This is a genomic window from Pedobacter steynii (assembly GCF_900103665.1).
Classification (GTDB): Bacteria; Bacteroidota; Bacteroidia; order Sphingobacteriales; family Sphingobacteriaceae; genus Pedobacter; species Pedobacter steynii.
The window spans coordinates 1-41,772 of the sequence record NZ_FNGY01000020.1 but is presented as its reverse complement, the minus strand read 5'-3'; the positions used below and the strand labels follow the sequence as shown (position 1 = coordinate 41,772).

General features: G+C 42.3%; 35 protein-coding genes, 1 tRNA gene, 1 pseudogene and 1 riboswitch. Of the genes and pseudogenes, 27 read left to right on the top strand and 10 right to left on the bottom strand.

Translation table 11 applies throughout. The features are described from left to right. The 7 genes from tssD (BLQ87_RS34190) to BLQ87_RS32490 form a co-directional block, all read left to right on the top strand. On the top strand, positions 1-143 hold a 143-nt coding region (tssD, locus tag BLQ87_RS34190; RefSeq protein WP_317048264.1), incomplete at its 5' end, for a type VI secretion system tube protein TssD. Between the two features lie 145 nt (positions 144-288). Next, positions 289-684: a type VI secretion system tube protein TssD gene (tssD, locus tag BLQ87_RS32515; protein WP_073230876.1), complete on the top strand. Its 396-nt coding sequence runs from the start codon at positions 289-291 to the stop codon at positions 682-684. 56 nt (positions 685-740) lie between these two features. Further along, positions 741-1,136 carry a type VI secretion system tube protein TssD gene (gene tssD / locus BLQ87_RS32510; protein WP_083362179.1) on the top strand — a complete coding sequence of 132 codons (396 nt, stop codon included), beginning with the start codon at positions 741-743 and terminating at the stop codon, positions 1,134-1,136. 114 nt (positions 1,137-1,250) lie between these two features. Next, complete coding sequence (locus BLQ87_RS32505) at positions 1,251-2,147, top strand: LysR family transcriptional regulator (RefSeq protein WP_074613073.1); 897 nt, start codon at positions 1,251-1,253, stop codon at positions 2,145-2,147. A 61-nt stretch (positions 2,148-2,208) separates the two neighbouring features. Continuing rightward, positions 2,209-3,153: a YeiH family protein gene (locus BLQ87_RS32500; protein ID WP_074613072.1), complete on the top strand. Its 945-nt coding sequence runs from the start codon at positions 2,209-2,211 to the stop codon at positions 3,151-3,153. A gap of 82 nt (positions 3,154-3,235) precedes the next feature. Further along, positions 3,236-3,709: an acyl-CoA thioesterase gene (locus BLQ87_RS32495; protein WP_074613071.1), complete on the top strand. Its 474-nt coding sequence runs from the start codon at positions 3,236-3,238 to the stop codon at positions 3,707-3,709. A gap of 104 nt (positions 3,710-3,813) precedes the next feature. Continuing rightward, complete coding sequence (locus BLQ87_RS32490) at positions 3,814-4,281, top strand: DinB family protein (protein ID WP_074613070.1); 468 nt, start codon at positions 3,814-3,816, stop codon at positions 4,279-4,281. Here the strand turns inward: BLQ87_RS32490 and wrbA are convergent. After that, the gene (gene wrbA / locus BLQ87_RS32485) at positions 4,262-5,380 is read right to left on the bottom strand and encodes an NAD(P)H:quinone oxidoreductase (RefSeq protein ID WP_245723975.1); all 1,119 of its coding nucleotides are present in this window, start codon (positions 5,378-5,380) and stop codon (positions 4,262-4,264) included. The genes BLQ87_RS32490 and wrbA overlap by 20 nt on opposite strands. A gap of 185 nt (positions 5,381-5,565) precedes the next feature. Between wrbA and BLQ87_RS32480 the strand changes: the two genes are divergently transcribed. Next, positions 5,566-6,366 (top strand): helix-turn-helix transcriptional regulator, encoded by an 801-nt coding sequence (locus BLQ87_RS32480; RefSeq protein WP_074613069.1) that lies wholly within the window; start codon positions 5,566-5,568, stop codon positions 6,364-6,366. 102 nt (positions 6,367-6,468) lie between these two features. On the opposite strand, the gene BLQ87_RS32475 is transcribed toward BLQ87_RS32480, so the two are convergent. The 4 genes from BLQ87_RS32475 to BLQ87_RS32460 form a co-directional block, all read right to left on the bottom strand. Beyond that, the gene (locus BLQ87_RS32475) at positions 6,469-6,909 is read right to left on the bottom strand and encodes a DUF983 domain-containing protein (RefSeq protein ID WP_216857802.1); all 441 of its coding nucleotides are present in this window, start codon (positions 6,907-6,909) and stop codon (positions 6,469-6,471) included. 11 nt (positions 6,910-6,920) lie between these two features. Then, positions 6,921-7,790 (bottom strand): AraC family transcriptional regulator, encoded by an 870-nt coding sequence (locus BLQ87_RS32470; protein ID WP_074613068.1) that lies wholly within the window; start codon positions 7,788-7,790, stop codon positions 6,921-6,923. Positions 7,791-7,894: 104 nt separating this feature from the next. Next, entirely contained in the window at positions 7,895-8,341 is a 447-nt protein-coding gene (locus tag BLQ87_RS32465) for a GtrA family protein (RefSeq protein WP_074613067.1), read from the bottom strand. Further along, positions 8,341-9,066: a CDP-alcohol phosphatidyltransferase family protein gene (locus BLQ87_RS32460; protein ID WP_074613066.1), complete on the bottom strand. Its 726-nt coding sequence runs from the start codon at positions 9,064-9,066 to the stop codon at positions 8,341-8,343. The genes BLQ87_RS32465 and BLQ87_RS32460 overlap by 1 nt, the downstream gene beginning before the upstream one ends. Positions 9,067-9,271: 205 nt before the next feature. After that, a riboswitch (SAM riboswitch) is annotated at positions 9,272-9,374 on the top strand. Between the two features lie 99 nt (positions 9,375-9,473). Between BLQ87_RS32460 and BLQ87_RS32455 the strand changes: the two genes are divergently transcribed. Further along, positions 9,474-10,640: a cysteine desulfurase family protein gene (locus tag BLQ87_RS32455; RefSeq protein WP_074613065.1), complete on the top strand. Its 1,167-nt coding sequence runs from the start codon at positions 9,474-9,476 to the stop codon at positions 10,638-10,640. Between the two features lie 90 nt (positions 10,641-10,730). Here BLQ87_RS32455 and BLQ87_RS32450 read toward each other — a convergent pair whose 3' ends face one another. Next, a complete protein-coding gene (locus BLQ87_RS32450; RefSeq protein ID WP_074613064.1) occupies positions 10,731-11,915 on the bottom strand; it encodes a metallophosphoesterase in 1,185 nt (394 codons plus the stop codon). A 387-nt stretch (positions 11,916-12,302) separates the two neighbouring features. Here BLQ87_RS32450 and BLQ87_RS32445 point away from each other — a divergent pair, with 387 nt between their 5' ends. Genes BLQ87_RS32445 through BLQ87_RS32420 form a run of 6 tightly spaced genes read left to right on the top strand, consistent with a single transcriptional unit; the run spans position 12,303 to position 19,526 of the window. Next, entirely contained in the window at positions 12,303-14,390 is a 2,088-nt protein-coding gene (locus BLQ87_RS32445) for a HEPN domain-containing protein (RefSeq protein ID WP_074613063.1), read from the top strand. Beyond that, positions 14,390-15,178: a uroporphyrinogen-III C-methyltransferase gene (gene cobA, locus BLQ87_RS32440; RefSeq protein ID WP_074613062.1), complete on the top strand. Its 789-nt coding sequence runs from the start codon at positions 14,390-14,392 to the stop codon at positions 15,176-15,178. Before BLQ87_RS32445 ends, cobA begins: the two co-directional genes overlap by 1 nt. Before the next feature lie 5 nt (positions 15,179-15,183). Next, on the top strand, positions 15,184-16,653 hold the full coding sequence (locus BLQ87_RS32435) for a TSUP family transporter (RefSeq protein ID WP_074613061.1): 1,470 nt from the start codon (positions 15,184-15,186) through the stop codon (positions 16,651-16,653). A 2-nt stretch (positions 16,654-16,655) separates the two neighbouring features. Continuing rightward, the gene (locus BLQ87_RS32430) at positions 16,656-17,357 is read left to right on the top strand and encodes a phosphoadenylyl-sulfate reductase (protein ID WP_074613060.1); all 702 of its coding nucleotides are present in this window, start codon (positions 16,656-16,658) and stop codon (positions 17,355-17,357) included. 13 nt (positions 17,358-17,370) lie between these two features. Continuing rightward, entirely contained in the window at positions 17,371-18,276 is a 906-nt protein-coding gene (gene cysD, locus BLQ87_RS32425) for a sulfate adenylyltransferase subunit CysD (protein ID WP_074613059.1), read from the top strand. Then, complete coding sequence (locus BLQ87_RS32420; protein WP_074613058.1) at positions 18,276-19,526, top strand: sulfate adenylyltransferase subunit 1; 1,251 nt, start codon at positions 18,276-18,278, stop codon at positions 19,524-19,526. The genes cysD and BLQ87_RS32420 overlap by 1 nt, the downstream gene beginning before the upstream one ends. Positions 19,527-19,700: 174 nt before the next feature. Here the strand turns inward: BLQ87_RS32420 and BLQ87_RS32415 are convergent, their stop codons facing one another. Continuing rightward, complete coding sequence (locus BLQ87_RS32415; RefSeq protein ID WP_083362178.1) at positions 19,701-20,417, bottom strand: DJ-1/PfpI family protein; 717 nt, start codon at positions 20,415-20,417, stop codon at positions 19,701-19,703. Between the two features lie 102 nt (positions 20,418-20,519). Then, the gene (locus tag BLQ87_RS32410) at positions 20,520-21,506 is read right to left on the bottom strand and encodes a GlxA family transcriptional regulator (protein WP_074613057.1); all 987 of its coding nucleotides are present in this window, start codon (positions 21,504-21,506) and stop codon (positions 20,520-20,522) included. 567 nt (positions 21,507-22,073) lie between these two features. On the opposite strand from BLQ87_RS32410, the gene BLQ87_RS32405 reads away from it, so the two are divergent. Together BLQ87_RS32405 and BLQ87_RS32400 are read left to right on the top strand one after the other, a co-directional pair. Beyond that, positions 22,074-23,480: a glycogen synthase gene (locus BLQ87_RS32405; RefSeq protein WP_074613056.1), complete on the top strand. Its 1,407-nt coding sequence runs from the start codon at positions 22,074-22,076 to the stop codon at positions 23,478-23,480. A gap of 14 nt (positions 23,481-23,494) precedes the next feature. Further along, positions 23,495-24,769, top strand: coding sequence for a glucose-1-phosphate adenylyltransferase (locus tag BLQ87_RS32400; protein WP_074613055.1), 1,275 nt, complete (start codon positions 23,495-23,497; stop codon positions 24,767-24,769). Positions 24,770-24,773: 4 nt separating this feature from the next. On the opposite strand, the gene BLQ87_RS32395 is transcribed toward BLQ87_RS32400, so the two are convergent. Both BLQ87_RS32395 and BLQ87_RS32390 read right to left on the bottom strand, forming a co-directional pair. Next, positions 24,774-26,135: a sensor histidine kinase gene (locus BLQ87_RS32395; protein ID WP_074613054.1), complete on the bottom strand. Its 1,362-nt coding sequence runs from the start codon at positions 26,133-26,135 to the stop codon at positions 24,774-24,776. Next, positions 26,132-27,502: a sigma-54-dependent transcriptional regulator gene (locus BLQ87_RS32390; RefSeq protein ID WP_074613053.1), complete on the bottom strand. Its 1,371-nt coding sequence runs from the start codon at positions 27,500-27,502 to the stop codon at positions 26,132-26,134. The genes BLQ87_RS32395 and BLQ87_RS32390 overlap by 4 nt, the downstream gene beginning before the upstream one ends. Before the next feature lie 300 nt (positions 27,503-27,802). Here BLQ87_RS32390 and BLQ87_RS32385 point away from each other — a divergent pair, with 300 nt between their 5' ends. From BLQ87_RS32385 to BLQ87_RS32340, 10 genes and pseudogenes are all read left to right on the top strand, one after another. After that, positions 27,803-29,047 carry an efflux RND transporter periplasmic adaptor subunit gene (locus BLQ87_RS32385; protein WP_074613052.1) on the top strand — a complete coding sequence of 415 codons (1,245 nt, stop codon included), beginning with the start codon at positions 27,803-27,805 and terminating at the stop codon, positions 29,045-29,047. A 104-nt stretch (positions 29,048-29,151) separates the two neighbouring features. Continuing rightward, the gene (locus BLQ87_RS32380) at positions 29,152-29,850 is read left to right on the top strand and encodes an ABC transporter ATP-binding protein (RefSeq protein WP_073230917.1); all 699 of its coding nucleotides are present in this window, start codon (positions 29,152-29,154) and stop codon (positions 29,848-29,850) included. Between the two features lie 8 nt (positions 29,851-29,858). Continuing rightward, on the top strand, positions 29,859-32,210 hold the full coding sequence (locus BLQ87_RS32375) for an ABC transporter permease (RefSeq protein ID WP_074613051.1): 2,352 nt from the start codon (positions 29,859-29,861) through the stop codon (positions 32,208-32,210). Positions 32,211-32,224: 14 nt separating this feature from the next. Then, positions 32,225-34,600, top strand: coding sequence for an ABC transporter permease (locus BLQ87_RS32370; protein ID WP_074613050.1), 2,376 nt, complete (start codon positions 32,225-32,227; stop codon positions 34,598-34,600). Between the two features lie 24 nt (positions 34,601-34,624). Continuing rightward, complete coding sequence (locus BLQ87_RS32365) at positions 34,625-37,003, top strand: ABC transporter permease (RefSeq protein WP_074613049.1); 2,379 nt, start codon at positions 34,625-34,627, stop codon at positions 37,001-37,003. Between the two features lie 20 nt (positions 37,004-37,023). Continuing rightward, positions 37,024-39,423 (top strand): ABC transporter permease, encoded by a 2,400-nt coding sequence (locus BLQ87_RS32360; RefSeq protein WP_074613048.1) that lies wholly within the window; start codon positions 37,024-37,026, stop codon positions 39,421-39,423. Between the two features lie 33 nt (positions 39,424-39,456). Beyond that, entirely contained in the window at positions 39,457-40,146 is a 690-nt protein-coding gene (locus tag BLQ87_RS32355) for an ABC transporter ATP-binding protein (protein ID WP_074613047.1), read from the top strand. Between the two features lie 64 nt (positions 40,147-40,210). Next, positions 40,211-40,381: pseudogene (locus BLQ87_RS34215) on the top strand (ABC transporter permease); the annotation flags it as partial. A gap of 142 nt (positions 40,382-40,523) precedes the next feature. Continuing rightward, positions 40,524-41,321 carry an ABC transporter substrate-binding protein gene (locus BLQ87_RS32345; RefSeq protein ID WP_074613045.1) on the top strand — a complete coding sequence of 266 codons (798 nt, stop codon included), beginning with the start codon at positions 40,524-40,526 and terminating at the stop codon, positions 41,319-41,321. A 166-nt stretch (positions 41,322-41,487) separates the two neighbouring features. Beyond that, positions 41,488-41,569, top strand: a tRNA-Leu gene (locus BLQ87_RS32340). Positions 41,570-41,772 lie beyond the last annotated feature (203 nt).

Below are 41,772 nucleotides of genomic sequence, written 5' to 3'. Positions count from 1 at the left end.
CTTTCGAAGACAGCTACATCATCCAGTACAATGAGGGTATTGCCGTTAACGACAATACACCAATGACATTGAGTTTTGTAATATCGGCGCGTAAACTGAAGATCGGTAATGCAGAACATATCAACGACTGGCCAAAAGCATAAGCTTTTTCAGTTCAGTAAAAAATGCGCAGGACCAATTATTGGTCCTGCTTTTTTATGTAAATACCCCGGCTCATTGTGATATTGGCAGATTTTTTGTTATTATTGTGAATAGTAAATAAAAATATTTCACCCCAAAAATAAAGTTATGGCTTTCAAAGCAAGATTAAACTTTTCGGGCAAGGAGTACGATGTACTTCATTGTTCTTATTCCCTCAACCGTGATGTAGATGCAAAAGGAAGACCTTCTTCCGGAGTGTATGGCGGAACAATCAATATAGAGATTGAATCGACCGAAGACACTTCCATCGTGGAGTCCATGGTAAACAATCAATACAAACCTTTAACAGGTACGCTTCTGATCAAGAAAACAGAAGAAGATGCTAAAATGAAAGAGCTTCATTTTGAAGATGGATACATTGTGAAGTATTCCGAAGGAATCAATATCGTTGGCGATAACCCGATGACCTTGAAATTCCAGATTTCTGCCCGTAAATTGAAGCTTGGCAATGCTGAGCATACCAACGACTGGCCGAAAGCTTAAACACCCCCAGGGGAGAATCAATTCAAACATTATTGACAAATTAAAATAATACTATCATGGCTTTTAAAACCAGATTGACTTTAGGATCGAAAGAATTCGATGTGCTGCAATGCAGTTTTTCATTAAACAGAGATGTGGACGCAAAAGGTCGCCCGTCTTCAGGTGTTTACGGTGGAACTATTCACATTGAAGTGGAATCTACTGAGGATACTTCAATCATTGAATCAATGGTGAACAACCAATACAAAGCATTATCAGGAAATATTATCTTCAAAAAAGGTGAAGAAGATGCAAAGATGAAAGAACTTTCATTTGAGGATGGTTACATCATCCAGTACAATGAAGGAATCGCTGTGAATGACAAAACACCTATGACGTTAAGTTTTGTGATTTCTGCAAGGAAATTGAAACTAGGAAACGCTGAGCATACCAACGACTGGCCAAAAGCTTAGTGCTAAGATAAATTAAGGCCGGTCTTTGGACTGGCCTTAATTCATGTAAAAAGGAATTCCTTAAAGGATTTTGTTAAGTTTGAATTTTCCGCTCAGGGAATTTCAAAAAGAAAGATGGCAGATTTTCGATTAGAAGTGTTTTATACGGTAGCCAAGCGACTCAGCTTCACCAAGGCAGCAGCCACGCTGTTTATTACCCAACCAGCGGTAACCAAGCATATCCACGAACTGGAGCAGCAGTATAATAATAAGTTATTCGAGCGAAAAGGAAATACCATTCAGCTGACTTCCGCGGGCGAGTTATTGCTCAGTCATACGGAAACACTTTTTGCCATTTACAGGAACATTGATTTTGACATGAATTCCCTGGTTCATAAAAAGGAAGGATCGCTGAGTCTGGGTGCGAGTACAACCATTGCACATTACATCGTTGCTCCTTTACTGGCAGGATTTAAGAAGAAGTTTGAAGACATCCGCCTTAACCTCATCAATGGAAATACAGAACAAATCGAAAAAGCTTTACTCGACAAAGAGATTGATCTGGGGATTGTAGAAGGGAAATCTAAAAATCAGGAGATCAGTTATACCGAATTTATCAAGGATGAGATTGTATTGGTTTGCAGCAAAGATCATCCCCTTGCCAGGAAAGGGCTGCTGGACCCGGAAGCGCTAAAATCACATGCTTTTGTGATGCGGGAGCAGGGCTCCGGAACACGGGAGGTGATAGACCATGCCCTCAAAGCAGTAGGTTTGAAAATGTCTGATCTGAAAATGGAAATTCAGCTGGGAAGCACAGAAAGCATTAAATCTTATTTGATGAACTCTTCCTGTCTGGCTTTTATTTCAATCCATGCGCTGAGTAAAGAATTGCAAAACGGAAGTCTGCACATTATAGATATCGCGGGATTGAGCATTGAGCGTTACTTCTATTTCATTCATCTTCAGGGAATACTGGATGGTTTGTCGGAAGTATTCCTGCGCCATGCCCGTTTGTTCCATAACCTGAAGTAATGGGGGATTAATATTAGCAATTTGACCCGCAGGGCCATGATCCGCACCTTTGTTCCAACAAATGAAAGAGATTATGGAACTGAGCCTGAATACCCGAAAAGTCGTTTTTTTATTAGCCGCATTGCTTTGCCTGATGCCTTTTATGTCGCCACCACTGGCCTTGCTGATGGGCTTGATCCTGGCGCAACTGATGAAACACCCTTACCTTCATTTAAATCAAAAAGCAACCAATTTGCTATTGAAAGTCTCTGTGGTAGGACTGGGGTTTGGAATGAATGTGTTTTCGGCAATGAAGGCTGGCGGGGAAGGTTTTTTATTCACGGTTGCCTCGATTTTGGGGGTGCTGATGCTGGGTTTCATTCTTGGGAAAGTTTTCAAAATAGAACGTAAGACCTCTTTTCTGATTTCCTCCGGAACAGCCATTTGCGGAGGAAGTGCCATCGCGGCATTGTCGCCGGTCATGAATGCAGGAGAAAAAGAGATTTCTGTTTCCCTGGGGATTGTCTTTATCCTGAATTCGGTAGCCTTATTCCTTTTTCCGGCAATAGGTCATTTATTGGGGCTATCACAAAGCCAGTTTGGCATGTGGTGCGCCATAGCGATCCATGATACGAGCTCTGTAGTGGGCGCGGCCAGTAAGTATGGAGAGCAGGCCTTACAGATTGCTACAACAGTAAAACTTGCCCGTGCCTTATGGATTATTCCGGTTGCGCTGGGAACGGCCTTTCTTTTCAACAGCAACCAGCGCAAAGTTCAGCTTCCTTATTTTATCGGTTTGTTTATCCTCGCCATGCTGGCCAATACTTTTCTGCCTTTTGTGAAATTGATTGCCCCTTATATGGTAATGATTGCCAAATCCGGATTAACGCTGACCTTGTTCCTGATCGGTAGCGGACTGTCTTTTAAAGTGATCCGTGTAGTCGGTGTAAAACCATTCTTACAGGGGTTGATCTTATGGATTGCCATTTCCGGTGCCTCACTCTGGGCAATTATGAGCTTCGTTTAACAAAAGAATGTGTTTTTGTCTAGGATAAAAGCAATAAATAAGGGAAATTTAACTTATTAAGTTCAACCTTTATTTATGCGTTATGCAGAAGAACATGATTACTTTTCGCTTCCTGAGCGAACCTGGAGATGTAAATTTTGGCGGTAAGGTCCATGGTGGGGCGGTGATGAAATGGATTGACCAGACCGCTTATACCTGCGCGGTGAAATATAGCAGTCAGTATTGCGTGACCGTATATGTTGGAGGGATCCGTTTTGTGAATCCGATTCATATCGGCGACATTGTCGAGGTCCAGGCCAGAATTATCTATACGGGAAGAACAAGCATGCATATTGGTGTGGACATCATGACCATCAATCCTAAGACAAAAGCAGAGGTCAAAGCAACCCATTGTGTCATTGTCTTTGCTGCGGTAGACGATGCCGGGAAAACGGTACCTGTTCCGGAATGGGTTCCTGAAACAGAAGAAGAGAAAGCTCTTCAGAAATATGCGATCCGTCTGGCAGATATGAGGAAAGAGATCAATCAGGAAATGCAGTATTATTTTAACGAATAAGATCGGAGGTGTTGTAATTAAGAATGCCTCTGGATTGTTTTATTTAGGGTATTGTGCTTTACAAATCCTCTTTTTTTAACCAATTTTGAGTAAGCATAAAAAACATGACTCAGAACGATTATATCCATATTTACGACAGAGATTTACAAAGGTTGATCACCGAAATGGAAGCTTATACCGATCCGGAGGAAATCTGGCTGGTTGCGCCAATGATCAGTAATTCTGCAGGGCATCTTGCCCAGCACCTGATTGGGAATTTAAAAACCTTTGTGACGGAGCCGCTTGCTGGTTTTCCTTATCAGCGCGACAGAGATGCGGAGTTTAACTCCAAAAGGTTCAGTTATGCGGAGTTGCTAAAAGAACTTTATGCACTCAAAGATGAAGTTATAGAAAGCATTAAGCGCATTGAAGATGTTGCTGCACCTTACCCTAAAGTGATTAAAGACGTGCATGAAGGCCAGACGATCGATTTTATGTTGTGTCATTTACTGGCTCATCTGGCCTACCATACAGGTCAAATCAATTACCACAGAAGGTTGTTGGGGACAACGGTTATTCCAGCTCAAAAATAGCCTGGATCTCCACTGAAGAATTCATTGGCAGGGAGGACGCACCAACAGTAGCTCTGGTATGCATTCCGCTCCCGCCAAGAATTTCTACGAGAAGATTAGAAGCTTCGTTCATCAGTACGGCATGTTTGGTATAACCGGCAGGGGTATAAAAGAAACCTGTTAACTGTACCGCCTGTTTCACCCGGTCCAGATCTCCGCCCGCGGCTTGTTTTAAGACTGCAAGAACGTTTAATAAAGTCTGACGGGTGGCGAGCTTAGCCTGTTCTTCGGTTACCTCAGTACCGATGATTCCCGGGTGTTCTACCTTGCCCGCTTTTAAAGCAATCTGATTGATAAATACCTGTTTACCTGAAATCCGGAAAGGGGTATAATTCCCAACAGGAGCAGGGGCAGCGGGAAGTACAATGTTTAATTCTTTTAACCGGGCCTCGATACGGCTAACCTTTTGGGATGAGGGTGTTAATGGAACAGTCGCAGGACTTGTCTCCGTTTTTGTCAACTGATATCCTTTTGCTGCTTTAGCCAGGGCATATCCCTGCAATGCTGCGATGTGCAATTCTCCTTTTGAAGGCCTGTCGCCGGTAGCACCGGAAAGGGAAGAAGCACCAAATACGGTGTTTCCCTGAGGAATAGATCTGTCGATTTCTGAAGCACCCATGATTCCGGGAGATACGATCGTCATTCCATGTACCGCAAGGGTATTCCAGAAAGACAATATTGCGCCTTCTCTGCCCGCGCCACTTCCTGCAGACATAAATACTGTAGCCGGTTTTCCTTCCAGCTTATGGGCAGTCCAAAGGCCAACCGATTGATCCAGGAAATAACGCATGTCTGCAGACATATTTCCAAAATGAACCGCAGAGCCGAAGGCGATCCCATCGTATTCCGCTAATTCATTGATGTTTGCATATGGAATATTGCCAAAGGCTTGCCTGGCCTCATTTTCCAATGGTTTAATTCTCGGCACCTGTTTCAGGGTTGCCTTTGCGCCGGATAACTTTTCTACGCCGGCAGCAATCTCCTTCGCCATTTTATAGGTGCCGCCGCTTTCTGTATTGAAGAGAACGAGGACCTTTATTTCTGAATTATGATCGGTCATTTTACTTTGTGCTTTTAATAATGAACAGCTAAACAACGATAGAAATATTAAAATACCTGTTTTGATGCGCATTGAGTTTACAGAATCCATGTGATTATTGATTTAAGATTTATAAGCACAAAGGTCTGGAAACCGGGCTGTCTTTAAATGTCTATATTTGCCAATAACATGTTAATATACGACAAATGGATAGAGCGAGGTTTTGTCATTTAACCGTTGATGCGGTACAAAAAGAGGCTTATGTATGGCATGAGGCCGATTGGAAGTTTTCTGACGAATGGCATGCACATCATATGGGGCAGCTGATCTTTGTCGAAAAAGGGGTGCAATACCTGCATACTGCGGAAAGGACTTATTTACTCCCTACACATCATTGTGCCTGGATTCCTCCCGGTTTGGTACACCGGACATCCAGTCCCGTAAAGCAGGTTTATCTCCGTTGTATCTTCTTGAGTAAAACGGCCAATGATCCCTTTTTTCAGGAACTGAATATCTTTCATACTTCTAAAGTATTGCGGGAGATGATCCTTTTTACAGAACAATGGTCCCGTTTGGAAGAAGAAGACGCGCTGGAGCTGGATTTTCTTAAAGCACTGATCGGGATTTTACCGCTGACTTTTAATGCTGCCCTGCCTTTGGTACTCCCTGTCCCCCGGGATCCGCGGATTGCCCGCATGATCGATTACCTGACGGAATGTGTGGAAACAGGAGGGGACATGGCGAATGAACTGAAAATACCCGGGGTAGCAGCGCGGTTTAACCTTTCTGCGCGAACCATGGAACGGCTTTTTAAGCAGGATATTGGAATTACCGTGGCCGGATATATCAAATTGTATAAAATTATAAAAGCGGTAGAGTTACTTTCTGTTTCAGGAGAGAATGTAAAGAGTGTGGCGATGAAGGTTGGATATGACAGCGTTTCTACCTTTAGCAATACCTTTTACAAGGTGCTCGGTCTTCGTCCGCAGGAAATGATGGTTCCTTAAGAAATGATCCTTATGCCTGGCGAACAGCAGCAGAACCTATTGATCAGTAAAAAGGGGTGACAGGTATTTCCCGTCAACCCTTTTTACCGGGGGATTGTTGAATTATTGAACCGTTAGGGGTTGCTTTTTTACTTTTGAGGGATCATAATGTAATCCCGGAGATAACCAATATAATAGCACCATTCTGGAATAGCGGTAATTGAAAGGGGAGAATAAAAATACACCTACCAGAAGGATGCCTACATAATACCATAGGTTCTCATAAGTCAAGGGTAGGCCTAAAACATAAGCAGCAACGCTCATGGAAATCATTTGCGCAACATTCATGGCATAGCTCACAAACATCGCTACATAAAAGTATCCGGGTTCACGCTCAAACTTCAAATCGCAATGCGGACAACGTTCGTTCATTTTCTGCACTTTGAAGCCATAAGTAGCGCCGGTGAAAACTTTACCTTCTCTGCATCTTGGGCATTTGGAATGTGTAATGCCATACCATTGAGAAACGTGTGGTGTATGATTTAATTGATCTGTGCTGCTCATATCTGTGTGTTTTAATTGTCTTGTTTTCTGAATTTATCTGGTGTTGCTCCCACCTGTTTTTTAAAGAATTTAATGAAATAGGAGTGGTCACTAAAAGCGAGTTTCTCCGAGATTTCCGCGATGGAAAGTTCCATATTGATCAACAATCGCTTGGCTTCTAAAATTACCCTGTCGCGGATCAGTTGCCCTGCAGGAACGCCCAAAAGGTCATTGCATAATGCATTTAAATGATTTGGGGTAATGTATAATAACTCCGCATATTGTTTAGGAAACCTCAATTCAATAAAATTGGTTTCGATTAATTTTTTAAAGCTCTTCAACAGGGTTTGGTTATAAGAATTGGTTTGGGACTGCTGTTTCAGGCTCAGGCCTCTGGATACCTGGATAAAGATGTTTAACATTAAGATCCTGACCAGGTCAGCATCAAAGGCACGTGCTTCTTTTCCTTCGTTAAGAATCTCTTCAAAGAGGGCCGCAACTTTCTCTCTTGCTTCATTGGGCAATACCAATACCGCATCTCCGGAATGTTCGTCAAAGAAGCTGAAGTTCTCCAGATATAGGGGGTTGTATAAAAAGGATTTGAAATAATCCTCAGAAAAATTGATGATATAACCTTCTACCTCTGTGTTAAAAGACCAGCTGTGCACCTGTCCCGGGGTCATAAAGTAAATCAAACCAGGCATTACCGGGTAATTCTGAAAATCTATAGTTTGTGTACCACTGCCACTGGTAAAATAAACCAAATGGTAAAAAGAGTGGCGGTGTGCGGAATGTAAGTGTAAATACTGTTTAGAATAATGCCCAAATCTGCTGACAAGGATACCGGCATTTTTGTATTCCTCAAAAGTACTGATGTCGTAAACAGGGATGTCATTTTTCATATACAAAGATACTGCTTACCCCTGATTTATAAGCGGTATTAATTCTTCATAAAATGGTACTATTTACTGATTTGTTTTCTGTTGCTCTTGTCGGATAGCTCAGATTAGGCCTTTATCTCCTCCTTTTGTGGTGTTTTTAATTCCGGAGCCGTTTTTTTAAATACCCAATACTTCTGTAAAACATAGTTGAAACTCAAAGAAACGATGATGTCTACCATGATTCTGGTGATCTTATAATCGATATGGAGCCAGTTGGTAAAAAGCCAGGTACCTGAAGATTTTAGTGCAATACTTCCTGCCACGACAAAGATGAATTTTGCCAGTTGACCGCCAACGGGAGATCTATGGGCCTGACCGGCATTAAAAGTCCAGTAACGGTTGATCGAGAAGTTCGCAACAGCTCCGATAATGCCGCCAATGGCGATGGAAATGGTATAATGGATGTGCAATAGCTCGGTACAGAGAATCATGGTCCCATAATCCAGCATTCCACCGGAAAAAGCCGAAACCTGTGCCTTGGCAAAAACATATACAGATTTCATGAAACTCATTAAATGGCGTTTTTCTTTGCTTCCCGTTCGGCTTTATCCCTGATGTCACCAAGCTTTAATAACTTCCGGGTATCTATGAAATTAATAATAAATAAGGTAACACAGATGGCTGCTGCAAAATATTCTATTAAATGTCCGAACAGGACTTCCAGAATGATGATCAGGGCGAGGATGATCCTGATTTCGGTAGGGCCAACCAGGCCTGCATCAATGCTGTAAATGTCGGTGATCTTATAACGGAGTTGCGAAATGATCATCGCCCAGCCATAAAGAACTACAAAAACGAAGGCAATGAGCTCATATTCATTTCTCGCATAAACAAGGTAGCCTAAACCAATGAGTACGGTGCTGACCCAGTCCATGATGATGTCTAGTGAAAAGCCATACCATTTGCGGGGGATATTTCTATAATAAGCAATCCTGCCATCCAATGAATCACCAAACCAGTTAATGGCCAGGCCTAATACGCCAAGCAACAGGTATTCTCTGCTGACATAGGTGGCAAGGATAAATCCTAACAGTACCAATACAGAACCTGCGGTACCGATAAAGGTGAGCATATCTGAAGTAATAAAGGAAGGAACCCGTTTCACGAGATAGGAAATGGTGCTTTGCTCCACACCACTTAAAATATTAGTTCTCTTTCTATCCTGGAATATTCTTTTTAAAATACTGTTGTCGCCGGTTACCGGGCGCACGTCTTCTCTCAATTTGTTTTCTTCCATTCAGGCTTTATAAAACTATTCTTTTCGAATATCCCGCAAAAATATGTAAATGAATCCTGACTTTAAGGAAAAAAAAGTTAAATGTTAGGTAGAAGTAGCAATTGTGTGACTGAAATTCTTCGATTTTTAATTTTTTTTAATAAAGTCTATGAAATTAGTAGTCTTTATCATATCTTTGCTGACAGTAATTGTTCTTACATTTATTTACTTATCCAGAAAGACTGAGGGAAAGGCCCTGTGATGTCTTAGCAACCTGTTGAATAATAAGGTGCTAATTCCTGTCCGCAAAATTGCGGAAGAGATAAGTTGTTTGAAACCCATGCTTGTGGTTTCTCTTTGACTCATCCATTGCCTTATTTCTCGAAGCTGATTAAGTAGATTTTTATTAATCTATTAAACCCATTAACATGAGAATTTATCTAGACAACGCTGCAACAACACCATTAAACAGAGAAGTATTTTTGGCCATGGAGCCTTATTTATTTGAAAACTTCGGTAATCCTTCTTCTTCTCATTTCCATGGGAGGGAAGCGAGAGTAGCCATTGAGCAATCCAGGGGGATCATTGCAGATCTGTTAAATGCGACACCAGGCCATATCGTTTTTACTTCCGGAGGTTCCGAGGCAGACAATACAGCCATCATTTCGGGCATCCGTGCTCATAAGATCCGCCTGGCGATCACTACCCCTTTTGAACATCATGCGGTACTTCATACCTTAAAGGCATTGGAAAAGAATGGCGAAATCCGGATTGTCTATTTGAAGCACGATGAAAGAGGGAACATCTCCTTATCTCATCTGGAGCAACTCCTTGCTGCCAGTGAGCAAGCCTTTGTTTCGGTAATGCATGGAAATAATGAGATTGGAAATCTGAATGATATCGAATCTATTGCTGCAGTCTGTAGAAAGTACCGGGCTGTTTTTCACTCAGATACTGTTCAGTCTATGGGCCAGTACCGGTACGATACGCAATCTTTAAATGTTGATTTTCTGGTTGGATCTGCACATAAATTTCACGGACCAAAAGGGGTGGGATTTCTTTACCGGAATACTGCGCTTAAATTACAGCCATTGATCAATGGTGGTGCTCAGGAATATAAGCAACGGGCAGGTACAGAAAATGTAACCGGAATTGTGGGATTGGCAAAAGCATTGGAAATCGCCTACCGAAACCAGTCGGCCAACCAGAAACATTTAGTTAAACTGAAGGAAAGAATGATTTTTAAGCTGACTGATAAAATTCAGGGAATTTCCTTCAATGGGAATTCAGCGCAGCATCATGGGACATTGAATAGTGTGTTGAGTGTTTCTCTTCCGGATCTGAAAAGTGGGATCAGTCCGCTTCATTACCTGGATCAGCATCAGATCTCCGCTTCAGGAGGCAGTGCCTGTAACAGTCATTCCGGAGCCGGGTCGCATGTGCTTGCTGCCCTGGGTTATGATTTCAGCAGACCAACCCTCCGTTTTTCCTTCAGCCGTTACAATACAGAAGAAGAAATCGACTATGCAGTTGAAAAGTTAGCCAGTTTATATGTTAAGGAATCATTGCTGGAAAGGGCTGAAGCTTATTCGTAGAAGAGCGGCCCGGAGTTTATTGCCCCAATAAGCAGTCTGATTTTTGGCTTTGCTTATTGCGGGCATTTAATGAGCGAACTCTTTTTTTACCTAACTCTTCTTTAATTCAATGACTGTAATCTCAGGCCAGATGCCGACCCTTCCGGAGAAGCCCAGAAAGCCGAAGCCTCTGTTGATGTTCAGGAATCTGCCATTTTCAGACGTAATACCTGCCCAATGCGCATATCTGTACTTAACAGGACTCCATTTTATCCCAAATGCTTCCATTCCGAATTGCATTCCATGGGTATGGCCCGATAAAGTAAGGTGAATTTTTGAAGGCCATTTTTTAACTTCCGTATCCCAGTGTGTGGGATCGTGAGAAAGCAATACTTTAAAGCTTTGGGGGTCCACATCTTGAAGGGCTTTTTTTAGGTCTCCACGTTCGCCAAATCCAATTCCCCAGTTTTCAACACCTGCAAGGATGAGCTTTTGTCCGTTCTTTTCGAGTTCCACGTGTTCATCTAACAACAGGCGGTAACCCATTTCTCCATGGTGTCTTTTTAAATCCTGCAGATTGGCTTGTTTAACCGCTTCGCTTTCCCATTTTACATAGTCACCATAATCGTGATTCCCAAGGATAGAAAACTGGCCATAAGGCGCTTTTACCTGTGAAAAATGTCCCATCCATGGCAGAATTTCATCCGCTTTATTATTCACCAGGTCTCCGGTAAATACAAACAAATCTGAGTTTTGTGCTTTGATCAGATCAATTCCTCTTTGCACAGCTTTGGCATTCTTAAAGCTGCCTGCATGTACATCTGAGATCTGGGTAATGCGGAAGCCATCAAAACTTTCCGGCAGGTCCTCGAAATATAAAGTATGTTTAATCACCCGATACGCATATTTTCCTTTGATGATGCCATACAGAAAAATGAGTACGGTAATCCCGAAGAGCAACAGGCCGAACTCTACCCAGTAGACATTTCTTGCCCCTCCGGTAATCAGACGGTAGCCGTCGCCAAGGAATAAGACAATGATGAAAACAAGTTCACTGGCCAGCAGAACCAGGAAGGTATGGGTGGTGATTTTAAAGAATATGTCCATTCCATTATCGCGCATCCTCTGAATGGAGTAGGCGAGTGAAACGGTAATGAAAATGATAAAGCCCCAGAAAACTGGACTGAGCCAGCTGCTAATGGTTAGGGTCTGGATTCCGGAGAGCACATACCAGTTTAGTAAAAAGACGAATGCAGTGATAATTGCAAAGGGTAAAAGATTGATTTTTCTCTTCATAGAAATTTAAAACTAAATAAAAGTACTGCATCATCATTGATTTCATACACAGCACAGTCAATTTGACATTGCTCTGGCGCTCAGCTTTAGACTAAGTTCGTGCCAGTCAAGGCTTAATAAGGAAAAATGAAGGCTTTTTGTTTGCGTTGGATGTAAATTAACTCGCTGTAATACAGTTTATTGCATATTTTTTACAAATGCCATGTACGACTAAACCTATATACTTTATATATTTGCTGTATGAACCAAACAATTTACAACGGAAATCTAATGTTTACCCACTGCATGTGTAGGTAATGATTTTGGCTGTAGAGAAATAAAAATATTTAAAAGCTTCTTCAGTCTCCCAGACAGAAGGAGCTTTTTTTAAATAAGACCAAACGTACTATGCAAAGTTTTAGAACAGAGTTAGAAAATCCTGTCGTAGAAAAGGATATCATTGATCTGGAGAAAAAGATCAGGGACTTCCGCGAAGGGAAAATCCATGAGGAGAAATTTAGAAGCCTGCGTTTAGCCCGCGGTGTTTACGGACAAAGACAGCCGGGTGTGCAAATGGTGCGCATTAAACTGCCTTTTGGAAAAGTAACTTTTAAACAACTCTTACGCATTGCTGATGTTTCTGATGAGTATGGAAGTGGAAATTTACACTTAACTACCAGACAGGACATTCAGATTCACTATGTGAGTCTGGACAGAACTCCTCAACTATGGCAGGAGCTGGAACGCGACGATGTCACGATCCGCGAAGCTTGCGGAAATACGGTAAGGAATGTAACCTCTTCACCGGATTCGGGAATTAACCCGAACGAGTTGTTCGATGTTTCCCCTTATGCTCATGCTTTCTTTACTTACTTTCTGAGGAATCCAATTTGTCAGGAGATGGGCAGAAAGATTAAGTTCTCTTTCTCTTCTGATGAAAAAGATACGGCATACAGCTATATTCACGATCTTGGTTTTATTCCTAAAATAAACGAAAAAGGAGAACGCGGTTTTAAAGTGATGTTGGGTGGCGGACTGGGAGCACAACCTTTTCTGGCCAGCTTTGTACATGATTTCCTTCCTGAAGATCAGATCATTCCTTATGCAGAATCTGTATTGAGGGTGTTTGACCGCTATGGAGAACGTACCAACCGCAATAAAGCACGTCTTAAATATTTGGTTCAGAAACTGGGTCTGGAAGAGCTATTGCGTTTAATTGAGGAAGAAAGAATTGCCAATAAATCTAAATCCTATCCGATAGACAGAGATGCGGTTCCTTTGCCGGAGCCTCCCGCTTTGCTGGAATATCCTCATTTGGACGTGATCGATACCCTGGATTACCAACACTGGCGCGCAACGAACGTAGTGGAGCAAAAGCAAAAAGGCTTCTATGGCGTATACGTTAAAGTTCCGGTGGGAGACATCAAGACGGACCGTGCCCGTAAACTGGTGGAAGGAATTTCCCCTTACGTTGCCGATGAAATCCGCATCACTCAAAACCAGGGTTTATTATTGAAATTTGTTAGAGAAGCTGCTTTACCTTCTCTATATTTAGAACTGAAAGCATTGGATTTTGCAACCCCGGGATTTGACAGCATCGGTGATGTGACGACCTGCCCGGGAACAGATACCTGTAACCTTGGGATCTCCAATAGCATGTCGTTATCGGTGGCATTGGAAGAAGTGATCTATGAAGAATTTCCTGAACTGATTTACGATAAAGAAATCAAGATTAAAATCAGCGGATGTATGAACTCCTGTGGTCAGCATGGTCTGGCACATATCGGATTTCATGGCAGCTCGGTAAAAGCCAACGGAAAAGTGGTGCCTGCAGTACAGGTAATGCTTGGTGGCGGTACCGTAGGTGATGGAATCGGAAGAGTAGCGGAGCGGGTGATTAAAGCACCTTCAAAACGTGCAACATCGGTGCTGAGGACTATACTGAATGATTACGCCAATAATGGAGAGGCTGCCGAAAGCTTCCACCATTATTACGACAGACAAGGGAAGGATTATTTCTACCAGTTGTTAAAACCACTGGCAGACCTGACGAACCTGAAAGATGAAGAATATGTAGACTGGGGACATGAGGAAATCTTTAATACCGCGATCGGAGTAGGGGAATGTGCCGGAGTGGTGATTGATCTTGTAGCGACCTTGTTGCTGGAAGCAGGTGAAAAGCTGGATTGGGCGAGGGCCTCTTATGCAGCCGGCGCATGGTCTGATGCGATTTACCATACCTATGCCGTCTTTGTAAACAGCGCTAAGGCTTTGTTACTGGATAAAGGGGTTAGCAGCAGCACACAGATTGGTGTCATCCGTGAGTTTGATACAAATTATGTAGAAACAGGCGAGGTTAAACTGGAAAGTACTTTTAATGAACTTGTCCTGCAGATCAACAAGAACGAGCCTTCAGAAGAATTTGCTACGGCTTATTTAAATGAAGTGGAGAATTTTTATAAACAGATTACCGCAAAAAGAGAGGAGAAAATCTAATGACCACTCAGAATATAAATCATAAAGAACCCAGGATTACCCTGGTAGGTGCCGGACCTGGTGATCCTGAATTGATCACAATGAGAGGAGCAAACGCCTTGAAATCAGCCGATGTCGTACTGTACGATGCTTTAGTAGATGAAGGGATATTGGACTATGCAAGCCCGGAAGCAATTAAGGTTTATGTAGGTAAACGCTCCGGAGAACATTCTTTCGCCCAGGATGCCATCAATAAACTGATGGTGGATTATGCCATCAATTACGGGCATGTGGTGCGTTTAAAAGGAGGCGATCCTTTTGTATTTGGCAGGGGATATGAAGAGCTGGATTTCGCCGCAGGCTACAGCATTCCCGTAACCGTTATTCCAGGTTTATCGAGCTCGATTTCTGTACCCGGCTTACAACAAATTCCGGTAACACACAGAGGGCTAAGTGAAAGCTTTTGGGTGGTAACGGGGACCACAACCTCAGGAAAGATTTCCAATGACCTTTATGAAGCAGCGAGATCTAAAGCAACAGTAGTGGTACTGATGGGTCTGGGTAAGCTGAAGGAAATCGTTAAACTTTTCCAAAACGAAGGAAAGGGTGAGCTTCCCGTGGCCGCGATTCAAAGTGGTTCTACTGAAAATGAGAAACTGGCCATCGGCATTGTGGATACCATTGTAGAAGTGGTGGAAGAAAAAGGAATTGAAGCCCCTGCATTGCTGATTTTTGGAGAAGTAGTATCCCTACATCCGTCTTTCCAGCCGATCAGGGAATTTTTCAACACACTTAAAGCCGGGCAATAAGCGATATGGAAGGCAACCAATTATTTCCTGTCTTCATCAAGTTGAATACGATACATACGTTGCTGATTGGTGCAGGACCGGTGGGACTGGAGAAATTGTCGGCCATATTAACGAATAGTCCGGAGGCCAGCGTCACGGTGATTGCATTGGATATTTTACCCGAATTGGAAGAGCTGGCTAGAGGTTATGAAAAGGTTAAACTGATCCAAAGGGCATTTAGCCCTGCAGATCTGGATGATGCAGACCTGGTGGTTGCCGCGACAAATAACGATGCGCTCAACCAGCAAATCAGAACGGAAGCAGACCAGCGCAACCTGTTGGTTAACTTTGCAGATAAGCCTGAGCTTTGCAATTTTTACCTGGGCTCTATCGTAAAAAAAGGGGACCTTAAAATTGCGATCTCTACCAATGGGAAATCGCCAACGATAGCCAAGCGGTTAAAAGAGGTGCTGAATGATAATTTGCCGGAAGAACTGAACGATACGCTGCAGCAAATGCAGGCACTGAGAAATACACTGAACGGGAACTTCAGTGCGAAAGTTAAAAAGCTGAACGAGGTGACCGCCATTCTGGTAAAAGAGAAAAGCGAAGATAAAGTAAAGAAAAACTTCAAATGGTTGATCTGGACTTCGATTGTCTTTTCTTTTGGGATTGTCATCACTGCTTTCTGGCATAAAGAGCCGGAATTTCAGGCTTATATATCGCAGCTGAACCCGATGTTTTATTGGTTCCTGATTGGTGGATTTATCTTTGCAATGATTGATGGTGCCATTGGAATGTCGTACGGGGTGACCTCTACTTCTTTCTCCCTTGCCATGGGTGTTCCACCTGCATCGGCAAGTATGGGGGTCCATTTATCAGAGATATTAAGCAACGGAATCGCCGGATGGATGCATTACCGTTTTGGAAATGTGAACTGGAAGCTGTTCCGTATTTTATTGATTCCCGGAATCGTAGGAGCAGTAGTAGGCGCTTATTTGCTGTCGTCATTGGAGCATTATGCCCATTATACGAAACCCCTGGTTTCCTTATACACGCTGATCCTGGGTGGAGTCATCCTTTCTAAAGCGTTTAAGGTCAACCGGAAACATAAAGACCCGAAAGGTAAAATTAAAAAGATCTCATTATTGGGATTATTTGGTGGGTTTATTGACGCTGTTGGTGGTGGCGGATGGGGATCCATCGTTTTGTCGAGCTTAATTGCCGGAGGCAGGAACCCGAGGTTCTCTTTGGGAACGGTAAAGATCACCCGTTTTTTCATTGCCCTGATGAGCTCGCTCACCTTTATCACGATGTTAAACGGTGCGCATTGGGAAGCGGTTGGAGGTTTGGTGATCGGAAGTGCTTTGGCATCGCCGATTGCGGCAAGGGTTTCCAATAAGATTTCCGTGAAGACGATCATGGTGTCGGTGGGGGTGCTGGTGGTATTGGTCAGCCTTCGCAGCATCGTCAATTTTATCCTTAAACTAGTATAGTCATGAAAGTAGATTTAGCAGAAATAGCAGCACAAATAAAAGATAAAGATCCTGTGGAAGCGCTGAGGTATTTTGCCATCACTTACCCTGGAAAAATTGTTTTCTCTACCAGTTTCGGATGGGAAGATCAGGTGATCACACATATGATCTTTTCCAATGATATTCCAATCGAAGTGTTCACCCTGGAAACAGGAAGGCTCTTTCCCGAAACTTATTACGTGTGGAACCGTACGCTGGAGAATTATAAAAAGCCGATCCTGGCCTACTATCCAAAAGCAGAAGCCTTGCAGGAAATGGTCAATGCCAAGGGACCAAGCAGCTTTTATGAAAGTGTGGAAAATAGAAAAGAGTGTTGTCATATCCGTAAATTGGAGCCATTAAAGCGGGCACTTAATGGTAATGATTGCTGGGTTACCGGAATCCGTTCCGAGCAGTCTTTAAACAGACATGATATGGCCAATATAGAATGGGATGCACAAAATGAGTTGTTAAAGTTCCATCCCGTTTTCTTCTGGTCGCTGGAAGAAATAAAAGCCTACATCAAAAAACACAATATCGTATACAACACCCTGCACGATAAAGGGTTTCCGAGCATAGGATGCGCCCCTTGTACCAGAGCGGTACGGGAAGGCGAAGATTTCAGAGCCGGACGCTGGTGGTGGGAAGATCAATCAAAGAAAGAATGTGGTTTACATGCCACTTAGTAATTAAACGAAAATGAGTAAGTATAATTTAGATTATTTAGACGAACTGGAGGCCGAGGCGATTCACATCTTACGTGAAGTAGCGGGGCAATTTGAAAAGCCAGCATTGTTATTCTCCGGAGGTAAAGATTCCATCACCCTGGTGAGGCTTGCTGAAAAAGCATTCCGTCCGGGAAAGTTTCCTTTTCCATTAGTACATATTGATACCGGACATAACTTTGAAGAGACCATCGCTTACCGCGATAAAATGGTAGAACGATTGGGAGAGAAACTGATTGTTGGTCATGTTCAGGAATCTATTGACCAGGGGAAAGTAGTGGAGCAAACCGGGAAAAATGCCAGCAGAAATGCATTGCAGACGGTAACTTTACTCGATACCATTGCCAAACATGGCTTTGATGCCTGTATTGGTGGTGCAAGAAGAGACGAAGAAAAAGCAAGAGCGAAAGAAAGAATCTTCTCGGTAAGGGATGAATTTGGGCAATGGGACCCTAAGCGTCAGCGCCCGGAGCTTTGGAACATCTATAACGGCAAGATCCATAAAGGAGAAAACGTAAGGGTATTCCCAATCAGCAACTGGACGGAACTGGATGTCTGGAACTATGTGAAAAGAGAGAATATTGAGCTTCCTTCCATCTATTTTGCGCATTACAGGGATTGTATCACCAGAAACGGACAACTCATGGCGGCTTCGCCATTCCTGAATATGGATGAAGAGGACATTGTCGAAAATAAGAAAGTTCGTTTCCGTACAGTAGGAGACATGAGCTGTACTGCAGCAGTAGAATCTGAAGCAGACGAAATAGGAGATATCATTGCCGAGATCAGTGCATCAAAAATTAGTGAACGTGGAGCCCGCATGGACGATAAAGTATCCGAAGCTGCTATGGAAGACCGCAAAAAAGGAGGGTATTTTTAATGAATTTATTGAAATTTTTTACCGCAGGAAGTGTGGACGACGGAAAGAGCACGCTTATTGGAAGACTGCTTTACGATACAGATTCTATTTTAGCCGATCAGCTGGAAGCCTTACAGCAATCCAATCGTAAGAATGACGACGGGACAATTGACCTGGCCATTTTAACGGATGGTTTAAGAGCAGAAAGAGAACAAGGGATTACCATTGATGTGGCTTACAAATATTTCCAAACGGACAAACGTAAGTTTATCATTGCAGATACCCCAGGTCATATTCAATATACCAGAAATATGGTTACCGGTGCTTCTACTGCAAAACTGGCCATCATCTTAATTGATGCCAGAAATGGAGTTGTTGAGCAAACCATCAGACATTCCTATCTTGTTTCTTTATTGGGTATTGAACATGTCGTGGTAGCCTTAAACAAAATGGATATGGTAGATTACAGTGAAACGGTATTCACTGCGATCACTGAAAAGTATAAAACACTTGCCGCTGAACTTAAGCTGAAAGAAGTGACCTTTATTCCGGTTAGTGCGCTAAAAGGAGACAATATCGTTCATGAATCCAAACATATGGAATGGTATCAGGGACGTAGTTTATTACACTTCCTGGAAACGGTAGATGTAGAAGATCAGCAAAGCTATAACCTGGCCAGAATGCCTGTTCAGTGGGTGGTAAGGCCACAAACTGATGAGCTTCATGATTACAGAGGTTATGCAGGAAGGGTGCTGAGCGGTTCCTTTAAAGTAAATGATAAGGTAACGGTATTGCCATCTGGAAGCAGTTCTGTGATCGAAAGAATTGAAATCTTTGACCAGCGTCCGGAAGAGGTTCATGCCGGACAATCGGTTACACTTCATTTGAAAGACAATGTAGACATCAGCAGGGGTGATGTATTGGTAAATGCAGATCATTTGCCTCAGAACTCGAAACTGATCGAAGCAGATGTTTGCTGGATGGATACGCGTCCATTGGATGAAAGTATTACTTACCTTTTGCAACACAACAGTAAGGTTACGAAGGCAAAGATTAATGAGATTGTTTATAAAGTTGATATCAATACTTTGGAAAAACAAAGTGCGGTTGATTTTAAACTTAATGACATTGGCAGGGTAGTGATTAAGACCGCTGATGAGCTGGCTTTTGATCTTTATACGGACAATAAAGCGAATGGTGCTGCGATTTTAATCGATAGCAGGACGAATTTGACTGTAGCGGCGCTGATGTTCAGGGCTGTTGCGGATTAGATTTGTTGTTGTTTATCTCTGTTGATTTTTAGAGTTATTGCTTTTTAGCAGTATCCCTTTTAGAAATATTACTTTAAAAAAAGAAGCATTACTAATCAAAGGCTGGAATCTTTTGCGCTGAAGGAGCGCAAATCTTCCGATGCCTTTTCTTAGAATGCTTCTTTTTTTTGATAATTACTCCATGAAAGACAGGTCGCCATTCCTGTTGTAGATCATGATTTTTCCAATTTGATCGGCTATTTCTTTTCCGTTGATCAGTTCTACGATATGAAGGGCGCCATCTAATCCAGAGGTGATTCCTGCTGTGGTTAGCAATTTTCCATCTTCGATGAAACGAACCTTTTCGACGATTTCTATTTTAGGGTTTTGTTTGAGCAGATCCAGTGCAAGGTAATGGGTGGTGGCTTTCTTTCCGTCCAGAATCCCGGCTTTCGATAATAGTAAAGATCCGGTGCAGACAGACATGGTTAGTTTTGTCTTTTCATTTTGTTTGTTGATCCATTTAAAAAGTTCAGGTTGATTGTTCGCTATGTTAATGATTACTTCCGGTGCAGCACCCGGAATGATCAGGATGTCTGCCTGAGGCGCGTTTTCAAAAGAGTAAGTCGACTGCATCATTACGGTGCCTCCTTCTGAAGGGACCAACTTTTTGCTGGATGCGGAGACGGTATATAGGTGGTAACCCGGATCCATTACATTTGCTTTTGTAAAGACATCTATAGGACCATTTAGGTCCATTGCTTCTACCTGATCGTAGATTAGAAAGGCAATATTGATTTTCTTGTTTTCTTTTTTCAGTTCAAGCAACTGAGTTGCGGGTTGTTGTGCCTGACTGGTCAATGTGCTGAAGATAATTGAAGTTACCGTGATGAGGAAATTAACTGATTTCATGTTTTTGAATTGGATTGATATGTGAAATATTAGACAATACAGTAGTCATGCAATGGTTGAAAACCATCGTTTAAGTTGTTTAAAGCCCTTTGTGATTAGGTTTTAAGAAGAACCAAACAGATTTCGGTAATAGGAGGGACTGGTATCCAGGTGACGCAGAAATGCTTTTCTCATGGTATCCGCACTGCCGAAACCACATTTTTCAGCGACCTCATCAAGGGAGAACCTGGTTTCTTCCAGGAATCTCCGTCCTGATTCTACACGTAGTTTTTCGATGTATCGGGCCGGAGTACAGCCCGTTTCTAAATGAAATACCCTGGCGAAATTCCTTGGGCTCATCGCCAGACGGTTGGATAGGTTTTCTATGTTCAGATTTTCCTGCAGGTGTTTGGCGATCCATAACTGCAGTTCCCGGATTGGTTTTTTACTCGAGAGTTGCTGACTAAGCAGGTTACTGAACTGAGATTGGTTGCCTGGTCTGCGGAGGTACAGGACCAGATACCGGGCAATAGTTAAAGCTAACTCCGGACCATGATCCTCTTCTACCATTGCCAGCGCAAGGTCAATTCCTGCAGAGGCTCCGGCTGAAGTATACACATTGTCATCCTTAACAAAAATCGGATCAGGATTTACGCGGATATCCTCATATGAACTATTTAATTCATGGCAGTTCATCCAATGTGTCGTTGCCCTTCTGCTTTTTAACAGACCAGCTTCTGCTAAAACAAACGCACCAATACATACTGAACCTATTCTCCTGATCCCCGGCGCCTTCAACTTTACCCATTCCACGAGTTTTGGAAAGCTTTTCCATTCCCTATGACTGGGGAAACCGGCGATTAACAACGTATCAATCTGCTTGTCGATCTGATAAACGCTGTTTTTGGTCCTGATCACAATGCCACTTCTGGTACTGACATCAAGATCTTCTGTAGCCGATACCGTAAGCACCTCGTATTCTACCTCTATTTTTTTGAGTATTTCCGAAGGATAAAAATGATTTGCCCCCGTAAATACATCCGCGGGACCTATAATGTCAAGTGTCAGAGCATCAGGCATGGCAACAATAACAACTAATCGCTTCTCCATTGATCTTTATATTACGTCACAAAGGTACGGCTGCTCTACTCCGTCTGCAATGACAACTTTACGTCGTTTTCTGCCAAAAAATGACCTTTGCGGGATAGGTTTGTTTTAATAATTCTGGTCAGGTATCCTCGCAGCGGAATGCTTTTCTGCGTATTTGCAATAACGAACCCTTCTAAACACCTATAACAACGATCTCGTCCTTATCGCCTGCAATAAAAAAACAGGTTGTACACCTGCAATAACAAACCCTTCTAAACACCTATAACAACGACCTCGTCCTTATCGCCTGCAATAAAAAAATAAGTTGTACTCCTGCAATAACAAACTCTTCTAAATACCTATAAGAATGACCTGCTCCTGCAATAAAACCCCTGTTCTGCATCATGCTCTTCCCCCTTCCCCCTCTTAATTCCGGGTAATATTTATTCCTTAAAAAAGATTGTGCTGTGAAAAGACCTAGAAAATTTTGCAGCTCTTCGCTGCAAAAGATTTCAGTCTTTGAATAGCATATCTTTTTTAAGAAATAATTCCTAATTTAAGATACTTTTTAACCCCCTAAATAAAACTATGGAGATTATACACCTAAGTGCGGAATGTTATCCTATTGCGAAAGTAGGTGGACTGGGAGATGTTGTTGGCGCATTGCCAAAATACCAGAACAAGCTTGGCCATGTCGCAAAAGTGGTGATGCCTGCTTACCAGACCAAATTCATGCAGGAAAACGAGTTTGAGGTGGTTTATGACGGATGGGGAAAATTAGGTTTCCACAATTTCCCTGTGCGCATCTTCAGAGAAAAAACGAACAAGCTAGGTTTCGACCTGTACCTTGTCCACATCTCCGGACTGCTGGACCGGCCAAATGTTTACGGTTACGACGACGATACTGAGCGTTTTCTTGCCTATCAGATTGCGGTGCTCGACTGGATTACACAATGGGAACACCGCCCTGATGTGATTCATTGTCACGATCACCATACTGGTTTGGTCCCTTTTATGATGGCTTATTGTCATCAGTTTAAAAAATTGAGTACAGTACCTTCTATCTTAACCATACACAATGCACAATATCAGGGGCAGTTTGGTTGGGATAAGCTTCATTATGTTCCTCCCTTTGATTTATGGAAATCGGGTCAGTTAGACTGGAAGGGTTCCATCAACCCATTGGCTTCGGCAATAAAATGTGCCTGGAGGGTGACTACCGTATCACCAAGTTACCTAGAAGAGATCAGCTTTAAAGCAAATGGTTTAGAAGATTTACTTGCACAGGAGCGTGCCAAGTCTGTGGGCATTCTGAACGGAATAGACAATGAAGTATGGGATCCGCAAAATGATCCGATGCTGGAAAAAAAATATGCGATTCGTACCGTAGAAAATGGAAAGAAGGCAAACAAAGAAGCCTTATGTCGTGTTTTTAACTTAGATCCTCTGAAGCCACTCTTCACTTTCATAGGACGATTAGTCGGAGAAAAGGGAGCCGACCTCTTACCGGATATATTTTATAATGCTTTGTTACAGGCTAACGGAGGGATAAATGTGTTAGTTTTAGGTTCTGGTGACCCTCAGGTAGAAGGGAGACTCATGCAGTTGAAGGAAGCTTTTCCGGGGAACTATAATGCTTATATTGGTTATAATGAGCAGCTGTCCCATCAGATTTATGCAGGGGCAGATTTTCTGCTGATGCCAAGTAGGGTGGAACCATGTGGCTTAAACCAGATGTACGCACTGCGTTATGGGACTGTTCCGATTGTGCGGAGGGTAGGAGGATTAAAGGATACGGTGGTTGATATCGGGGATGGTGGTTTCGGAATTTGTCATGATCAGACCAGTGTTTGGGATGTTGGTCATGCGATAGGAAGGGCATATGAGCTTTACCATGATGAAAAGCACCTGAAGGAAATCCGTAAATATATGATGCAATTAGACCACTCCTGGGATAGAGCGGCACAACAATACATTGACTTGTACCAAATATAATAAACTGAATAGCTATGACTGATAAAGTATTGGCGGTCATCCTTGGTGGTGGCCAGGGATCGAGGTTGTCCCCACTTACACAAACGCGCTCTAAACCAGCGGTTCCTATAGCCGGCAAGTACCGGCTGGTTGATATTCCGATTTCAAACTGCTTAAACTCAGGCATACACCGCATGTTCGTTCTTACGCAATTTAATTCAGCCTCGCTGAATAAGCACATTAAGAACACCTATCATTTTAGCCATTTCAGTGCTGCTTTTGTAGATATTCTTGCTGCGGAGCAAACGCCTGACAATCCAACCTGGTTTCAGGGGACTGCAGATGCGGTAAGGCAGACCATGCATCATTTGTTAAACCATGAATTTGAGTATGTCCTCATTTTATCGGGAGATCAGCTGTACCAGATGGATTTCAACAAGATGGTGAATGCGCACATTGAAAGCGGCGTGCAGATTACACTGGCAACTATACCGGTAACGGAGAAAGAGGCACCGGAATTTGGAATCCTTAAATCCAATGAACAGAACATCATCACTTCATTTATCGAAAAACCTGCTGCGTCGCTTTTGGCCGACTGGACTTCTGATACCGGAGAAGAGATGCGTGCGGAAGGCCGTGAGCACCTTGCATCGATGGGGATTTATATTTTTAACAGGGACTTACTGATTAAAATATTTGCCGAAAATGCAGATGAGAAAGATTTCGGAAAGGAAATTATCCCAAGAATGTTAAATACTTATGATGTACTGAGCTTTCAGTATGAGGGGTATTGGACGGATATAGGAAACATATCTTCTTTCTTTGAAGCCAATCTTGGATTGACCGATGACCTGCCTAAATTCAACCTTTTTGACAGTCATCACAGCATTTTTACGCGTCCGCGCATGTTGCCACCTTCTAAGATTCTGGGAACTACGCTTGATAAGGCAATCATTGCAGAAGGTTGTATTTTACATGCGGAAAGTATTAAACATTCCGTTATCGGTATTCGTGCACGAATTGGAAAAGAGACAGCGGTTGATAGCTGCTATATTATGGGCAGTGATAAATATCAGATACTGGAAGAGATGGAGATCGACCTGCAAAACAAAAAGCCATGGATCGGCATCGGCGACAGGTGTATCATCACCAATGCCATTTTAGATAAAAACTGCAGGATTGGAAATGACGTTCAGATCATTGGCGGGGCACACCTTCCTGATAGCGATCATGCACTTTATACGGTAAAGGATGGCATTGTTGTCGTGAAAAAGGGCGCCGTTATTCCTGATGGAACGATCATTAAATGATCCCTTACTGATACCGGAAGACCAATGAGAACACCGTCTTTTCAAAAGGGATAGAGTTCACTTCAAGGCTTCCATGGTGCATCTTCATAATGTTTCGGGTAATGGTCAGGCCAATACCCGAACCATTTTTTCTGGTCGTAAAGAAGGGTACAAAGATTTTCTCAATCAGTTCCGCGTCGATGCCCTTGCCATTATCCGTTACTTCCAGGTATAACTTGTTCTGATCCAGTCGGTAGTTGATTTCGATCACCGGGTGTTCCGCTTCGTCCAAAGCATAAATGCTGTTGGTTACCAGATTAATCAGCGCCTGCTCCACGAGTTTCAAATCCATTTGTATGGTGATTTTCGAAGAGGTTTGTTCTACTTTCAACATGATGTTCCTGCCATTGGCAAAAGGCTGCATCAGTACTTTGATGTGTTGCAGGATTTCTCCGATGGTATGGTATTCCAGATCGGGTGTAGGAAGCTCTGCAATGAGGCGGTAGTCCTTTACGAAATCCAGTAGACCTTCAGACCTTCTTTTGATCGTTTTTATGGCCGGCTTTAAATCTTCAAGGTCCTCATGACTTAAGGTTTCCTTATTTGAAATCATGCTGTTCACCGTATCTGATAAAGAGCTGATCGGGGTAATGGAATTGAGAATCTCATGAGAGATGACACCAATCAACCTGTTCCATGCCTCACTTTCCTTTTGCTCAATTTCATCTTTAATATTTTGAAAAGAGATGATCGTATAATCTGTCATGTACAAATTAAGCGGGATCACTTCGGTCGACAGCTGGATGAGCTTGTCCTGAATTTTCAGTTCCATAAAACGCTTTCCACCTTTGCCAATTGCTTCGATCTCTTTCGAAAAATCCGGGCTGTGTTTTGCAACGCGGTGCCAGTATTTATAGGTTGGAATGCCTAATAAACTGGTTGCCGCCTGGTTAAAAAAGACAATTTCTGTTTGCCTGGCATCCTGTACATTGTCTTTGATCACGATTACACCAACCGGAACCTGTTCCAGAATGGTTTTGATGAGTTGAAACATGGAATCTTTTTCCAGCTGTATGTCCTTTTGGGTTTGTATGATGTCGTTGAAGGACTCATAAAGTTCAGGGAAACTCCCTTTTGTGGCTTTATTTCGGAAGTTCAGGGTGCTGTCGCGGGTTTTTACCGCAAGGATAAAACGCTTGATGTCTTCCCTGATCTGGTTGATATAAAAGTATAAATTCAGCAGGGCCGAGATCAGCAGGATACTTAATCCTGCAATGGTAAACCAGAGTTCCGTTTTTTTGATCAGGTAGTACAACAAGATGCCCAATACATTGATCAGGACCAGACGACTGATTAAACGGAAAGTGAAACGGTTATAAAAGGTCATAGGTCAAATTTTTCTATGCGTCTGTATAGTGCCGCACGGGTGAGACCAAGTTCAAGGGCGGCTCTGGAAATATTGCCTTTATGTTTGTCTATTGCTTTCTGAACCATGAGTTTTTCCATTTCTTCCAATCCCATTTCCGGTTGGATAATGGTATTTCCTCCGAATTTCTGAGGGCTTAATTGTAGATCGCCTGCACTGATTTCCATGCCATCAGCCATGATCACTGCACGTTCAATTACATGTTGGAGTTCCCGTACATTTCCCGGCCAGTGGTAGCCTAACAACAGGCTCTCGGCTTTGGCCTCGAATTTATACAGGCTTTTATGGTATTTGGTACTGAAGCTATGGAGAAAGTGGTTTGCCAGCAGAATAATGTCTTCACCACGTTGTGCCAGACCTGGAAGCAATAGCTCTACAGTATTGATCCGGAACAGTAAATCCTGTCTGAATGTTCCTTTGGTCACCATTTCATGGAGTGGCATATTCGTGGCCGTAATTAGCCGCACATTGACCTTGCGTTCTTTGCTCTCTCCCAGACGGGTAACCGTTCTGTTTTGCAGTACACTTAACAATTTTGCCTGCAGCGGTTGAGATAGATTTCCAATCTCATCTAAAAATATCGTTCCTCCATCTGCCAGTTCAAACCTGCCCGGTTTATCGTCTTTGGCGTCTGTAAACGCCCCTTTTGCATAACCAAAGAGTTCGCTTTCGAAAAGATTCTCATTCAGGGAACCCAGATCTACATGCATGAAAATATGATTTTTTCGTAGAGAATGCTTGTGCAACTCATAAGCGAAAACCTGTTTCCCTGTCCCGTTTTCTCCCAGAATCAGGACATTGGCATCCGTTGGTGCCACTTTAACGAGGGTATTTTGCAGGTGTTTAATGGGAGCTGAATTGCCAACAATATGCTCGAACTGCCTGGCCTGATCCTTTTGTAAAGAGGAATGGATCTTTTCCAGTTTCTTGACCTTTTTGTTGGATTGCCTTAAACGGGATGCCGCCGATAGGGTAGCGAACAGCTTTTCATTTTCCCAGGGTTTAAGAATAAAATCTGTAGCCCCCTTTTTTATGGCCTGAACAGCAAGCTCCACATTTCCATAGGCTGTCATTAAAATCACGACATAGTCTTTATCAATGGAAAGGATATGTTCCAGCCAGTATAACCCTTCACGTCCGTTACTCGCGCCTTTCTGATAATTCATGTCCAGGAGGATAATGTCTATCTCGTTATGACTGAGCAGTACATTGATTTCCTTAGGAGATTTACAGGTAACGACCTGATTGAAATGTTGTTTTAAGAATAAGCGTGCACTCAATAAGATGTCGTCATCGTCATCGATTACTAAAACATTTGCATCTATCATTTTTATGAATTTAACTGTACGGTTTGGTTTTCTTATTATTCATTATATGGCATCAGGCATCATTACCTTAATCCTGAATTTCCGGAGCGGCATCAGCTAAGGTGGTGCTTCTTATAAAAGCCCAGGCAGAAGCAATGGTCAAAAATAGTAGAAACTGTTCGATGCTGTACAGCTAGTGTCCGATTATGAACGCTTTTTGATTGATCTTTGATTTAACTTACTGATAATTAGTGATATAAATATGTTTTTTTCAATTGGCATACCCTTGGCTTATGGCTAATCACTAAGCGTAATACAAAAATGGATAAGATCATAGAGAAAAAGAGGTTCAATAAAAAAACAATATTAACCATTGCAGGGGCGATAGTTTTAGTGGGACTTGTGGCCTATGGATACAGCCTTTCATTAAACAAGGTATATAAAGCAGATGCAGAGAAAATCACAGTGAGCAAAGTTCAATATGGGGATTTCGAGGATGTTGTACTGCTCAATGCAAGCGTAGTCCCTTTAACCTCTGTAATTGTAAGTTCACCGGAAGGTGGTACCGTAGCAGAGATCTTTACTGAAAACGGAGCTTCGGTAGTGAAAGGAACTCCATTGTTGAGGATCACCAATCCGAATGCCTTATCTAATTATACTTCCAGCGAAACGAGCATTACCGAGCAGATCAATCAATTGAGAAAGCTGCGTCTGGATCTGGAACAAAATCAGAGGGTGATGAGCCAGGATATGATGGTAATTGAAAACAGTTTGAGAACTGCGAGCAGAAAGTATAAAATCGACAGCACCTTATTTTCTAAAAACGTGATCACCCGTGAAGAATTTAATATTTCAAGTCAGGATTACGAATATTTCCAAGGCAGGAAGACGATCCTGAAACAGGCCGTGAAACAAGAGAATCAGGGAAGGGTAATGCAACTCAAACAAATTGATATTTCCATTGGCAGGATGAATGAAAGCCTGGAAACGATCAGACAGAATATAGAGAATATGACGATTAAAGCTCCTGTGGCCGGACGTTTATCTTCTTATGACCCGGTAACAGGGAAGTCTTATGCCCCGAATGAAATGTTGGGTAAGATCGATGTATTGCAAGGCTATAAATTGCAGGCAGGGGTAGACGAATATTACATCAACAGGGTGAAAGAAGGGCAGAGTGCTAACGTAGAGTTTAATGGCAAGACCTATAAATTGACGGTCAGAAAGGTGATCCCAGAGGTTACTGCAGGGCAGTTTCAGGTGGAGTTGGTGTTCGAGGGGAAATCTCCTGATGAGCTGAGAAGGGGTCTTTCTATGCAGGTGAAACTCACCTTGTCTGACAACACTAAATCTTTACTCATCTCGCAGGGACAATTTTTCCAAAGTACCGGTGGCACCTGGGTGTTTGTGGTGAAGAATGGTAAGGCCACAAAAAGAAATGTGAAGATCGGACGTAAAAACTTCCTGTACTATGAAGTATTGGAAGGACTACAGAAAGAGGAGGAGGTGATTACTTCATCTTACGATCAGTTCAATCAGTATGATATTGTAGAAATTAGCAAATAGTGCATTAAAGACATAAATTTAGGTTAGTGTGCCCAGGATTCTTGCGTTGATCCGGGGCGCTAACCTTCCTTAAAAAGAACGCTTAAACGGATAAAAATATAGCCATGATAAAAATAGAAAACCTGGAAAAAGTTTATAAAACTGAAGAAATTGAGACTACCGCTTTAAATGGGATAAACCTTCATGTTAAAGAAGGGGAGTTTGTCTCTATTATGGGGCCTTCAGGCTGCGGAAAATCTACCCTGCTAAATGTAATGGGCCTGTTGGATAAACCAGAAAGTGGCAGTTATAAGTTCATTGATACTGAATTATTGAAATTAAACGATAAGGAGCGCTCCAACTTCAGGAAACGTAATATGGGATTTGTGTTCCAGAATTTCAATTTGATCGATGAGCTGACTGTTTTTGAAAACATTGAGCTTCCCCTGATCTATAATAAGGTACCTGCTACAGAACGTAAACGGCTGGTCAATGAGATTATCGAAAGGATGAACATCGTGAATAGAAGTGGACACTTTCCTCAGCAGCTTTCAGGTGGACAACAGCAACGTGTGGCGGTTGCCAGAGCATTGGTGACGAAGCCAAAACTGGTATTGGCGGATGAGCCTACAGGAAACCTGGACAGTTCCCATGGTAATGAAGTGATGGAGCTGCTTTGTGAATTGAATGAAACAGGGACGACGATTGTGATGGTGACCCACTCTTCTCATGATGCCAGTTTTTCTAACCGCATCATCAACTTAAAAGATGGGCACGTGATCTCTGAAAAGATCAATAAGAACCGTACAGAAGAACTTATATAAGTATTATCATGTTCAGACTCAATCTAAAAATAGCGTTACGAAACCTTTGGAAAAACAAGGGCTATTCTACTTTAAATATTTTTGGACTCTCTATTGGATTGGCAGGATTTATTATGATCCTGTTGTTTGCCAACCATGAACGGAGCTACGATACCTGGAATTCGGATGCAAAAGACATTTACCGGATTTCTATCAAATGGGGCCCTGGACAGGAAGAATATTCTTCAAGCCCTGCTGAATTAGCGCCTGCTTTAAAAGAAGTATTACCGGAAATCGTTGATTACGGTCGTTTTTATGTCTGGGACATGAAACAGCGACTGGTAAGTAAGGATAAGAATGAAAACTTTGTAGACCATATCATGGGGGTAGATAGTTCCTGGTTTAACCTGTTTCCCTATAAATTTATCTATGGGGATGCGAAAACATCACTGCTATCGGCAAATCAGATTGTTTTAAGTCAGAAAACAAGTGAGCTGTTCTTTGGAAAAGCAAATCCAGTAGGGCAATCGTTATTGATCAATACCAAAGATCAATATGTGGTGAGTGGCGTATATGAGGAACCCAATACGCCGGAACACATGGAACACGATGGTTTTGTGAAAAAGTCATCACCTGGTGACGGCTGGGGTAACGGGAATTATTATACGTACTTAAAATTGAAGGAAGGAACGGATAAAGAAGCCTTCGTAAGAAAGCTAAACCAGACTTTTAAAAAACTTCCTATAGTAAAGGAAGATCAGGGATTGAAAGAGGTAGAGATGTTCCTCACTTCAGTGCCCGATCTTTACCTGCATGCCAGCAGCGCTCAGGATCCTACCAAAAGAGGCAATGCTAAAATTGTGACGATTTTAGTCCTCTTTTCTTCTTTGTTGCTGATCATTGCCTGTATTAATTTTACCAATTTATCTATCGCACAATCTGTGAAGCGGGCTAAAGAAACCGGGGTCAGAAAAGTTTTAGGAGCCGCAAGAAGCAACCTGATTACTTACTTTCTTACAGAAACAGGGATCCAATGTGTGTTGGCTTTGTTATTGGCCCTGACCATTGCAGAAGTTGGGATGCCTGTTCTGAACCAGTTAATGGAGGTGAAACTCTCTCTCCTGAGTTATTCAAATCCGGGACAGCTGATCATTCAGCTCTCTTTGGTGATGACATTTGTTGTCATTCTTGCTGGTGGTTATGCCGCATTTTTTCTGTCGAGCTACGAACCTGTAAAGGTTTTGAAAGGAAACTTCTCCAGAGGAACGGGCAGTTTATGGATGCGTAAAACGCTTATTTCCGTACAGTTTATTGTGGCAACCGTGTTTATGGTGGCTTTGATGATCATTCGTCAGCAGGTGACTTACATCAAAAATCAGGATGCGGGTTTCAAAAAGGATCATGTGCTGGTGTTTAAGGTTAGGAAAGGCGACAACAGAAGAAATTTCAGTCAGATCAAAGAACGGTTGCTCAAAGTACCCGGAATAAATGCGGTGAGCCGTGTGAACTACTACCCGGGTGTGAAAGCAATGCAGGTGATTGACCGTGATTTTAATGGAGGAAAGGTCTCCAATCTAAGCACCATTACGGTTGATTTTGATTATTTCAAGGTGATGGGAATGCCTGCTCAAAGAGGACGTGTGTTCTCGGATAAATTTGCTACGGATAGCAATGCCATCGTAGTGAATGAATCTGCCGTTAAAAAATATGGTTTACAAAAGCTGATCGGAAGCAAATGGATTAACGATAGGGTTATTATTGGCGTGGTTAAAGACCATATTCAGAAAGGAATGGAAACTGCCGCTGAACCCACTGCATTTGTAGTGGAAGGAAGGGGAACAAATTCTGCTGATCATGTGATTTTAAAAATGGATGGGGCAAATACACAGGTGACGCTTGAAGCGCTCAAAAAAGTATGGACAGCTGTGGAGCCTTTTCCTTTTCAATACACCTGGCTGGATCAAAGTTTTGCGCAGGTTTATGTGCAGTATATCAGGCTGGATAAGCTCTTTAATATCTTTACCTATGTTACGCTGGCGATTGCTGTATTGGGTTTATTTGCGCTGGCTTCATTCTCCGTTCAGGAGCGTACCAAGGAAATTGGAGTAAGAAAGGTTTTAGGAGCAGAGACAACGGACATACTGAGACTGATCAATAAGAGCTTTTTAGTATTGGTTGTCATCGCGAACCTCATCGCCATTCCGGTTGCCTATATTTTATCCAGTAACTGGTTATCTGGCTTTGCGTACCGGACCAGCATCACCGTATGGCCATTTGTTTTTGCGAGTATCATCTCTGTATTGATCACTGTGCTTACGGTAAGTCTTCAGACCTTTAAAACAGCGAATGCCAAGCCTGTTGATGCCCTTAAATATGAATAGTCAAATTATATAATATGTTCAGACTCAACTTAAAAATCGCTTTGCGAAACCTTTGGAAAAACAAGGGATATACTTTGATCAATGTCGGCGGTCTGGCGATCGGTCTGGCTAGTTGTATGATTCTGTTGCTGTATGTGGCCTACGAATGGAGCTTCGATAAACACACGAGCGGATACGACCGTACTTATGTTGTTTATAACCATCAGAAAAGCGAAGATCGCATCGTGAGCTTCAGCTGGACACCGGGCGTGATGGCTGAGGAGCTGCGGACCAAAATACCAGGGATAGCCAGAGTTTCAAGATCGACTTATCCTGCTGAACATCTGATTAGCTATAACCATCAGAATTTCAAGAAAAAGGCGATGTTTACGGATACTGCTTTTCTTAAGGTTTTTGATTATAAGGTCTTACAGGGAAACAGGGATCAGATGCTGAAACATCCAAACTCTGTAGTACTCACCGAGCGTATGGCGAAAATCCTGTTTGGAAATGAAAATCCGATCAATAAAACGGTTAAAATGGGTGGAAAGGAAGAACTGATTGTAGAAGGTGTGATCGAAGATGTCCCCGTTACCAGCAGCCTTCAGTTTGATTACCTGGGTTCCTGGGAGATGTTTTTAAAGGAAAATCCATGGGCAAAGGGAAATGAAAGAGATTGGGGTAATAATTATTGCCTTACTGTACTGCAACTTCAGGACAATGACTTTTCTGAAAGGGTAAATGCAGAAATCAATGGCGTTTATAAGCGGAATCTGAAGGAAAGCAGGAATTTTGCCTCGATCCACCCCTTATCAAAATGGCACCTGTATGATAAATTTGAGAATGGAAAATCAGTTGGCGGTAAGATTGATACCCTTAGGATTTTCTTATTGCTTGCCTTTTGTATTCTGTTGATCGCCTGCATTAATTTTATGAACCTTTCTACGGCAAGATCTGAGAAACGTGCAAAAGAAGTAGGGGTACGTAAGGCGATTGGTGCGGCGAGGAAGTCATTGGTCGGCCAGTTTATGCTGGAATCTATATTGCTTGCCTGTTTTGGGATGGTAGTGGCCTTTATGTTAATGGAGCTGAGTCTTACCTACTTTAATGGTGTTTTAAATACAAATCTGGCGATCAATTATAGAGACTGGACGTTTTGGTCTGCGCTGATCGGGCTGACCCTGTTTACTGGTTTGGTTGCGGGGAGTTATCCGGCTTTTTACCTCTCTTCTTTTAATCCGGTGAAGGTGTTGAAAGGATTCAATCTGCCCGGAAATTCTTCCTTATCCATCAGGAAAGTCTTGGTGGTTTTTCAATTTGTATTTGCAGTTTGTTTAATCATATGCACGGTAGTGATCTATCAGCAATTGAATTTCATTAAGAATAAACCTGTGGGATACAATAGGGCCGGATTGGTCGAAATCCCAGTTGAGGGTAAATTACAGCGTGATGGAAAGATGAAATTACTCCGGGAACAGCTGCTGAAGTCAGGGGCAGTAATCAATGCGAGTGTATTCAGCAGAAGCTTAAGTCAGGGAGGAAACAATACCTCCGGAGTGAGCTGGCCGGGTAAAAATCCAAAAGAGGATGTCCTGATTAACTTTAGGTATACTTATTACGATTTCGTGGCCACTCTGGGCACGAAGATGATGATGGGGAGAGAATTTTCACCTAAATACACAGACAGTTCAAATGTCATTATCAATGAATCAGCAGTGAAAGTAATGAACTTATCAAATCCGGTGGGTACAGTGATTACCTGGGGAGGTAATCCAATGACGATCATCGGCGTGCTGAAAGATTTCGTTATGGAAACACCTTATCAGACTGTAACCCCCATGATTATGATGGTTAATCCTACTGCAGATGGAGAAGGGGTATTGGTAATGCGTTTAAACCCTTCGCAAAGCATTGGCACTTCTATGCAGCAGATTACAGGGCTGGTCAAAGAGATGAATCCTGATTTTCCCGTTGAGGCTACATTTTTGAGTGATAGTTTTGAAGCCAAGTTTCAGAATGAAAAGGTATTGGGCATCCTGGCGAACTGGTTCGGTGGATTCTCGATTTTTATCTCCTGTCTGGGGCTGCTGGGCTTAAGTTTATTCATGGCGGAACAACGCAAAAAGGAAATCAGTATTCGCAAAGTACTCGGCGCAAGTATGATGAATATTTTAACCTTGCTGAACAAAGATTTTATTAAGCTGGTTGCAGTTGCCAATCTGATTGCTTTTCCACTGGCTTATATTTTGATTAACAAATGGTTGTCTGCTTTTGAATTCAGGGTCAGTATTTCCTTTATTCCTTTTGCGATAGCCATCGGTTTATCCTTGCTCATTGCATTCCTCACTGTGAGTGCACAGTCGGTCAAAGTGGCAAAATCCAATCCCATTGATGCCTTAAAATACGAATAGACCAAACAATATAGCTACCGGAATATGTTCAGACTGAATCTTAAAATCGCTTTGCGAAACCTTTGGAAGAATAAGGGATATACGGCAATTAATATTGGCGGCTTAGCCATTGCACTGTCCGCATTTATCATGGTGGTGATGTATGTCGGTTTTGAAACCACGTTTGACCATCATATTCCGAACCATAACCGCATTTATCTGGTGGGAAGAAGTCTGCCTGATGGGAAGACAAATTACACCCCCGCCTCGTTGGCGCCATCAATGAAAGATGCTTTTCCGGAGATTGAAAATGTCGGAAGAAGTAAAAAAACAGACTTTGAGTTTGCCTTTAGTACGGATAAGGGAAGAGTTTACGGTAAAAATGTGCTCTCTGTAGATTATGAAATGGCAAAGATGTTTCATCTGTGGCCAGATAAGGGTTTAAAAAAGCCAGCTGCAGATGGCTATGATTTATATGTACCTCAGGAATTTGCCGATGTCTTGTTCCCCCGCAAGAATCTGACGTATCCCCGCTTGGTGTCCATTGGCCCCAAGAACGCCGGGCAGTCGGCAAATATCCAGGGTATTATTAGCTACCGCACGGATCACTCCAATTTAAAGTTTGATGCGATGGTTATTTTAAATGATGTTGGCGCAACTCAGGACCCTAAGGCTTTGAATTACCATACTTATATCGAAGTTAAGGCCGGCACAGATGTGGCTCAGCTTGAGCATAAGATCGATGGTTTGTTCAAAAAAGAGATGATTAAAAATGGGATGAGCGCCGATGACAGGATGATTTCCGGAAGATCGGTTATTTTTTTAGATCCTCTGGATAATTTACACTTGAAGCCCATTGCCGGAAACAATACCAATTATAAAATTGTCCTGGCATTAGGAGTGCTGGGTTTACTGGTGCTCGTGATTGCCTGTATAAATTTCACCAACCTGACCATCGCACAGACAAACAGGAGGGCAAAAGAAGTCGGAGTGAAAAAAGTGCTGGGTGCTTACCGCATGAATCTGATCTTTCAGTTTTTGATTGAAATTCTGATGCAATGTCTTTTAGCATTGGTGATCGGATTGGCACTGACCGAGTTGTTCCTCCCTTATTTTAATGGCTTATTTGAGACCTCTTTATCGCTATGGAAAGGCAATGGATCTCTGGTCTGGCAGCTACCTGTTATTTTGATCGTGATTACACTGATCTCGGGCGTTTACCCGGCATTGGTGTTGTCTGGCTTTAGGCCTGCTGATGTTTTAAAAGGAAACCTGCAAACGAGTTATAAGACCCTTTGGCTAAGAAATGCACTGTTGGTGACACAGTTTAGTGTAGCGATTGTATTTATCGCGGGTCTATTGATTGTGAGCACGCAGTTGAAATACATGAAGACGGAAGATACAGGTTTTAAACCAGCACAAGTGGTTTATATTCAAAATACGGCCTGGTTTAATCGCAACAATTTTGAGCAACTGAAGGCAAAGGTGAATGAAATACCGGGCGTAAATTCTTTTACGGCAACCTCAAATATTCCTGATGGCTCCAAAGCTGCAAAAAGTAACTATTCTTTTGAAGGAAAGGAACAAGGCTTAGACATGATTACTGTGGATTTTGATTACTTCGAAACACTTAATTTGAAAATTAAAGAAGGAAGATTTTTCTCTAAAAGCTTTAATACCGACACGGTAAATTCTGTGGTATTGAATGAAAGTGCAGTGTCAGCATACGGTATAGTCAACCCGATTGGGAAGACCATCAGAGGCTGTAAGATGGATTATCGGATTGTTGGCGTGATCAAAGATTTTAAAGCACAAGGTTTTGAAACGGCCGTAGAGCCCACTGTTTATACCATAAAAAATCCTTGTATCGCCAGTACTGAGAAGTACATGTTGATGGTCAATGTAGATCAGGACAAAATGGCTGCTGTTTTAGCCACCTTAAAGACAAACTGGAAGGATTTGAATAAGCATGATGGAGACGATTTCAGGTATGAATTTCTGGATGAGCTTTATGGCCGGTTATTTAAAAAACAAGAGCAGCTTCAATCGGTGTTTTATGGCGCAACGGTGCTGACGATTTTTATCGCAGTTCTGGGCCTTTTTGCTTTCTCTGCTTTTACGACCAATAACCGAAGAAAAGAAATTGCCGTCAGAAAGATTTTAGGGGCAACTGACCTTCAGGTGCTCCGGTTATTAAACAGCTTTTTCATTTGGGTGGTTTTAATTGCCAACCTGATCGGCTGGCCAATCGCCTATATCGTGGCTACAAGATGGCTGGATACATTTGCCTATAGAATAGATGTTCCCTTATTGCCATTTTTGTTTGCAGGAGTCATCAGTATGGTTCTTACGGTTCTTACCGTAAGCATTCAGGCAAGGAAAGCCGTAAAAGCAAATCCAGTTGACGCTTTGAAATATGAATAACATAATTATATATTAAAGATATGTTCAGACTAAACCTTAAGATCGCCCTGCGGAACCTTTGGAAGTATAAAGGATATACCGCCATTAACATCATTGGATTGTCTATTGGATTAGCGGGTTGCCTGCTGATCTTTATTTTTCTGAAGTTTCAGCTGAGTTTTGACAAGGGAGAAGAAAAAAGAGATCGGATTTACAGGATCGTTTCTTCCTGGGTATATCCAGAGGGAGAGTTTTTTACCAGTGGAGTTCCGATTCCCTTGATTCCCGCAATGCGGAACGATTTTTCTGAATTTGAGAAAGTTGCAGCTGTCCATCAGGGTGGAGGAATTCTGAAGATCAAAAATGAAGAAGGGGGCGCTGATATGAAATTGAGGCAGGACATCTTTTATGTGGAGCCCCAGTTCTTTGAGATCTTTAAAATTGAATGGCTTTCGGGAAGGCCGGAGCAGGCGCTTTCGCAACCGAATATGGTAAGCCTTTCAGAAAAGACAGCGGCAAAATACTTTGGAAACTGGAAAAATGCAATTGGTAAAAGTATCCGCTATGACAACAAGGCTGATTACAAAGTGACCGGCGTATTTAAGGATTTTCCGGAGAACAGCAGCTTTCCTTTTGAGGTTGTATTTTCTTATGCTTCTTTTGAAGATAAATTCGGTAAGGAATGGGGTTGGGTAACCAACAGGTCAGAAGGTTATGGTTTATTGAGAGAAGACCTGAAGGCTGCAGATCTGGAGAAGCCATTAAAGCAGTTTATTGATAAGCATTATATAGAGAAGTCGGCGGCTAAAGAAAAACATTATTTTCAACCGCTTTCCGAAGTACACCATGATGCACGCTTTAGTAATTTCAGGTATAAGACAGTGGCTTATAAAGAATTGATCGGCCTGGGGGTAATTGGTCTTTTTCTACTGATTACGGCATGTATCAACTTTGTCAATCTCGCTACTGCACAAGCAATCAGTCGCTCTAAAGAAGTTGGAATTAGAAAAGTTATGGGTAGTAGACGGAAGCAGCTTATCTGGCAATTTCTAAGCGAGACTGCTTTAATCACCGTTATTTCTTTGGGTATTGCCTGTGTGCTGACAGAGTTGGTGATCCCTAAGATGGAAAGTCTGATGGAAATTAATGTGTCTTTCCACCTTTTCACAGAGCCGGTTATTTTTGTGTTTATGCTCATTTTAGTCGTGTTCGTAAGCTTCCTTGCGGGACTTTATCCTGCCCTGATCATGTCAGGATTTAGTCCGGCATTGGCGATAAAGAATAAGATTAGCTCTGCCAGTGCAGGAGGATTAGGGTTGAGAAAGGTTTTGGTTGTTGCACAATTTACCATTACTGCAGTTCTGATCATTGCTACCTTGGTGGTGGTTAGGCAAATGGAATATATGAGGGAAAAATCCCTTGGGTTTGATACAAAAGCTGTTTCCATGGTCAATATTCCCGGAGATAGCCTCAGCAGGTTAAAATACGAATCGCTCAGGGAGCGGTTACTTCAATTGCCAGGGGTCCGGGACATTAGCCTCACAAGTGCTGCACCAATTTCATCAGGTAACAGAACCATCAGTTTTAAGTACGATGATCGTCCTGAAGATGAAAAGACCCAGTTGAACATCAAACAGGCAGATGAACACTACCTTAAGACTTTTAATTTACCGCTGATTGCCGGTAGAAATTTATCAAAAAGTGATACCCTAAAAGAATTTGTTGTTAATGAGCAGTTCCTGAAAACTTTAGGGATTGCAAATCCTTCGGATGCGATTGGAAAAACGATTGGTTTGGGAGGCGGAGCCAGCCCTAAGAAAATAGTAGGGGTGGTAAAAGACTTTAACAATATGACTTTTAAGAGTACCATTTCTTCCATCGCTATTTTTTCAGATAAGAATGAATATGCTGCAATGGCGATAAAGATGGATATAAAGGAAATGATGAATACGATGAAAAAGGTGGAGCAGGAATGGAATACTACTTTCCCTGATGATGTTTATGAAGCTAAGTTCCTGGATGAGAATATCCAGAACTTTTACAGAACAGAGCAAGTAATGGGCGTGCTTTTTAAAGTGTTTGCAGGAGTGGTGATCTTTATTTCTTTTATAGGCTTATTTGGTCTGGTGTCATTTATCGCTACACAAAAAACACGGGAAATTGCCATACGTAAAGTCCTGGGCGCTTCTACTTTAGAATTGGTGAAAATGTTGAACCGTTCTTTTTTATGGATGGTCCTGATTGCTAATCTCGCCGCCTGGCCACTGGCTTATATTTTTGCCTCTAAATGGCTGAATGGATTCGTTTACCGTATAGAAATCAGCATCTGGCCATTTATGATTGCTATGGTTTTGTCAGTGATCATTACCTTGGTAACGGTGAGCCTGCGCTCTTTTAAAGCAGCCAATACGAATCCAATAGATGCGCTGAAATACGAATAGCCTTTTTTTGATAAAAAAATAAAACATATAAAGATGATAGAGCTTAAAAATATAGAAAAATACTACGCGAATAAAGGAGTTAAAAGTTATATCCTGCGCCATGTCAGTACCATCATTAAGCAAGGTGAATTTGTTTCGATCATGGGCCCCTCGGGAGCTGGAAAATCTACTTTGTTAAATATCCTGGGAATGCTCGAAGAGCCAACTTATGGGGCATACGAGTTTATGGGAGAAGATGTGGTTTCTTTAAACGAACGGAAACGTATTGAGTTGTACAGAAACCATATTGGTTTTGTATTTCAGGCTTACCATTTGATCGATGAAATGACGGTTGCTGAGAATATTGAAGCCCCTTTGTTGTATAAAAAGGTAAGTAGTGCAGAACGAAAAAGCAGGGTTGCAGATGTTCTGGATCGTTTTAATATGGTCGCTAAAAAGGATCTGTTTCCCAATCAGCTTTCCGGTGGACAACAACAGTTGGTGGGGATCGCCAGAGCTTTAGTCGCACAGCCTTCCATTATCCTGGCGGATGAACCAACAGGAAACCTGCAATCTCCACAGGCACTTCAGATTATGGAGTTGTTTAAGAAACTGAATGAAGAAGAGAATATTACCATCATTCAGGTGACACATTCGGAAGTCAATGCAGCATATGGAAGCCGGATTTTACACTTGCTGGATGGGGTGATTAAGGAAGATATTGCCGTTCCGCAGGGCGTGTAAAGGATTTTTAATCACCATTAAGCCGAAGGAAATGTATATTCTCAATTTCAAGATTGCTTTAAGGAATCTGTTTGGAGGCCTTGCGATATTTATTTCCTGTCTCGGTTTGTTTGGCTTGTCCGCTTTTAGTGCAGAACAGCGGGCAAAAGAAATAGGCGTCCGTAAAGTTCTGGGGGCTTCTGTGTCTGGAATTGTGCAATTGTTGTCTGTCAATTTTGTGAAAACAGTCTTGATATTTCCATAGGCTGGCCGGTATTTGTGACTACAGGGGTTTCAACGGTGATGATTGCCCTTTTGACAGTGAGCTGGCAAGCCTACCGTGCTGCAAAATCAAATCCTGTGGATGCATTAAAGTACGAGTAGCTTATCTTTGCAGCATGCAGCGCAGTTTTACAGATCAGCTTAACCGGACGATAAGTGTCAGTTATCCGCCAAAAAGAATCATCTCTCTGGTTCCTTCTCAAACAGAATTGTTGTTTGATCTGGGCCTGGATGCAGAAGTGATTGGGATTACTAAATTTTGTGTTCATCCGGAATCCAAATTTAAGGAAAAGACCAAAATAGGGGGGACAAAGAAATTAAACCTGGATCTGATCCGCAGCTTAAAGCCTGATCTTATCATTGGTAATAAAGAAGAAAATGAGCAGTTGCAGATAGAAGCGCTCATGGAAGAGTTCCCGGTTTGGATGAGTGATATTTATGACCTGGAAGATGCAAAGAAAACCATCAGTCAAATTGGGGCCCTGGTAGACCGTGAACCTGAAGCGGCTTACCTGAATCATTTGATCAATGCCGGATTTAATGACCTTCAAACCCTGGCGTTGCAAAATAACCTGAATAAAAGTGTGGCTTATCTGATCTGGAAAAATCCATATATGTTTGCCGGAAGGAATACATTTATCAATCACTTGCTGGCTGTAAATGGGCTTAACAATGTGGTCAAAGAAAGCCGGTATCCTGAAATGAGCATGGAAGAACTTCGCCTGTTGAAGCCGGAACTGGTATTTCTGTCTTCAGAACCTTATCCCTTTAAAGAAAAGCACCTGGAAGAAATCAGTGCAGTTCTGCCGGAAGCGAAAGTCCTGCTGGTGGATGGAGAAATGTTTTCCTGGTATGGCAGCCGGCTGGTAAAGGCAGTTCAATATTTTTTCCAGTTTCAAAAGGAATTGTATTGAGTTTTGCCTGGGCGAACCTCTGCTCTTGAGGAAAGGAAAAAAAGATTGAAATTTAAAGCGTATAAGATCAATATGTTAGCTTTAACTATTGAAATTAATTGGAAAAGAGTTTTGAGTTTTAGAAACAATATCTATCTTTGCAATCCAAAACAATGACATCCTAACTGCGGAAGTGGCGTAATTGGTAGCCGCACCAGACTTAGGATCTGGCGCTTCACGGCGTGGGGGTTCGAGTCCCTTCTTCCGCACAAAACTAAACCCGATCCCTTCAGATCGGGTTTTTTATTTTAAGCGTTTTTTATCCGTGTAGCGGACCAGGGTCAATAGGTTTCAGGTGTACTCGAAGAAAAATAAATGGATCAATGCCAAAAGTTGTGGAGCAAGTATTAAAAATATAGCTTTGTATTTTTATATAGTTTCAATTTATGCCATCAGCTGCCGCGTCCTTGCT

Excerpts from the sequence above, each read along its gene's own strand:
- tssD (WP_073230876.1), top strand. The coding sequence starts at position 289 with ATGGCTTTCAAAGCAAGATTAAACTTTTCGGGCAAGGAGTACGATGTA.
- tssD (WP_083362179.1), top strand. The coding sequence starts at position 741 with ATGGCTTTTAAAACCAGATTGACTTTAGGATCGAAAGAATTCGATGTG.
- BLQ87_RS32505 (WP_074613073.1), top strand. The coding sequence starts at position 1,251 with ATGGCAGATTTTCGATTAGAAGTGTTTTATACGGTAGCCAAGCGACTC.
- BLQ87_RS32500 (WP_074613072.1), top strand. The coding sequence starts at position 2,209 with ATGAAAGAGATTATGGAACTGAGCCTGAATACCCGAAAAGTCGTTTTT.
- BLQ87_RS32495 (WP_074613071.1), top strand. The coding sequence starts at position 3,236 with ATGCAGAAGAACATGATTACTTTTCGCTTCCTGAGCGAACCTGGAGAT.
- BLQ87_RS32490 (WP_074613070.1), top strand. The coding sequence starts at position 3,814 with ATGACTCAGAACGATTATATCCATATTTACGACAGAGATTTACAAAGG.
- wrbA (WP_245723975.1), bottom strand. The coding sequence starts at position 5,380 with ATGACCGATCATAATTCAGAAATAAAGGTCCTCGTTCTCTTCAATACA.
- BLQ87_RS32480 (WP_074613069.1), top strand. The coding sequence starts at position 5,566 with ATGGATAGAGCGAGGTTTTGTCATTTAACCGTTGATGCGGTACAAAAA.
- BLQ87_RS32475 (WP_216857802.1), bottom strand. The coding sequence starts at position 6,909 with ATGAGCAGCACAGATCAATTAAATCATACACCACACGTTTCTCAATGG.
- BLQ87_RS32470 (WP_074613068.1), bottom strand. The coding sequence starts at position 7,790 with ATGAAAAATGACATCCCTGTTTACGACATCAGTACTTTTGAGGAATAC.
- BLQ87_RS32465 (WP_074613067.1), bottom strand. The coding sequence starts at position 8,341 with ATGAGTTTCATGAAATCTGTATATGTTTTTGCCAAGGCACAGGTTTCG.
- BLQ87_RS32460 (WP_074613066.1), bottom strand. The coding sequence starts at position 9,066 with ATGGAAGAAAACAAATTGAGAGAAGACGTGCGCCCGGTAACCGGCGAC.
- BLQ87_RS32455 (WP_074613065.1), top strand. The coding sequence starts at position 9,474 with ATGAGAATTTATCTAGACAACGCTGCAACAACACCATTAAACAGAGAA.
- BLQ87_RS32450 (WP_074613064.1), bottom strand. The coding sequence starts at position 11,915 with ATGAAGAGAAAAATCAATCTTTTACCCTTTGCAATTATCACTGCATTC.
- BLQ87_RS32445 (WP_074613063.1), top strand. The coding sequence starts at position 12,303 with ATGCAAAGTTTTAGAACAGAGTTAGAAAATCCTGTCGTAGAAAAGGAT.
- cobA (WP_074613062.1), top strand. The coding sequence starts at position 14,390 with ATGACCACTCAGAATATAAATCATAAAGAACCCAGGATTACCCTGGTA.
- BLQ87_RS32435 (WP_074613061.1), top strand. The coding sequence starts at position 15,184 with ATGGAAGGCAACCAATTATTTCCTGTCTTCATCAAGTTGAATACGATA.
- BLQ87_RS32430 (WP_074613060.1), top strand. The coding sequence starts at position 16,656 with ATGAAAGTAGATTTAGCAGAAATAGCAGCACAAATAAAAGATAAAGAT.
- cysD (WP_074613059.1), top strand. The coding sequence starts at position 17,371 with ATGAGTAAGTATAATTTAGATTATTTAGACGAACTGGAGGCCGAGGCG.
- BLQ87_RS32420 (WP_074613058.1), top strand. The coding sequence starts at position 18,276 with ATGAATTTATTGAAATTTTTTACCGCAGGAAGTGTGGACGACGGAAAG.
- BLQ87_RS32415 (WP_083362178.1), bottom strand. The coding sequence starts at position 20,417 with ATGAAATCAGTTAATTTCCTCATCACGGTAACTTCAATTATCTTCAGC.
- BLQ87_RS32410 (WP_074613057.1), bottom strand. The coding sequence starts at position 21,506 with ATGGAGAAGCGATTAGTTGTTATTGTTGCCATGCCTGATGCTCTGACA.
- BLQ87_RS32405 (WP_074613056.1), top strand. The coding sequence starts at position 22,074 with ATGGAGATTATACACCTAAGTGCGGAATGTTATCCTATTGCGAAAGTA.
- BLQ87_RS32400 (WP_074613055.1), top strand. The coding sequence starts at position 23,495 with ATGACTGATAAAGTATTGGCGGTCATCCTTGGTGGTGGCCAGGGATCG.
- BLQ87_RS32395 (WP_074613054.1), bottom strand. The coding sequence starts at position 26,135 with ATGACCTTTTATAACCGTTTCACTTTCCGTTTAATCAGTCGTCTGGTC.
- BLQ87_RS32390 (WP_074613053.1), bottom strand. The coding sequence starts at position 27,502 with ATGATAGATGCAAATGTTTTAGTAATCGATGACGATGACGACATCTTA.
- BLQ87_RS32385 (WP_074613052.1), top strand. The coding sequence starts at position 27,803 with ATGGATAAGATCATAGAGAAAAAGAGGTTCAATAAAAAAACAATATTA.
- BLQ87_RS32380 (WP_073230917.1), top strand. The coding sequence starts at position 29,152 with ATGATAAAAATAGAAAACCTGGAAAAAGTTTATAAAACTGAAGAAATT.
- BLQ87_RS32375 (WP_074613051.1), top strand. The coding sequence starts at position 29,859 with ATGTTCAGACTCAATCTAAAAATAGCGTTACGAAACCTTTGGAAAAAC.
- BLQ87_RS32370 (WP_074613050.1), top strand. The coding sequence starts at position 32,225 with ATGTTCAGACTCAACTTAAAAATCGCTTTGCGAAACCTTTGGAAAAAC.
- BLQ87_RS32365 (WP_074613049.1), top strand. The coding sequence starts at position 34,625 with ATGTTCAGACTGAATCTTAAAATCGCTTTGCGAAACCTTTGGAAGAAT.
- BLQ87_RS32360 (WP_074613048.1), top strand. The coding sequence starts at position 37,024 with ATGTTCAGACTAAACCTTAAGATCGCCCTGCGGAACCTTTGGAAGTAT.
- BLQ87_RS32355 (WP_074613047.1), top strand. The coding sequence starts at position 39,457 with ATGATAGAGCTTAAAAATATAGAAAAATACTACGCGAATAAAGGAGTT.
- BLQ87_RS32345 (WP_074613045.1), top strand. The coding sequence starts at position 40,524 with ATGCAGCGCAGTTTTACAGATCAGCTTAACCGGACGATAAGTGTCAGT.